Origin of the sequence: Actinacidiphila yanglinensis, assembly GCF_900107965.1 — a bacterium.
Classification (GTDB): Bacteria; Actinomycetota; Actinomycetes; order Streptomycetales; family Streptomycetaceae; genus Actinacidiphila; species Actinacidiphila yanglinensis.
The window spans coordinates 228741-284541 of sequence record NZ_FNVU01000010.1 but is presented as its reverse complement, the minus strand read 5'-3'; the positions used below and the strand labels follow the sequence as shown (position 1 = coordinate 284541).

Annotated in this window: 53 protein-coding genes, 1 pseudogene and 1 riboswitch (2 of these 55 only partly in view); of the genes and pseudogenes, 22 read left to right on the top strand and 32 right to left on the bottom strand. The window is 73.2% G+C overall.

Translation table 11 applies throughout. The features are described 5' to 3' along the window. Positions 1-174: the final stretch of an APC family permease gene (locus tag C4U44_RS23845; RefSeq protein ID WP_103888010.1), read on the top strand. The gene continues 1377 nt to the left of window position 1, outside the view; 174 of the gene's 1551 nt are visible here — the last part of the coding sequence; its start codon lies beyond the left edge, outside the window; the stop codon is at positions 172-174. A gap of 132 nt (positions 175-306) precedes the next feature. Here C4U44_RS23845 and pspAB read toward each other — a convergent pair whose 3' ends face one another. The 4 genes from pspAB to C4U44_RS23825 form a co-directional block, all read right to left on the bottom strand. Next, a complete protein-coding gene (gene pspAB, locus C4U44_RS23840) occupies positions 307-864 on the bottom strand; it encodes a PspA-associated protein PspAB (protein WP_103888009.1) in 558 nt (185 codons plus the stop codon). Continuing rightward, positions 864-1766 (bottom strand): zinc metalloprotease HtpX, encoded by a 903-nt coding sequence (gene htpX / locus C4U44_RS23835; RefSeq protein ID WP_103888008.1) that lies wholly within the window; start codon positions 1764-1766, stop codon positions 864-866. Before htpX ends, pspAB begins: the two co-directional genes overlap by 1 nt. A gap of 234 nt (positions 1767-2000) precedes the next feature. Next, positions 2001-2954, bottom strand: coding sequence for a quinone oxidoreductase family protein (locus C4U44_RS23830; protein WP_103888007.1), 954 nt, complete (start codon positions 2952-2954; stop codon positions 2001-2003). Positions 2955-3157: 203 nt separating this feature from the next. Beyond that, on the bottom strand, positions 3158-4318 hold the full coding sequence (locus C4U44_RS23825; RefSeq protein ID WP_103888006.1) for a citrate synthase/methylcitrate synthase: 1161 nt from the start codon (positions 4316-4318) through the stop codon (positions 3158-3160). 180 nt (positions 4319-4498) lie between these two features. Here C4U44_RS23825 and C4U44_RS23820 point away from each other — a divergent pair, with 180 nt between their 5' ends. Continuing rightward, entirely contained in the window at positions 4499-5800 is a 1302-nt protein-coding gene (locus C4U44_RS23820) for a citrate/2-methylcitrate synthase (RefSeq protein WP_103888005.1), read from the top strand. Positions 5801-5873: 73 nt separating this feature from the next. Here C4U44_RS23820 and C4U44_RS23815 read toward each other — a convergent pair whose 3' ends face one another. Next, positions 5874-6131, bottom strand: coding sequence for a hypothetical protein (locus C4U44_RS23815; protein ID WP_103888004.1), 258 nt, complete (start codon positions 6129-6131; stop codon positions 5874-5876). Between the two features lie 120 nt (positions 6132-6251). Between C4U44_RS23815 and trxA the strand changes: the two genes are divergently transcribed. Together trxA and C4U44_RS23805 are read left to right on the top strand one after the other, a co-directional pair. Then, positions 6252-6650 (top strand): thioredoxin, encoded by a 399-nt coding sequence (gene trxA / locus C4U44_RS23810; RefSeq protein WP_103888003.1) that lies wholly within the window; start codon positions 6252-6254, stop codon positions 6648-6650. 138 nt (positions 6651-6788) lie between these two features. Continuing rightward, positions 6789-8483 (top strand): bifunctional 3'-5' exonuclease/DNA polymerase, encoded by a 1695-nt coding sequence (locus C4U44_RS23805; RefSeq protein ID WP_235032297.1) that lies wholly within the window; start codon positions 6789-6791, stop codon positions 8481-8483. 123 nt (positions 8484-8606) lie between these two features. Here the strand turns inward: C4U44_RS23805 and C4U44_RS23800 are convergent, their stop codons facing one another. Further along, complete coding sequence (locus C4U44_RS23800) at positions 8607-9398, bottom strand: helix-turn-helix domain-containing protein (RefSeq protein WP_200823367.1); 792 nt, start codon at positions 9396-9398, stop codon at positions 8607-8609. A gap of 117 nt (positions 9399-9515) precedes the next feature. Here C4U44_RS23800 and C4U44_RS23795 point away from each other — a divergent pair, with 117 nt between their 5' ends. From C4U44_RS23795 to C4U44_RS23785, 3 genes are all read left to right on the top strand, one after another. Beyond that, positions 9516-10106: a GNAT family N-acetyltransferase gene (locus C4U44_RS23795; protein WP_103888001.1), complete on the top strand. Its 591-nt coding sequence runs from the start codon at positions 9516-9518 to the stop codon at positions 10104-10106. Then, complete coding sequence (locus C4U44_RS23790; protein WP_146088327.1) at positions 10103-10489, top strand: hypothetical protein; 387 nt, start codon at positions 10103-10105, stop codon at positions 10487-10489. Before C4U44_RS23795 ends, C4U44_RS23790 begins: the two co-directional genes overlap by 4 nt. Before the next feature lie 77 nt (positions 10490-10566). Next, entirely contained in the window at positions 10567-11442 is an 876-nt protein-coding gene (locus C4U44_RS23785) for an alpha/beta fold hydrolase (RefSeq protein WP_103887999.1), read from the top strand. A gap of 1030 nt (positions 11443-12472) precedes the next feature. On the opposite strand, the gene C4U44_RS23775 is transcribed toward C4U44_RS23785, so the two are convergent. Both C4U44_RS23775 and C4U44_RS23770 read right to left on the bottom strand, forming a co-directional pair. Continuing rightward, the gene (locus tag C4U44_RS23775) at positions 12473-12727 is read right to left on the bottom strand and encodes a hypothetical protein (RefSeq protein ID WP_103887997.1); all 255 of its coding nucleotides are present in this window, start codon (positions 12725-12727) and stop codon (positions 12473-12475) included. Further along, a complete protein-coding gene (locus C4U44_RS23770; protein WP_103887996.1) occupies positions 12724-13191 on the bottom strand; it encodes a hypothetical protein in 468 nt (155 codons plus the stop codon). The genes C4U44_RS23775 and C4U44_RS23770 overlap by 4 nt, the downstream gene beginning before the upstream one ends. Before the next feature lie 182 nt (positions 13192-13373). On the opposite strand from C4U44_RS23770, the gene C4U44_RS23765 reads away from it, so the two are divergent. Continuing rightward, the gene (locus C4U44_RS23765) at positions 13374-13781 is read left to right on the top strand and encodes a cytidine deaminase family protein (RefSeq protein ID WP_103887995.1); all 408 of its coding nucleotides are present in this window, start codon (positions 13374-13376) and stop codon (positions 13779-13781) included. A gap of 18 nt (positions 13782-13799) precedes the next feature. Here the strand turns inward: C4U44_RS23765 and C4U44_RS23760 are convergent, their stop codons facing one another. The 7 genes from C4U44_RS23760 to C4U44_RS23730 form a co-directional block, all read right to left on the bottom strand. Next, a complete protein-coding gene (locus tag C4U44_RS23760) occupies positions 13800-15263 on the bottom strand; it encodes a sensor histidine kinase (protein ID WP_103887994.1) in 1464 nt (487 codons plus the stop codon). Then, positions 15260-16033, bottom strand: a complete 774-nt coding sequence (locus C4U44_RS23755) for a response regulator transcription factor (RefSeq protein ID WP_103887993.1) — start codon at positions 16031-16033, stop codon at positions 15260-15262. Before C4U44_RS23755 ends, C4U44_RS23760 begins: the two co-directional genes overlap by 4 nt. Positions 16034-16153: 120 nt before the next feature. Continuing rightward, positions 16154-17521, bottom strand: coding sequence for a chitinase (locus tag C4U44_RS23750; RefSeq protein ID WP_103887992.1), 1368 nt, complete (start codon positions 17519-17521; stop codon positions 16154-16156). Further along, positions 17521-18804 (bottom strand): glycoside hydrolase family 16 protein, encoded by a 1284-nt coding sequence (locus C4U44_RS23745; RefSeq protein ID WP_103887991.1) that lies wholly within the window; start codon positions 18802-18804, stop codon positions 17521-17523. Before C4U44_RS23745 ends, C4U44_RS23750 begins: the two co-directional genes overlap by 1 nt. Positions 18805-19020: 216 nt before the next feature. Then, positions 19021-19998 carry a lysylphosphatidylglycerol synthase domain-containing protein gene (locus C4U44_RS23740; protein WP_235032296.1) on the bottom strand — a complete coding sequence of 326 codons (978 nt, stop codon included), beginning with the start codon at positions 19996-19998 and terminating at the stop codon, positions 19021-19023. A 267-nt stretch (positions 19999-20265) separates the two neighbouring features. After that, positions 20266-22134 (bottom strand): ricin-type beta-trefoil lectin domain protein, encoded by a 1869-nt coding sequence (locus C4U44_RS23735; protein WP_235032295.1) that lies wholly within the window; start codon positions 22132-22134, stop codon positions 20266-20268. Between the two features lie 439 nt (positions 22135-22573). After that, positions 22574-23596, bottom strand: a complete 1023-nt coding sequence (locus tag C4U44_RS23730; protein WP_103887989.1) for a LacI family DNA-binding transcriptional regulator — start codon at positions 23594-23596, stop codon at positions 22574-22576. A 599-nt stretch (positions 23597-24195) separates the two neighbouring features. Here C4U44_RS23730 and C4U44_RS23725 point away from each other — a divergent pair. After that, positions 24196-24792: a hypothetical protein gene (locus C4U44_RS23725; RefSeq protein ID WP_146088326.1), complete on the top strand. Its 597-nt coding sequence runs from the start codon at positions 24196-24198 to the stop codon at positions 24790-24792. Positions 24793-24870: 78 nt separating this feature from the next. Continuing rightward, positions 24871-25293: a hypothetical protein gene (locus C4U44_RS23720; protein ID WP_103887987.1), complete on the top strand. Its 423-nt coding sequence runs from the start codon at positions 24871-24873 to the stop codon at positions 25291-25293. Positions 25294-25314: 21 nt separating this feature from the next. Here the strand turns inward: C4U44_RS23720 and C4U44_RS23715 are convergent, their stop codons facing one another. Further along, entirely contained in the window at positions 25315-26055 is a 741-nt protein-coding gene (locus C4U44_RS23715; RefSeq protein ID WP_103887986.1) for a class I SAM-dependent methyltransferase, read from the bottom strand. Positions 26056-26222: 167 nt separating this feature from the next. After that, positions 26223-27242, bottom strand: a complete 1020-nt coding sequence (locus C4U44_RS23710; RefSeq protein WP_103887985.1) for an enoyl-CoA hydratase/isomerase family protein — start codon at positions 27240-27242, stop codon at positions 26223-26225. A gap of 135 nt (positions 27243-27377) precedes the next feature. Then, positions 27378-27469: riboswitch (ZMP/ZTP riboswitch) on the top strand. 26 nt (positions 27470-27495) lie between these two features. On the opposite strand from C4U44_RS23710, the gene C4U44_RS23705 reads away from it, so the two are divergent. After that, positions 27496-28968: a glycine hydroxymethyltransferase gene (locus C4U44_RS23705; protein WP_103887984.1), complete on the top strand. Its 1473-nt coding sequence runs from the start codon at positions 27496-27498 to the stop codon at positions 28966-28968. Between the two features lie 124 nt (positions 28969-29092). On the opposite strand, the gene C4U44_RS42660 is transcribed toward C4U44_RS23705, so the two are convergent. Both C4U44_RS42660 and C4U44_RS41985 read right to left on the bottom strand, forming a co-directional pair. After that, a complete protein-coding gene (locus tag C4U44_RS42660) occupies positions 29093-29404 on the bottom strand; it encodes a DUF4190 domain-containing protein (protein ID WP_322973652.1) in 312 nt (103 codons plus the stop codon). A 65-nt stretch (positions 29405-29469) separates the two neighbouring features. Beyond that, on the bottom strand, positions 29470-29622 hold the full coding sequence (locus C4U44_RS41985; protein WP_200823366.1) for a hypothetical protein: 153 nt from the start codon (positions 29620-29622) through the stop codon (positions 29470-29472). Positions 29623-29725: 103 nt separating this feature from the next. Between C4U44_RS41985 and C4U44_RS23695 the strand changes: the two genes are divergently transcribed. From C4U44_RS23695 to C4U44_RS23680, 4 genes are all read left to right on the top strand, one after another. Beyond that, complete coding sequence (locus C4U44_RS23695) at positions 29726-30397, top strand: TetR family transcriptional regulator (RefSeq protein ID WP_103887983.1); 672 nt, start codon at positions 29726-29728, stop codon at positions 30395-30397. 605 nt (positions 30398-31002) lie between these two features. Beyond that, positions 31003-32115, top strand: coding sequence for an AraC family transcriptional regulator (locus C4U44_RS23690; protein ID WP_160145089.1), 1113 nt, complete (start codon positions 31003-31005; stop codon positions 32113-32115). Between the two features lie 253 nt (positions 32116-32368). Beyond that, positions 32369-33043, top strand: coding sequence for a ThuA domain-containing protein (locus C4U44_RS23685; protein WP_235032294.1), 675 nt, complete (start codon positions 32369-32371; stop codon positions 33041-33043). A gap of 143 nt (positions 33044-33186) precedes the next feature. Further along, complete coding sequence (locus tag C4U44_RS23680; RefSeq protein WP_146088325.1) at positions 33187-34089, top strand: DUF6227 family protein; 903 nt, start codon at positions 33187-33189, stop codon at positions 34087-34089. An 8-nt stretch (positions 34090-34097) separates the two neighbouring features. Here C4U44_RS23680 and C4U44_RS23675 read toward each other — a convergent pair whose 3' ends face one another. Then, complete coding sequence (locus tag C4U44_RS23675; RefSeq protein ID WP_146088324.1) at positions 34098-34943, bottom strand: hypothetical protein; 846 nt, start codon at positions 34941-34943, stop codon at positions 34098-34100. Between the two features lie 116 nt (positions 34944-35059). Next, positions 35060-35590 carry a MarR family winged helix-turn-helix transcriptional regulator gene (locus C4U44_RS23670; protein ID WP_103887978.1) on the bottom strand — a complete coding sequence of 177 codons (531 nt, stop codon included), beginning with the start codon at positions 35588-35590 and terminating at the stop codon, positions 35060-35062. A gap of 121 nt (positions 35591-35711) precedes the next feature. Here C4U44_RS23670 and C4U44_RS23665 point away from each other — a divergent pair, with 121 nt between their 5' ends. Next, positions 35712-36233 (top strand): YceI family protein, encoded by a 522-nt coding sequence (locus tag C4U44_RS23665; protein ID WP_103887977.1) that lies wholly within the window; start codon positions 35712-35714, stop codon positions 36231-36233. Positions 36234-36339: 106 nt separating this feature from the next. On the opposite strand, the gene C4U44_RS23660 is transcribed toward C4U44_RS23665, so the two are convergent. Genes C4U44_RS23660 through C4U44_RS23645 form a run of 4 tightly spaced genes read right to left on the bottom strand, consistent with a single transcriptional unit; the run spans position 36340 to position 40956 of the window. Further along, positions 36340-37224 (bottom strand): carbohydrate ABC transporter permease, encoded by an 885-nt coding sequence (locus C4U44_RS23660; RefSeq protein WP_103888069.1) that lies wholly within the window; start codon positions 37222-37224, stop codon positions 36340-36342. A 41-nt stretch (positions 37225-37265) separates the two neighbouring features. After that, complete coding sequence (locus C4U44_RS23655; protein WP_103887976.1) at positions 37266-38162, bottom strand: carbohydrate ABC transporter permease; 897 nt, start codon at positions 38160-38162, stop codon at positions 37266-37268. Next, positions 38162-39508, bottom strand: a complete 1347-nt coding sequence (locus C4U44_RS23650; RefSeq protein WP_103887975.1) for an ABC transporter substrate-binding protein — start codon at positions 39506-39508, stop codon at positions 38162-38164. The genes C4U44_RS23655 and C4U44_RS23650 overlap by 1 nt, the downstream gene beginning before the upstream one ends. Before the next feature lie 11 nt (positions 39509-39519). Beyond that, the gene (locus C4U44_RS23645; RefSeq protein WP_103887974.1) at positions 39520-40956 is read right to left on the bottom strand and encodes an aldehyde dehydrogenase family protein; all 1437 of its coding nucleotides are present in this window, start codon (positions 40954-40956) and stop codon (positions 39520-39522) included. 271 nt (positions 40957-41227) lie between these two features. On the opposite strand from C4U44_RS23645, the gene C4U44_RS23640 reads away from it, so the two are divergent. Then, positions 41228-41944 carry a hypothetical protein gene (locus C4U44_RS23640; RefSeq protein WP_103887973.1) on the top strand — a complete coding sequence of 239 codons (717 nt, stop codon included), beginning with the start codon at positions 41228-41230 and terminating at the stop codon, positions 41942-41944. Between the two features lie 73 nt (positions 41945-42017). On the opposite strand, the gene C4U44_RS23635 is transcribed toward C4U44_RS23640, so the two are convergent. Beyond that, positions 42018-43205 (bottom strand): ROK family transcriptional regulator, encoded by a 1188-nt coding sequence (locus C4U44_RS23635; RefSeq protein WP_103887972.1) that lies wholly within the window; start codon positions 43203-43205, stop codon positions 42018-42020. Positions 43206-43475: 270 nt separating this feature from the next. Further along, positions 43476-44750 carry an alpha-L-fucosidase gene (locus tag C4U44_RS23630; RefSeq protein WP_103887971.1) on the bottom strand — a complete coding sequence of 425 codons (1275 nt, stop codon included), beginning with the start codon at positions 44748-44750 and terminating at the stop codon, positions 43476-43478. A 395-nt stretch (positions 44751-45145) separates the two neighbouring features. Between C4U44_RS23630 and C4U44_RS43635 the strand changes: the two are divergent. The 3 genes and pseudogenes from C4U44_RS43635 to C4U44_RS23615 form a co-directional block, all read left to right on the top strand. Further along, positions 45146-45700 (top strand): annotated as a pseudogene (locus tag C4U44_RS43635) (discoidin domain-containing protein); the annotation flags it as partial. Between the two features lie 897 nt (positions 45701-46597). Continuing rightward, complete coding sequence (locus C4U44_RS43630; RefSeq protein ID WP_407642878.1) at positions 46598-48286, top strand: galactose-binding domain-containing protein; 1689 nt, start codon at positions 46598-46600, stop codon at positions 48284-48286. 142 nt (positions 48287-48428) lie between these two features. Next, on the top strand, positions 48429-49478 hold the full coding sequence (locus tag C4U44_RS23615; RefSeq protein WP_103887969.1) for a LacI family DNA-binding transcriptional regulator: 1050 nt from the start codon (positions 48429-48431) through the stop codon (positions 49476-49478). A gap of 28 nt (positions 49479-49506) precedes the next feature. On the opposite strand, the gene C4U44_RS23610 is transcribed toward C4U44_RS23615, so the two are convergent. Continuing rightward, complete coding sequence (locus tag C4U44_RS23610) at positions 49507-50211, bottom strand: 4'-phosphopantetheinyl transferase family protein (RefSeq protein ID WP_103887968.1); 705 nt, start codon at positions 50209-50211, stop codon at positions 49507-49509. Continuing rightward, the gene (locus C4U44_RS23605) at positions 50211-51089 is read right to left on the bottom strand and encodes a metallophosphoesterase family protein (RefSeq protein WP_103887967.1); all 879 of its coding nucleotides are present in this window, start codon (positions 51087-51089) and stop codon (positions 50211-50213) included. Before C4U44_RS23605 ends, C4U44_RS23610 begins: the two co-directional genes overlap by 1 nt. 496 nt (positions 51090-51585) lie before the next feature. Here C4U44_RS23605 and C4U44_RS23600 point away from each other — a divergent pair, with 496 nt between their 5' ends. Further along, positions 51586-52671 (top strand): glycoside hydrolase family 11 protein, encoded by a 1086-nt coding sequence (locus C4U44_RS23600; RefSeq protein WP_103887966.1) that lies wholly within the window; start codon positions 51586-51588, stop codon positions 52669-52671. A 123-nt stretch (positions 52672-52794) separates the two neighbouring features. Here C4U44_RS23600 and C4U44_RS23595 read toward each other — a convergent pair whose 3' ends face one another. Beyond that, positions 52795-53982, bottom strand: a complete 1188-nt coding sequence (locus tag C4U44_RS23595; RefSeq protein ID WP_103887965.1) for a thiolase family protein — start codon at positions 53980-53982, stop codon at positions 52795-52797. Between the two features lie 35 nt (positions 53983-54017). Next, positions 54018-54461, bottom strand: a complete 444-nt coding sequence (locus tag C4U44_RS23590; protein WP_103887964.1) for a MarR family winged helix-turn-helix transcriptional regulator — start codon at positions 54459-54461, stop codon at positions 54018-54020. Between the two features lie 372 nt (positions 54462-54833). Between C4U44_RS23590 and C4U44_RS23585 the strand changes: the two genes are divergently transcribed. Further along, on the top strand, positions 54834-55241 hold the full coding sequence (locus tag C4U44_RS23585; RefSeq protein ID WP_103887963.1) for a VOC family protein: 408 nt from the start codon (positions 54834-54836) through the stop codon (positions 55239-55241). A 16-nt stretch (positions 55242-55257) separates the two neighbouring features. Here the strand turns inward: C4U44_RS23585 and C4U44_RS23580 are convergent, their stop codons facing one another. Further along, positions 55258-55801: the 3' portion of an RNA polymerase sigma-70 factor gene (locus tag C4U44_RS23580; RefSeq protein WP_103887962.1), read on the bottom strand. The gene runs 380 nt beyond the window's last position; the window shows 544 of its 924 coding nt (coding positions 381-924); its start codon lies beyond the right edge, outside the window; the stop codon is at positions 55258-55260.

The following is a 55801-nucleotide window of genomic DNA, read 5'->3' as shown; positions in this document are numbered from 1 at the left end:
CTGCGCTGGATCCTGCCCGGCGTCATCGCCCTGGCCGCGGTGATCGGGCTGGTCTACGGCATGGTGCTGCGGGTCCGCCGTCCGGAGGTGCACGCCAGGATCGGCCAGGGCAACGAGGCCTTCCAGCTGGAGAAGGCGGCCGCAGCGGCCGGGACCGCGGAGGAGCCGGCCTGATCCCGGGCCGCCACCGGTCCGGTCGCGCCCTCTTCGACCGACCCGCTCCGCCACACCTGACCCGCGCGCCGCGGCCCCATGTCCGGGGCCGCGGCGCGCGGGTCCGTCATCTGCGGTTCTGTCGCATGCGGATCAGTCGGTGAGCCCCGGGGCTCCCCACACCGGGAACCAGCGCGAGAAGTCCTCCTCCAGCCGCAGGTCGTTCGCCACCAGCGCCTTCACCTGGAGCTCCAGCGGGCTGTCACGCTTCTCGCCCGGCAGCGGGGCGAACGGGTAGAAGCTGCCGCGCTTGTAGAGGTAGACGAGCGCGACGGTGTGGCCCGCGGGGTCCTTGAAGGTGACCAGGGAGCACAGCAGCTGGGGGCCGAAGCCGTGCTGCTCCAGCGTCGAGTTGATCGCGTGCAGGTCGGTGACGAGGTCGGTGGTCTCCTCCGGGGTGTGCCGCGCGAGCAGCCAGGTGTAGCCGTACCCGTCCTGGCTGGTCTCGACCGGCAGCAGGGTGTGCAGATCCTGCTGGATCTCGGCGAACGCGCCGCCCTCGACGGCGGCGAAGCACACCGCGCCCAGGCCGGTGGGACGCAGGTCGCCGGCCGCCTGGAGGGTGATGGCGGCGGAGCTGAGACCGAAGAGCTGGTCGAGGTCGGGGCGGACCGGTTTGCTGCGGCCGAGGAGTACGTCGAGCAGGCCCATCAGCGGCGGTCCAGTTCGCGGGTGATCTCGGCGAGCTGCTCCAGCCGCCGCTCCAGCGTCGGGTGGGTGGACAGCAGCTTGGATGCGGTGGAGCCGGCGCTCAGCGCGGGGGCGAAGAAGAACGCGTTGAACGGCTGGGACTTGCGCAGGTCCTCCGTCGGGATGGCGGCGATCTGGCCGCTGACCTTGGTGAGCGCGGCGGCCAGCGAGGAGGGGCGGCCGGTGAGCAGCGCGGCGCTGCGGTCGGCGGACAGCTCGCGGTACCGCGACAGCATGCGGGTCAGGAGGAAGCTGATCGCGTAGACCGCGGCACTGATCAGCGGGATGAGGACGACCAGGGCGGCGGTGCCGGGGTCGCGGCTGCTGCGCCGGAAGCCGCCGAACAGCGCGATGCGGGTGATCACGCCGGCCATCACGCCGAGGAACGAGGCGATCGTCATGACCGCGACGTCCTTGTGGGCGACGTGCGACAGCTCGTGGGCGATGACGCCCTCCAGCTCGTCGGGTTCAAGACGGCGCAGTAGGCCGGTGGTGGCGCACACCATGGTGTTGCGCTGGTTGCGGCCGGTGGCGAAGGCGTTGGGCACGTCGGATTCGGCGATCGCGACCCTCGGCTTGGGCAGGTCGCCGAGGGCGCAGATGCGGTCGACGACGCCGTGCAGCTCAGGGGCCTGTTCCGGAGTGACCTCGTGGGCGCCCATGCTGAAGGCGGCGATCTTGTCGCTGAACCAGAACTGCGCGACGAACAGCAGGCCCGCGATGACCAGGATCAGCGGCCAGGAACCGCGCAGGATCGCGAGCAGCACGCCGACGAAGACGACGTAGAGAAGTCCGATCAGGAACATCGTGACGACCATGCGGGTCGTCAGTCCCCGGTCGGGAGTGAAGCGGTTGCGTTGCATGGCCCCTCCCGAGTCGTGCGGGGCGCGGGTCGCACAGCCGCGGCCCGACGTACTCCATAGATTGCTGGACAGGTGCCCCTGAGGACTACCTACCCAACGATGCAACGTCTCGGACGTCCCGCCCGTTCCGCTTCCGCCGTGGCATTCGGGTGGGGTTGTCCGCCGCCGGACGCCGCCCGGGGCCGCGCGGACGTACGGGCGGGGTCCGGGCGGGCGTACGGCGGGACCGCGGGCTCAGGCGCGGACGTCCAGGACGAGCTTGCCGGTGGTGCGGCGGGCGCGCAGGTCCTCGTGGACGCGGGCGGCCTCGGCCAGCGGGTGGACGCCGCCGATCAGCGGGCGCAGCCGGCCCTCGGCGGTCATGGCGAACAGCTCGTCGAGCGGCTCGTGGTACATCCCCGGGCGGCGCAGGCAGTGCGCGAGCCAGAAGCCGATCACGGCGCGGGAGCCGCTCATCAGCCGCGCCGGCTCGATCGGGGTCGGAGGGACGCGGGAGGCCATGCCGTACGCCACCACGCGGCCGAAGGGGGCCAGCGCGGCGAGCGAGGCGTCGAAGACCGGGCCGCCGGTCATCTCCAGCACGGTGTCGACCTTGTGGCCGCCGTTCGCCTCGACCAGGCGGTCCTTGAGGTCCTCCGGGTCGGCGTCGATGGCGGCGTCGGCACCGAGTTCCAGGGCGAGCTCGCGCTTCTCGCCGGTGGACGCGGTGGCGATCACCCGGCCGGCGCCGAACGCCTTGGCGAGCTGCACCGCCAGCGACCCGGTGCCGCCGGCCGCCGCGTGCACCACGACGCTCTCGCCCGGCACGAGCCGGGCGGCGGTACGCAGCAGGTGCCAGGCGGTCACGCCCTGGATGACCAGGGCGAGCGCCTGGCCGTCACTGATGCCGTCGGGCACCTCGTGGGCGACCCGTTCGGCGACGAGCGCCTTCTCGGCGTAGCCGCCGTTGTCGGTGAGGGCGACGACGCGCCGGCCGTCGGCGGTGCGGCCGACGATCTCGGCGCCCGGGACCATCGGCAGCGAAGAGGCGGCCAGGTAGCTGTTCTCCACGGTGTGGGTGTCGGCGTAGTTGACGCCCGCGGAGTCGACCTCGACCAGCAGCTGCCCCGGCTGGGGCACCGGGTCGGGCAGTTCGGCGACGTGCAGCACCTCGGGGCCGCCGAACTCGGTGATCTGGATCGCGCGCACGCTGCCACTCCTCCGGATGAGCGGTCCCCGCCGGGCGGCGAGGGCCTCGGCCCCAGAGACTACCGACTGGTCAGTATGTGGCGCACCCCCGACGCCCCGGACGCCCTGCACAGGCCGGCGGACGGGCCGGCGGACCGGCTCACGGACGGGCGACCCCGGACCCGGAAGCCGGCCCGGGGCGCTCCCGGGCCGCCTCCGACGGGTCAGGCCGCCGGTACCGGCCGGGCGGGCGCCGGACCCACGTACCGGGCCACCGGGCGGATGATCTTGCTGTCCTCCGCCTGCTCCAGCACGTTCGCGCTCCAGCCGACCATTCGCGCCGCGGCGAAGGTCGGGGTGAACATCTCCCGGGGCAGCCCGCACAGTTCCATGACCACACCGGCGTAGAACTCGACGTTGATGTGCAGGTCGCGGCCCGGCTTGAGCTCGGCGAGTATCGCCTCGGCCCGCTCCTCCACCTGGAGCGCGAAGTCGACCAGGTCGCCGCCGAAGCCGCGGGCGATGCCCTTGAGCATCCGCGAGCGTGGGTCCTCGGTCGTGTAGACGGGGTGGCCGAAGCCCATGATCCGGTCCCCGGCCAGCACCCGCTCGCGCAGCCATCCGTCGATGCGGTCGGGGCTGCCGATCGCGTCGAGGGTGTCCAGTGCGCGGCTCGGCGCGCCGCCGTGCAGCGGGCCGGACAGCGCACCCAGGGCGCCCACCAGGCAGGCGGCCAGGTCCGCACCCGTCGAGGCGATCACCCGCGCCGTGAAGGTGGATGCGTTGAAGCCGTGGTCGACCGTGGAGATCAGGTAGCTCTCGACCGCCCGCGCCTGCGCCGGGTCGGGCTCCTGCCCGGTCAGCATGTAAAGGTAGTTCGCCGCGTACGGCAGGTCGTCGCGCGGCTCGACCGGCGCCAGCCCCTGGCCGAGCCGGTGCAGCGCGGTCACCAGCGTGGGGACAGCGGCGCATGCGGCCAACGCGTCGGCACGGCGGCGCTCGGGGTCGATGTCGTACAGCGGGCGGAACCCGGCGGACGCGCCCGCCAGCGACAGCGCGGTCCGCAGCCCGGCGAGCGGCCCGGACAGCGCGGTGGAGCGGGCGATCGCGGGCAGCGCCTCCGCGACGTCGGGCGACAGATGGCGCAGCGCGGCCGTCCGGGCCCGGAACGTGGCGAGTTCGGCCGCGTCGGGGAGCGTGCCGTGGAACATCAGGTGCCACACGTCCTCGAACGTGCGGGTCTGCGCCAGGTCCACCGCGGAGTACTCGCGGTAGTGGTAGAAGCCTTCGGCCCCCCGGACGTCGCCGATGGATGTCTCGGTGACGACCACGCCCTTCAGACCGCGGGGTACGTCGATCGGGGCGCTGGGCTCGGTGGTCGGCATGTCTTCCTCCTTGGGTATGTACGCGACTGTCCATGATTGATTCCGACGTGTCAATATTGATTCAATCAACACTAGAGGCGAGTCGAGTACAGATACGGTGGGGCCATGACGAGGGAGCAGCCGGAGCACCGGGGACGGCCGGACACGGCCACAGGTGCGCGTACGGATACGGACACGCCCATGCCGGCCACGGACACGGATACGGATGACGGCACGGAGGCGCGGATCGGCACGCGGGAGGCCGCGCGGCGGCTCGGGGTGAAGCCGGCGACGTTGTACGCGTACGTCAGCCGCGGGCTGCTGGACAGCCGCCGCGCGCCCGGCGGGCGGGGCAGCACCTTCGACCCCGACCAGGTCGCGGCGCTGGCCAGGCGCGGCCGGCCCGCCGCGCAGCCCGACCCGGCGCCGGACGCCGAACCGGGTGGCGGCCCGGACGGGGTCTGGGGCCGGCTGCGTACCGGGATCACCCTGATCGAGCCCGACCGGTACTCCTTCCGCGGCGTCGACGCGGTCGCCCTGGCCGGGGCGTACGACTACGAAGAGGTCGCGGAGTGGCTGTGGACGGGCGCGCTGCGGCCGGGGACGCGCTTCACCGCCGCTCCCGCGCCGCTGGCCGCGGCCCGCGCCGCGTCCGCCGCGCTGCCCGAGGCGAGCGGGCCGATGGACCGGCTGCGGGTCGCCGTCACCGCGGCGGCGAGCACGGACCCGCTCCGCTTCGACCTGTCGGGACCGGCCGTGCTCGGCACGGCGCGCAGCCTCATCCCGACCCTGGTGGACGCGCTGCCGCCGGTCGGGGAGCGTCCCGAGGAGCACGCCCCGCTGGCCCGGCGGCTGTGGTCCAAGCTGACCGCGGCCCCCGCCGACACGGCGGCGCTGCGCGTCCTGGACACCGCGCTGACCCTGCTCATCGACCACGACCTGGCCGCCTCCACCGTGGCCGCCCGGGTCGCGGCCTCGGCCCGCGCGCACCCGTACGCGGTCGTCTCGGCGGGGCTCGGCGCACTCGACGGACATCTGCACGGGCAGGCCAGCGCGCTCGTGCACCGCATGCTCGCGGACGTCGCGGCCCAGGGCGGCGCGGGGCCGGTCGTCGCGGAGTACCTGCGGGCCGGCCAGCGCGTGCCGGGCCTCGGCCACCGGCTCTACCGGGGCGAGGACCCGCGCGCGGGTGCGCTGTTCGCGCTCCTCGACGGGGTGCCGGCCGCCGCGGACGCGCTCGCCGCGGCCCGCGACGTGGTCGCCACCACCGCCGCACGCCATGGCGACCTGCACGCCAACGTGGACCTCGCGCTCGGCGTGCTCTCCGTCTCGCACGGGATGCCGCCGCAGGCGGGCGAGGCCGTCTTCTCGGTCGCCCGCACGGCCGGCTGGATCGCCCACGCCCTGGAGGAGTACGGCGAGCCCCCGCTGCGGATGCGCCTGGTGGGGGCGTACACCGGCCCCCGTCCCGGCCGCCCGCTCCCCGCGCCCGACCAGGGCTGAGCCGAGCCGCCGGCGGGCCGGAAGCCACCCGCCCCCGCCCGCCCGACCCGGGCCCGATCCCCGCCGCCTTGCGTCAGACCCCGGAGAGGCGGGGGATGCGGCCGACCAGTTCGGCCCATTCCGTGTCGATCTGGCCGGGCACCATGCGGCCGGCGGACTGCCACTGGGCCACCAGAGCGGCGAAGAGCGGGGCGTCGGGCGCCTGCAGAACCGTTACGCCAAAGGGCTCGGAGGGGTTCCCCGACCGCCAGGCCATGGGGTTGCCGGTCGGCGGGGCCGCGGCGGTGCCGCTGACCGTGAGGTCCTGGCGAATCCACTTCGTTGCTGCCATACGCCGATCAACGAGGACGAGTCGGGCACGCCACTGCGGCGGCGGACGCGGCACACGAACGAGTGACAGCGGCACGGCGTGGCGCCGGAATTTCCGGTGGCCGCCGCCCGTTCTCCAGCCATGAGCACTGTGGAGCTGACCAAGGAGAACTTCGACGAGGTCGTGTCCGGCAACGACTTCGTCCTCATCGACTTCTGGGCCGCCTGGTGCGGGCCGTGCCGTATGTTCGCGCCGGTGTACGACAAGGCGTCGGACAAGCACGGCGACCTGATCTTCGCGAAGGTCGACACGGAGGCGCAGCCCGAGCTGGCCGCGGCGTTCCAGATCCAGTCGATCCCGACCCTGATGATCGTGCGCGACAAGGTGGCCGTCTTCGCCCAGCCGGGCGCGCTGCCCGAGCCCGCGCTGGAGGACGTCATCGCCCAGGCCCGCGCCCTGGACATGGGCGAGGTCCACAAGGCGGTGGCCGACGCCCAGGCGGGCGACCCGGGCGACGCGCAGGGCAGCGCCTCCGCCTAGGGCCTGTCCGGCGAACCGGGCGTCGCCCCTCCCCCGAGCCGGGGAGAGGGGCGGCGCCCGGACGCGCGCTCGGGGGTCGGCGCCGGCCGCGGGACGGGCGCCGCCGGCGTTGTCGGTGGTGGGGCCTAGGGTCGGAGCGTGGAGAGCGTGGTGGCCCTGGTGCCGGACCTGGTGGGGTCCGGGGGTCGGCTGTGCCCGCTGCGGCCGGACGGGCAGCCGGCCGGGGCGGTCGAGGCCGCGCCCGACCTGGCCGCCGCCGTGGCGCGGCGGGAGGCGGCGGAGCGGCCGCGCTGGGTGTGGGCGGCCACCGACGAGACGTACCCGCGGCTGCTGGAGCGCGCCGGGGTCCGGCCTGCCCGGTGCCATGACGTGAAGCTGGTCGAGTCGCTGCTGCTGGGAATGGCGGGGCGGCACGGCAGCCCCCGCTCGCTCGGTGCCGCGTGGGCGCGGCTGCACGACCTGCCCGAGCCGGCGGACGCCCGCGAGGGCGGCGCGGACGACCAGCCGGTGCTGTTCGCCGCCGACCGGCAGCATCTCCCGCAGGACGCCGATCCGTTGACGGCCCTGGTCGCGGTCTACGCCGACCAGCGGCGCCGGATCGCCGCGAGCGAGCACCCCGACCGGGTGCTGCTGCTGTGCGCCGCGGAGTCCGCGGGCGCGCTCGCCGCCGCCGAGATGGGCCGGGACGGCCTGCCGTGGAGCGCGGCGGTCCACGACGGCCTCCTCACCGACCTGCTCGGGCCGCGCCCGGCCGGCGGTGCCCGGCCCGCCCTCCTCAACGACCTCGCGCTGCGCATCCAGCAGGCGCTGGGCCGCACGGTCAACCCCGACTCCCCCGCCCAGGTCCTGCCCGCCTTCGCCCGGCTGGGTATCCCCTTGCACACCACCCGCTCGCACGAACTGCGCGAGGTCGACCACCCCGCGGCCGCCCTGCTGCTGCGCTACAAGGAGCTGTCGCGCATCCACGCCGCGCACGGCTGGGCGTGGCGGGAGGCGTGGGTGCGCGCGGGCAGGTTCCGGGCGGAGTACGTGGTCGGCGGGGTGGTCTCGGGCCGGTGGGCCACCCGCGGCGGCGGCGCGCTGCAGATCCCCCGGCTGCTGCGCGGCGCGGTGGTCGCCGACCCCGGGTACCGTCTGGTGGTCGCGGACGCGGGGCAGTTGGAGCCGCGGGTGCTGGCCGCGCTGTCGGGCGACCCCGGGCTCGCCAAGGCCGCGTCCGCCGGGGACCTGTACGCCGCGCTCGCGCTGGACGCCTTCGCCGGCGACCGGCCGCGTGCCAAGATCGCGCTGCTGGCGGCGATGTACGGGCAGACCAGCGGCGAGGCGGGGCAGCTCCTCGCGGTGATGCGGCGCCGCTTCCCGGCCGCGCTGGCCCTGGTGGAGGCCGCGGCCCGCACCGGCGAGGCGGGCGGCACCGTCCGCTCCCGGCTCGGCCGCACCTCGCCCACCCCGTCGGCAAGTCGCTTCGTCGACACGGGCGGGGACGCCGACGGCGCGGAGGGCGCCGGTGACTTCGGCTCGTCCGACCAGCGGGCGGCCCGTTCCTGGGGCCGTTTCACCCGCAACTTCGTCATCCAGGCCAGCGCCTCGGACTGGGCACTGGCCATGCTCGCCGCGCTCCGCCGCCGCCTGACCGCGATCGGGCCCGAGCCCCGGCTGGTGTTCTTCCAGCACGACGAGGTGATCGTGCACACCCCGGCCGCGCTCGCGCCCGCCGTCGAGGAGGCGGTCGCGGCGGCCGGCGACGAGGCCCGCCGGCTGGTGTTCGGGCCGACCCCGGTGCCCTTCCCCCTGGAGACCAACGTGGTGGAGTGCTACGCGGACGCGAAGTAGACGTGGGCTGCCGCGGGTTGCGGGGAGTGCCGCGGGTGCACGCGTACACGTGACGCCGCCGGGGCGCCGGCGGGTGCGGGCATGGCTGCCGTGCGGTCGCGCCGAGAGCCCGCGCAGGGTCTCTCAACCGTGGCGGCGCAGGATCGTCTCGGTCTGCTCGTCGGCGGGGAAGAACAGCTCGATCGACAGATCGGACAGGGTGACGTCCATCGGGGTCCCGAACGTACTCAGGATGCTGAACATCGAGAGTTCCTCGCCCTCGAGCTCCAGCCGCCATGACAGGACCGGGTCGTCCGATTCGTCCGTGGAAAGACGGCTCCACGTGTGGCGCTCCGGGATGTCGGGCCAGGTGGCGATCTCGTCGGCGAGTTCGGCGAGGCGGGGGTCCTGGGTTCGCACCACGGCCCGGTCGAGGCGGCGCAGCAGGTAAGCGGACCATTGCGGAAAGTTGAGGGTGCGGCCGGCGAGTCCGGCGGGGTGCAGGGCCGTACGGAAGAGGTTGGTCGGCCTGCCGCTCACGTCCTGCGGGATTCCGGAGACCAGCCGGCGCGCGGCGCGGTTGCTGAGCTGCACGTTCCACTGGGGGTCGATGGCGACGCCGGGGAAGGGGTCGTGCGTGTCCAGCAGCGCCTGCACCGAGGCTCGGACCCGGGAGAGCGCCGGTCCGGTCAGCGGCGTCTCCGGATAGCGGGGGGCGTATCCGGCGGCCAGCAGCCAGTCGTTCCGCTCCCGCAGCGGTACGTCCAGATGCTGAGCGATCTTCATCAGCAGGCCGCGACTCGGCTTCGACTTGCCCAGTTCGACGAAGCTCAGATGGCGGGGCGAGATGCCGATCTCGTGCGCCAGGTGCATCTGGCTGCGGCGGGCCAGTCCCCGTTGCCGGCGGATCAGGTGTCCGACATTCGCATCTGTCACGAGACGCCACGGTAGCCGGGTGGCACGTGCCGGATCGAGTACCTGCCAGGTCATCGCATCCGCGTCCCCCGACGGGGAGGATGACGACATTCCCGCAGGTGGTGAAAGGAACAGAGAATGTCGCTCTTCGACGCCGCGAACGGAATGCGTCTTCCTGCACGGAGACGGGTTCCGCTGAGGGGATATCGGCGGGTCCTCGTCGAAGGCGCCGAAATCGGCACCGTCGTCATCGAGCGGGCGACCGTAGCCGATCTGCCGCAGGTCAACGAGACGCACCGTCGCTGCTCAGCGGCCAGCCGCAGAGCGCGGTATCACCGGCCGCGTGAGTCGCTCATGCCCACCGAGTGGAGCACGCTGTGCGGTTCGGGGACCGGTGGGACCTGGCTGGCACGTCCAGCCGCCAATGCCGGTCGGGTTCTGGGCATGGTCAGCGTGCTTCCGTGCTCCAACCCGTCCTCGTGGGACTTCTCGATTCTGATCGATGACGCCTGGCAGGGCCGCAGACTCGGCACGGTCATGGCCCGTCACGCCGTCGCGTCGACCCGAGCAGCGGGCGTCGAATCCGTCGAGGCACTTGTCGAACGCGACAACGTCAGGTCGCTCAAGCTGCTACGGCGCCTGGGCGCGGCGATTCGCACCTGCGACGCGTCGACGGTGGAGGCGCACATCCGCCTACGCCGCGACCCGGTCGTACCCGGATCGCCGTGAAGACGGTCCCCACTTCTTCCGTCGACGAAAGGCCGAACATGCTCGCTTTCAGGATCACGCTCGTAGGCGCCTGGGTCGCGATCACGGTGCTGAGTATCCATGCCGTCGCCACCCTCGGTCCGACCGACGGCAGCGTGTTCTTCACGGATTTCTCGAACGGGTGGCGGGCGCAGACAAACGGCGACTTCGTCGCCTTCATTCTCCTCGCGATGGCATGGATCGCGTACCGGGAGCGGACGTTCCCACGCGTGCTGCTCGCGCTGCCGACGGTCCTCGGGAGCGTGTACCTACTGCCGTACGTCTTCGTTGCCACCTACACGTCACGGGGCCGGTTCGCCGCACTCCTTCTCGGGAACGCGCGTGGGGGGCTGTCCGTCAACTGACGGCCGGCTGCTGCAGTTCGCGGTTCGCAGCAGGACGGCGCCGTCGGTGTCACACCTCCACTGAGGGAAGTACGCCCATGCAATACCCTTCGAACGAGCAGGAACCCGGTCGCGTCGATGTCCCGCAGGGGACGATCGCCTACCGCGTTGCCGGTCCGGCCGGCAACCGCTGTCCGCCGGTGGTTTTCGTGCACGGCCTTCTGGTCGACAACAGGCTTTGGACCACCGTCGCGGACCGGCTGGCCGAACGGGGAATCCGCAGTTACGCACCCGACTGGCCGCTGGGCTCGCACCACATCCCGATGGCCGCGGGCGCCGACCTGAGTCCCCGTGGAATGGCCGATGTCATCAACGGATTCCTGGCCGCCAGGGGCCTTGATGACGTGACGCTCGTCGGCAGCGACACCGGCGGAGGGCTCTGCCAGTTCGCCATCGACACCGACCACCGTCGCATCGGCAGGTTGGTGCTCACCAACTGCGATGCCTTCGAGCTCTTCCCACCTCCCGGCTTCAGGATGGCCGTCGAGATGGGCCGGAGCCCGCTGCTGCTGTGGATGATGATGCGGGCGCTCACGCTCACGCGGGTCCGGCAGGGCAATCGCGGCTACGGCCCGGTGTTCAGCGGGAGACCGGATGCCGGCGTGACCCGGCGGTGGATCGATCCGGCGCTGAACGACGGGCGTATCCGTCGCGATCTGGCGAAGGTGATGGCCGCTGTCCGGCCGGCGGACCTGGTTGATGTGAGCTCGCGTTTCGGCGAGTTCACCAAGCCGGTTCACCTGGTGTGGGGTGACGACGACGCGTTCTTCCCGCTCGAGGTCGCCGAGCGGCTTCAGGGGGCGTTCCCGAATTCCACCTTGGTGATCATCCCGGGCGGGCGGACGTTCGTCCCGATGGACTACCCGGATGAGGTGGCCGAGGTCGTGGCAAGAGCCGGCGGCCTCGCGTCCTGACGTGCTTGGCCGTACAGCCCTGATGCGTACCGGGAGGTCGTTCCCCGGATCGTCCGCCAGGGATTCCATGTGTTCGTTCGGGATCGTGCCGGACACGCCCGCCACGCGCATGCCCGGCACGGGGACCGACGGCCCGCCCGGCGAGGAGCCCTCCGCCGTGTACGCGCGGCAGACCAGCGCCTACCTGAAGGGGCTGGACGACGACTGCGTCGTGGTCCAGTTGCGGTGCCACTCTGCACGGCGTCAACCCGCTGAAGGCGGTGGGTGGTTGCCGCGCGGGCGGACCGCGGGCGCGAGGTGCCCCTCGTCCCGCGGTCCGTCAGCGCCGGTTCACGGCAGCCGCGGCCCGGGGCGATCAGTCGCAGCGCCCGCACAGGTTGCCGAGCCGCACGGTGGGCCGAGCCCTGAGAGGCACCGGTTCGGGCGACCACCGGCCGCGGTGGCCGCGGTGCGGCGGCGGACCGTACGGCGACTGCCAGGCCGGCCGCTCGGGTCGCCTCGCACCGGCCGCGGCGCGGCGCCGTACGACCGGGACCCACGCGGCCGCCGTACCGGGGTGGTCGCCCCGCAGCAGGTTCAGCACGCCGGGCGGGAGGGAGCGCACCGGCGTCCGTCCGGCGAGCGCCGACCCGCATCCGGGGCACGGCGCGGCGGTACGGACGGCGAACGGCGCGTGATGCACGTTGCGCGGGACGACAGGGAGTCCGCCGTGCCGCCGGAAGCGCCCGGAGGCGCATCTCGGGCAACGGCGGGGGACGTTGGGCAGGCAGGTGGGGACGACCACCCGGGTGTGGGACACAGGGATACACCGTTTCCAGTGAGAGGACCGCAGCGAAAAGGAGCGCGGCGCCCAGGGGCGACGCGCGACGGTTCAGCGCTCGGGAGATCTCACTTGGTGTACAACGGCTCGTCCTCGACCGGGTGACGGGTGACTGCGGGCGGGAGCACCGTAGCCGCCCGCGGGAGCGCGGGTCCACTGCTTTTCGGGCGGGCGCCGGGCGGCCTGAAGGGGGGGAGGCCGCCCGGCGGCTCACTTGTCGCCCGCCGCGTCCTTCTCCGCGGCGGACGCCGCCGCGTCCGCGCCGTCCACCAGCTTCTGCATGTGGGCGAGTTCGGACGCGGACGGGGCCGGCGGGGCGGACGTCGCGCCCGCCCCGCCGGACGTGGCCGAGGTGCTCGACGTGCCGCCCGACGCGCGGTCGTGCTGCCCGCACCCCGCGAGCAGGAGGGCCGCCAGGGCCACCACCGCGGGCAGCGCCGCCGTCGCCGCCTTCCGGCCCGTCACTTCGCCGCCGACTTCGGGGCCGGCTTCCCAGCGGACTTCCCAGCCGACTTGCCGTAGCCCTGGGCGTCGCACCAGGTGCGCACGCCGTCGAGGTCGGTGCTGCGCTGGGTCAGCGTCGGGACCAGCGACTTGCGGAACGTCAGCCGGTCGTTGAGGTAGGTCTCCACGGCCGTCTGCCCCTTGCTCTGCGCGGTGGTCACCCGCTTCTGCAGCCGGGCGATCGAACCGCGCTCCGTGGCGGGGCCGTTGAGCCGGGCCAGCGCGCGGTCGATCCGGGCGTCGATGTTCGGCACGCGCTTGCAGAGCCGGACCGCCCCGTCCTTCGTGCCGCCCGCACCGCCGGAAGCGCTCGGCGCGGCGCTGGGCGTCGCCCCGCTCCCGGTGTCCGCCACCGCGCCGCCCGCCGCACCGAGCACCGCCGCCACCGCCGCGGTCACCGTGACCGCGCTCCGGAACCTGCGCATCGTCCTGCTCCTTCCGCTCCACGGGCCCTCCGCCCGCCGACCCGGGAACCGTAGGAACGCTCTTTGTGGAAACCTTGTGGCCGATCGGCGCCGTACCCGGGGGGCCGCTGTCCCCGTGACGGCAGCCGTCCCCGGCCGGCCGCAGGGCACGCCCGAAGGCAGTCGAACCCAGGGAAGGCACCATGGACACCCGCTCCGTCGACCACGAACTCGTCGAGGCCGCGACCGCGACCGCGCGGAGCCGCTGCCGCGGCGACAACCACACGGTGGCCGCCGCCGCGCGGGCCGCCGACGGCCGCGTCGTCACGGCGGTGAACGCGTATCACTTCACCGGCGGGCCCTGCGCCGAGCTGGTCGTCATCGGTGCCGCCGCGTCGCAGGGCGCCTACGACCTGACCGCCATCGTCGCGGTGGGCGACCGCGAGCGCGGCGTGGTGCCGCCCTGCGGCCGGTGCCGCCAGGTGCTGCTGGACTACTTCCCCGGCATCGAGGTGATCGTCGGAACGGGCCCGGACCTGCGGGCGGTGCCGATCCGCGACCTGCTGCCGGAGACCTACGTGTGGGCGGACCACCAGCTCGACGCCGGCTGAACCGACCGCCTCACGACCTCAGGCGGGCGGGGCGGCGGAAAGCCAGTCGCGGCGGCGGGGCAGGACGAGGGTGTCGGCGTCGCCGCTCGGCAGGTCGAGGACGAAGCAGGTGCCGGGGCGGCCGTCCGGCCGGTCGACCGCGGCCACCGTGCCGCTGTGCAGGGCCGCCTGCTGGCCGACCAGGGCCAGCCCGAGCCCGGAGCCGAGGCTGCCGGGACGGCGGTGGAAGCGGTGGAAGACATCGGCGCGGGCGGCCGGGGGTATGCCGGGGCCGCGGTCGGCGACGGTGAGCCGGACCGCGGAGCGGTCGGCGGACGCCCGCAGGACGACCTCGACGGCGGCGGTGCCGTCCGGCCCCACGCCGTGCACGGCCGCGTTGGTGAGCAGGTTGTCGACCGCGGAGCGCAGCCCCTGCGGCCAGCCGTGGACCACGCAGCCGGGCGCGAGGTCGAGGGTGGCCCTGGCCGTGGGGTGGGTCCGGCGCAGGTCGGCGACGGCGGCGCCGACCACCTCGGCGAGGTCGACCGGGGTGAACGACCCGGCCTCCACCAGGTCGCCGTCGGCCAGGGCGCGCAGCATGACCAGCAGGCCGAGCAGCCGTTCGTGCTCGGCGCGCAGGTCGGCGACGATCTCGGCACGTTCGGCGGCGCCGGGCGCGGGGGTGCCGTCGAGGACGTCCAGGTTGATGCGCATGCTCATCAGCGGCGTGCGCAGCTCGTGGGAGGCGTTGGCGGCGAACGTGCGGGCGGTCGCGAGGGCTTCGCCGGTGCGGGCGGCCTGCTCGTCGTAGCGGGCCAGCACGGTCCGGAGGGTGCGGGCGAGGTCGTCGATCTCGGGCACCCGGGTGGGGGTGTGGTCGAGCCGGGCGGTGCTGGCCCGCGGGTCGATGCCGGCGGCGCGACGCTGCAGGAGCAGCAGCGGGCGGGCCAGCCGGGTGGCGGCGAACCAGGCGGCGGCGCCGGCCACCGGCGCGGTCAGCAGCGCCACGGTCAGCACCCGCCGCCGCACCTGGGCGATCTGCGCCTGGCCGGCGGTGTCGCTGCTGAAGACCCACAAGGTGCCGGAGGCCGCGGCGCGGACGCCGCGCACCGGTACCGCGAGCACCCGCCAGCTCTGGTCGCCGGCGCGCACGGTGACCGGGCTCGCCGCACGCGAGGCGGACGGCAGGGTGACCGAAGCGGCGGGCTGGGGGCCGCCGGTGACGGTGCCGTCGGGGCCGGTGACGCGGATCCCGACGTCGAGCGCGGAGCTGAACAGCTTGCGGCTGCGCGCCTCCTCGACGCTCGGCGGGCGGTCGTTGGCCATCGCCCGCAGCAGGTCACGCGCCTGCGGCTCGACGTCGACGGCGCGCTGGCGCAGGTGCGCGTCGGCCTGGCGGTGGACGTCGCCCGCCACCAGCCGCACCATGATCCAGCCCGAGGCGATGACCAGGACGGGGACCAGGACGCCGACCGCGACGGCGATCCGGGTGGACAGCCTCACCGGCCCGCTCCCCTGCCGGCGCCCGACTCGTCGGCACGCAGCACGAAGCCGACGCCCCGCACGGTGTGCAGGATGCGCGGCCGCCCGTCCGCCTCCAGCTTGCGGCGCAGGTAGCTGACGAAGGTGTCGACCGCGTCGGAGCGGACCTCGAAGTCGTAGCCCCAGACCCGGTCGAGGAGCTGGTCGCGGGTCAGCACCAGGCCGTGGTTGCGGACGAGGACCTCGAGGAGCTCGAACTCGCGGCGGGTCAGGTCGAGCGCGGCGCCCTCGCGGCTGGCGGTGCGGGCGGCGGGGTCGAGGACGAGGCCGCAGGCACGCACCTGGCCGTCGGGACGCGGCGGGCGTCGGCGCAGCAGGGCGTGCAGCCGCAGCACCAGTTCCTCCAGCGCGAACGGCTTGACCAGGTAGTCGTCGGCGCCGGCCTGGAGTCCGGCGACGCGGTCGGCCACCTCGTCGAGCGCGGACAGCACCAGCACCGGCAGGTCGCTGCCGGTGCCGCGCAGGGCGCGGCAGACCTGGATGCCGTCGACGTCGGGCATGGAGATGTCCAGCACGAGGATGTCCGGCGGGGTGCGCTCCAGCAGGTCGATGGCCTCCGTCCCGCCGCCCGCCTCGGCCACGGTGAAGCCGCGCAGCCGCAGCGCGCGGCCCAGCGAGCGCCGGATCGCCGCGTCGTCGTCCACCACCAGGACGCGCCCGACCGGTGCCCCGCCGTCACCGCCCCCCGCGCCCGCTCCGGACCCGTCCGCGTCCGCTGCCGTCCCGCCCATGCGCACACACCTCCGCTCCCCGGCAGCGGTCATGGTTGCATCGCGGGAACCAGGACCGCACACCGGGGAGCGGGGAACCGCGTACCGGGCGTCCGCCGCCGGGGCCCGGTACGCGGCGTCTCACCCCGCGTACTGCGCGAGGATGCGGGTGAAGTCCCAGGCCTGCTGCGACACTCCGGAGCAGGTGTCGTCGTTGGGGTAGCTGCCGGGGCACGGGCGGTCGCGGTTGGCGGACCAGAAGGTCAGCCGGGCCAGGTGGTGGGCCTGCGCGTAGCTGAGGATGGTGCGGAAGTCGTCGAGGGTGACGGTCTCGTTGTTGTCGGTGATCCCGTTCATGGACGAGATGCCGCTGTGCCGGTACGCCTGGTCCTCGCTGTAGCCGTACGCGCTCTTCAGGGCGTTCTTCAGGCCCTCCGCGGCCTGCTCGGTGAGGCTGCCCATGTTCTGTCCGGCGCCGCCGAAGTCGAACGGCATGATGGTCCACGCGTCGACGGTGAGGCCGGAGGCGGCGGCCTTGTCGATCAGGCCGGTGTCGGGTCCGGACTGGCCGGTGCCGATGGTGACGTACTCGGCCAGGCCGGGGTTGTTCGCCTTGACGGTCTTCAGCGCGTCGACCACGCGCTGCTGGACGGTGCCGCTGCTGTAGGCGTCGGCCTCGATGTCGATGTCGATGGCCTTCAGCCCGTAGGCGCTGATCACCTTCTGGTAGGCCCCGGCGAGCGCGCTCGCGCTGGTGCAGGACTGCTCCAGCTTGTTGCCGCTGTAGCCGCCGAAGGACGGGACGACGTCGCCGCCGGCCGCGCGCACCTTGGTGATGGTGGTCTGGTCGACGCCACCGGTGAGCGGCCGGCCGCCGTCCCACTGGGGGTTGCAGGTGCCGTTGCTGAGCACGAAGGCGAGGGTGAACCACTTCACGCCAGTGGCGCTCATGATCGTGGTCGGGTCGGGCGGGTTGCCCCAGCCGTTGTAGAGGTAGGGCGCGACCGCCTGGACCCCGCTCGCGGGCGGGGTGGTACCGCCGCCGGTGGGCAGCGTCCACTGCTGGTTGGCGCTCCCGGCGCAGGTCCAGATCTGCAGCCGGGTGCCGTTGGCCGAGCTCGGCCCGGTGGCGTCCAGGCACTTGCCGGAGCCGGTGTTGACGAGTTCGCCGTTGCTCGCGGTCCACTGCTGGGCGGCGCTGCCGTTGCAGTCGTACAGCTGCACCTGCGTGCCGTCGGCGGTGCCGGCCGCGGTCACGTCCATGCACTTGCCGAGGGACTGGAGGGAGTGGTCGGAGCCGACGGTCCAGTTCTGGGCACTGGTGCCGTTGCAGTCGTACAGCTGCACGGCGGTGCCGTTGGCGGTGCCGGCGGCGGCGACGTCGACGCACTTGCCGCCGTAGCCGGTGATGGCGCCGGTGGCGGCGGACGCGCTCTGGGCCAGGCCGAGGGTGCTCAGGGTGCCGGCGGCCAGGGCCGCGCCGGCGAGGATTCCGGTGGTCTTCCGCATCAGCCCGTGTACGTCCACTTCTGGTTGGCGCCACCGGTACAGGTCCAGATCTGGAGCCTGGTGCCGTTGGCGGAGCTGTTCCCGGTGGCGTCGAGGCACTTGTTCGCCGCCGGGTTGACGATGTCGTGGGCGCTGTTGACCACCCACTGCTGCGCGGCGGTGCCGTTGCAGTCGTACAGCTGGACGGGGGTGCCGTCGGCGGTGCCGGCCGCGGTCACGTCCAGGCACTTGCCGAGGGCCTGGAGGGTGCCACCGGTGGAGGTCCACGCCTGCGCGGCGGTGCCATTGCAGTCGTAGAGCTGGACGGGGGTGCCGTTGGTACTGCTCGCGCCCGCGACGTCCGCGCACTTGCCGCCGATCCCGGTGATGGCGTGCCCGCCGCCGGTGCTGCCGCCGGAGTCGCTGGTGGTGACGTGCACGTAGTCCACGACGAGCTGCTGCGGGAAGGAGGTGCTGCCGTCGGGGTCGCCCGGCCAGTACCCGCCGACGGCGAGGTTCAGGATGATGTAGAAGGGGTGGTCGAAGACCCAGCGGTTGCCGCCGAGGTCGGCGGGGGTACGGGTCTCGTAGACCTGGCCGTCCACCGACCAGGAGATCGAGTTCGGCGACCAGTCGACGGCGAAGGTGTGGAAGGCATCGGAGAAGCTCTGGCCGCCCGGCAGGGTGTAGCCGGCGCCGATGCCGTTGGAGCCGGAGTAGCCGGGACCGTGGATGGTGCCGTGCACGGAGCCGGGCTCGAAGCCGACGTTCTCCATGATGTCGATCTCGCCGCTGTCGGGCCAGCCGACCGACCCGATGTCGTCGCCGAGCAGCCAGAACGCGGGCCACATGCCCTGTCCGCGGGGCAGCTTCATCCGGGTCTCGAAGTGGCCGTACGCCTGGGTGAACGTCTGGGGCGTGGACAGCCGGGCCGAGGTGTACTGGCAGGTGCCGTACCAGCACTGGTAGTTGGACGGGTTGTCCTGGCGGGCCGTGATCACCAGGTCGCCCTGCCCGTCGAGCGCCGCGTTGTGGGTGCCGCTGGTGTAGTACTCGCGCTCGTGGTTGTTGACGTTGTCGCCGGTCTCGTAGCCCCATTTGGAGCTGTCGACGGCGCTTCCGGCCGGGCCGTTGAAGTCGTCGGTGAAGGTGGCGGTCGCGGCCGCCGCCGCGGGTGCGGCGGCCGCAGAGCCGGTCGCGCCGGTGGCGGAGGCGGACTGCTGGAGCCAGCCGAACAGCAGCAGCGCGGCCACCGCGGGCAGCGCGAGGCGGCGGATCCGCCGGGTGGAAGGTGGTACCGACATGCCGGACTCCTCGGTCGGTGGGGGCGGAGTACGCGGAACGGCGAAGCAGCGGTCGGACGGCGCGTCAGCAGTGGTCATGCCCCTGACACGCGCGGGCGCCGGAAGGTGCGCCGGGGCCGGAGTGACTCCTGGGAGACTTACGCCACGTCTTAGTTCAGGACGTGATTTAAATGGCCAACCTGTGAGCCGTCAATACGTCCGGCAAAGGTCTGTACCTTAAAGTTCGCCGCGCCGCACCAGCACCGCGAGCACCATCGCGCCCGGAATGAGCGGCAGCCACGTGGTGAGCAGGCGGTATCCCAGGACGGCCGAGGTCGCGGCGACCGCCGAGGCGCCGGCGGTGACCAGGGCCAGCGCGAGCGCCGCGTCGAGGGAACCGAGCCCGGCCGGCGTCGGCAGCCAGCCGGCCGCGGTGCTCGCGCACAGGTACGCCACCATGACCCCGCCGACCGGCACCGGCGCGTGCACCGCGCGGATCACGGCGACCACCACCGCGCCGTGCATCATCGGGAAGGCGAGCGAGCCGCCCCACAGCGCGGCCATCCGGGACGGGTTGCGGTGCACGGCCCGCACGTCGTAGGCGACCGAGGCGACGAAGCCGCGCAGCCGAGCGCCGAGCCGGCGCGCGTACCGCAGCAGCAGCACGATCCCGGCCAGCGCGACGACCGCGCCGAACGCGAGCAGCACCGGGTGGTCGGGCAGTTCGGGCCGCCCGGTGACGACCCGCCGGATGTGCAGGGCGTCGGGGAAGAGCAGCAGCGCCGCCAGCAACAGGGTGATCCGCCCGACCACGGCGGCCGCCGCCCGCACCGCGAGCGCGGCCAGCGCGCCGGTGGGGGTCAGACCGCGGCGGACCAGGAAGCGCAGGTTCACCGCGTTGCCGCCGACCCCGGCGGGCAGCACGTGGTTGGCGGCCGACGCGGCGAACTGCGCGGCGAGCAGCCGGCCGGGCGGCACGGTGCGCATCACCGCGCCCTGGAGCGCGACGGCGGAGAAGACCCAGGTCATGATCGCGGCCAGGCAGGCGGCGGCGAGCCACTCCCCGTCGGCCGCGCCGAGTTGACCGGCGCCGGAGTCGATCAGCGTCCACTTGCTGGCGAGCAGCACCGCCACCGCGGCGAGCGGCAGCACCATCGCCGTCGACCGGACAGAGGTGCGCTGCCACAGGGCTCCATCGGTGCGGGCGACGGACACGGGGACTCCTCGGCGCGTGGGGACGGCCCGTCCAGGCTAGGGCGTAACGGACCCGCTCTCCCACCCGCGCAGGGCCACTCGGGTCAACGCGCCGGGGAACATCAGTCGACGGGAGGGTACGGCGCTCACCCGTACGTCCCCATCGGGCGTACGGCGCGGGCGCGCGACGGCCGCCGGCCCGCGTGTCAGCGCGGACCGGCGGCTCTTCCCTCAGCTCGGCCGGACGGCGGTGAGAGGTCCACCGCCCGGCCGTCCAGGGGCAGCGGATCAGGCGGCCGGCGCCGTCCACTGCTGGTTGGCCGCCCCGGTGCAGGTCCAGATCTGCAGCCGGGTGCCGTTGGCCGAACTCGGCCCGGTGGCGTCCAGGCACTTGCCGGAGCCGGTGTTCACCAGCTCGTTGTTCGGGCCTCTGGTCCACTGCTGGGCCGCGGTGCCGTTGCAGTCGTACAGCTGGACCTGGCTGCCGTCGGCGGTGCCGGCCGCGGCCACGTCCAGGCACTTGCCGAGGGCCTGCAGGGTGTTCCCGGACGCGGTCCAGGACTGCGCGGCGGTGCCGTTGCAGTCGTAGAGCTGCACCGCGGTGCCGTTGGCGGAGCTGGCGCCCGCGACGTCGGCGCACTTGCCGCCGTAGCCGGTGATGGTGCCGGTGTGCCCCGGCGAGGTGCCGCCGCTGCCCTGGGTGCCGGACCAGGTGAAGGTGGCCGAGGCGCCGGCGGGCAGGGTGTAGGTGAAGTGCTCGTTGCCCCAGTTGACCGTCACCGGCTGCGCGGAGGTCGCCTCGTTGTAGGCGATCAGCGCCTTGGAGCCGTCGGGGTTCTTCCAGGCGACGTTGCGGACCGTGGAGTTGTCGTTGGAGCTGATCCGGTGCGCGCCGGGCTTCACGAACTTGGTCAGCTGCCCCATCGTGTAGTACTCGATGGTGTAGTCGACCTGCCCGCTGCGGCTGTCACCGTTGTGCACGGTGACCAGGCCGGTGCAGGTGCCGCAGCCGCCGTTGTGCGGGCCCATGTTCTGATCGACCGCCAGGCTCCACTTGACCCAGCTCTGGCCCCAGTTGCGGGTGTAGTCGATCAGGTTCTCCATGTCCTCCTTCTGCTGGTTGCCGATCCAGGTGCCACCGGAGTGCTCGGTGTCGAAGTCCGGCACATTGGGGTACTCGTTGTGGATCGTGGTCTGCTCGCTGGTGCTGCCCTCGTAGCCGTGCCAGGCGATGCCGCCGAAGTTGGGGTCGTTGCGGATCGAGGCGTCGTCCACGGTGGGCGCGGCGAAGCTGTCGTAGGAGTCCGGGTTCCAGTCCAGTGCGAGCACCTTCGTGGACAGGCCGGCGGAGTGCAGCGCGGGCAGCAGGTCGTTCTTGGTGAAGTAGGCGAGCCCGGAGCCGTTCCAGTTCGCGCCGGGGTAGTCGCCGCCGACGGTCGGCTCGTTCTGCACCGACACGTAGTTGATCGGCACGCCGGCGGCCTGGTACGCCTGGATGTACTTCACGAAGTACTGCGCGTAGGCCGCGTAGTACTGCGACTGGAGCCAGCCCTGCACGTAGCTGCCGTTGTCCTTCATCCACGGCGGCGGCGTCCAGGGGGTCGCCATCACCGTGACGTTCGGGTTGAGCTGCTCGGCCTGCTTGGTCAGCGGCAGCACGTCCGTCTGGTCGTGGGCGATGGAGAAGTGCGCGAGCGTCGGGTCGGTCTGGCCGGCCGGCATGTCGTCGTACGTGTAGTTGCTGCGGGCCAGGTCGGAGGCGCCCATCGGGTTGCGCAGGAAGTCCAGGCCGATCCCGTTGACCGGGTCGAAGAGCTTCTGCATCACCGAGTTGCGGGTCGACGCCGACAGGGCGCCGCTGGAGTTGAGCAGGTACGCGGCGGTGTCGGTGAACGACGCGCCGCCGCCGGTGAACTGCTGGTACTGCGTGCCCTCGTCCACCGTGACCTGCTGGCCGGAGCCGCCGGTGCCGGAGGAGAAGGCGAGCGGGGCCTGCTGCTCCAGGCCCTTGGTGACGTTGCGGCCACCGGAGTCGCTGGTCGTGGTGAGGTACACCTGGACGCTCTCACCGGCCGCGTGCGCGGTGGCCGGCATCGCGAGCATGGGCGCGACGGCCGCCGCGGCCGCCGTCACCACCCCGACGAGGGTGCGCCGCATACGGGTTCTGCCCGTGCGGGGGCGCGTTGCTGTGCTCATGGGTCGTTGCCTTTCTCGGCAATGATGGCATGGGCCTGACATGTCAGGTGCGGGCCGTACGCCGCGAACCTCGGGGCAACCGTGCAGCGAGGGGGCCTGCACGCTTTTGTTCCATCAGTTGTTTCACGACTTATATCGCGACGTGATTTAACTCGTGCGCCACAAGGCCGTCAAGGTGTCCCACGCGGTTCGGATCCATGAAACACCCTGTAACAAAGGCGTGTTGGCGGGCCCGGGGGCGGTGACCTGCGGGACGTTGGTCTGGACCGCGGAAAACGCGGGAGGGTACGGCGGTGGGGCGGGCAGGCGTTTCGCGACCACGGGGAGAGGCGGGCGGGGGCGACCACGCGGCGGGTTGTGACGAGCGGGCGGGCGGGCCGAGCAGGCGGGCCGGGCGGGCTTACCGCGCCGGGGCCGTGCTTCCGCGCGGGACCAGCACCGGCGGATCGAGCAGGACGTCCGCGACCTGCTCCCCCCGCACATGGGCGAGCAGCAACTCCGCGGCGCGCCGGCCGTATTCCGGGACCTGGCGGCTGACCGCCGTCAGCGCCGGGTGCACCAGGCGGCACAACTCGCTGTCGTCCCAGGCGACCAGGGACAGCTCGCCCGGCACGGCGACCCCCATCTCCTGGGTGACGCCGAGCGCGGCGACGGCCATCACGTCGTTGTCGTAGACGATGGCCGTGGGCCGCCCCGCCCCCGACAGCAGCCGCCGGGTCGCCCGCGCGCCGTCCTCACCGGAGTAGTCGGTGTAGACGCAGGTCACGCCCCCGAACCCCAACTCCTCGGCGGCGGCCTCGAACGCCTCGCCCCGGGCCCGGGTGTGCACGAAGTGCGGCGGCCCGGCCACCCGGGCGATCCTGCGGTGCCCCATCGCGGCGAGATAGGCCAGGGTCTCGCGGACGGCGACCGCGTCGTCGATCCAGACCGACGGAGCACCCGGCAGGCGGCCCGCGTGCCCGACCACCACCGCGGGAAGCCCCAGCTCGGCGAGGAGCGCCGGCCGCGGGTCGGGCTCGCGCAGGTCCACCAGGAGCACGCCGTCCACCCGCCGCTCCCCCCACCAGCGACGGTAGGCGGCCTCCTCGGCACCGGCGTCCTCGGTGACCTGGAGCAGCAGCGCGGTGCCGGTCGCGGCGAGGCCGGCCTCGACACCGGAGACGAACCGCATGAAGAAGGGTTCGATGCCCAGCACCCACGCGGGCCGGTCGACCACCAGCCCGATCGCGCCGGCCCGCCCGTCGGACAGCGCGCGAGCCGCGCTGCTGGGGTGCCAGCCCATCCGCGCGGCGATCTCCAGGATGCGCGCCCGGGTCGGCTCCGACACCCCGGGCTTGCCGTTGAGCGCGTAGGACACCGCGCCCTTGGAGACGCCCGCGGCCTCGGCGATGTCGGCGATGGTGGGGCGCTTCTTGGTCGGCATGCGGGCCTCGGACGATGCGGGGCCCGCGGGAGGGCCGGGTGGCGCGGTACGGCCCCCGGGTACGCGGGTGCCGTGGTGCTTCGGCGCACACCTTAACAACACTGAAACGCCGCCGTGGCGTTGGCGGTCGGGCCGACGGGACCACCGGAGCGGCTCGGCGGTCCCTTTCGGCTCAACCGGTTCAGAGGTGCCGTCGGCGTGGCGTGGGCGGGCCCGGCGCGGCGGATGGACCCGGCGCGGCGCGGCGCGCGGCGGCCGGCGCCGACCCGGGCGAAGGGCGTACACCGAGCCGATTGCGGCGAATTCCGGACACGTCGCGGAAGGCGGAACCGGCCGGCGCGTTTCCCACTCCCACTTTCGGGCGGCGCGGCGCGGAATACCTGATCACCGCCTCCCGCACGGACGGCGGGGAAATTCCGCCTACCGCGACCGCCGCGTGGACGCCACTCGTTTCCCGTCACATGACGACTTTTTCCGGCCATTGACGCGTCCCGTCCTTCTGCCGCCGCAGCCCGTTTCATAAACTCTGCTCGTCCCGCCGATTCGGGCCCGAAACGCGCGCCCGGCTCGGCAGTGAAATAGGGGGAGGAAATCCGGAAATGCGTTTCCGTAAGTTTCTCATGCTCGCGGTCGCCGTGTTCTCGTTCGGGGCCGCGGCCACCGCGGCAGTACCCGCGGCGGCCGCATCCGGCGGCCATGCGACAGCCGCGTCGACCCTGCGCGTCGGCCATCTCGACCAGGCCGCCGTCAAGGCTTCGCTCGCCGCCCACCAGGGCGTCCTCACGACATCCGAGGCCAACCGCCTCGGAGTGCGGCCGAACACCGTCTACATCGACACCCCCGCGGTGCGCGCCGCGGCGGCCTCGGTCCGGACCGTCGCGGGCACCGGCGCGGTCCGGCCGAACACCGTCGCCCAGCCCGCCTCCCACACCGGATGCAATTCCGATGTGTGCATCGAGGTCAACGGCACCGGCCTGTGGGTGAATTACTGGAACACCTGGGCCTTCCCTCCGGAGGAATACTGCTCCTACGCGGACTTCTGGCAGGACGGCGAACTCGCCTTCACGGGCGCGGATCTCTGTGGCACCTACATGGAGACCGACGCCACCATGGAGACCGACTACGACAACCACACCGATCTCTGCAACACGTGGTCCGGGATATCGGGCAAGCCGTGCGCCGAGGTACATTCCTGAGGAATCGACGGTTCCGGCCGTCGGCGCCCGGCTCGTCCCCTCGAGCCGGGCGCACCGCCCTCCACCCCGGGAGTCTCCGTGACCGGTGTCGAGTTTCCGTTGCTGGGCCTGCCGCAGTGGCCCGGCCCGCGGGGTCCCCGGATCAGCAGCCGCGCGGACGGCGTGCTGCGGGCGGTCGTGCACTCCTACGGCCAGCCGGGCGGCCGGCGGGCACCGGCGCTCGTGATCGCACAGACGATCCCAGGGAGCGGGCCCGAACCCTCGCCGGCCACCCTGCGCAACCTCCTCCTCGCCCCGGACCGCCCCTCGCAGCCCGAGGAGGCGTCCCGCGCGCAGGAGACCGTCACCATCACGGGCATGGCGTGCGCCTGCACCCGGATCCAGTGGTCCGACCCGCGGATCGACGATGTCGGCTTCACTTGGCGGGGCTACCAGGTCCGCGTCTCCTCCTGGGAACACCCGCTGGAGGACGCCTTCTTCGCGTCCCTCGGAGTGCTCTGACCCGGGGCCACCGGCAGGGCGTCAGCCCCGTACCGCGGAGATCTCCAGCCGGACGTAGTCGGCGACCGGCTCGGGCAGGCGCGCGGCGACCGCCTTCACGAAGGGCTCGCGGTCGGCGTCGGCCATGGCGTCGAGCCGGGGGCCGAGGATGACCGTCGCGAGGAAGGACTCCAGCTGCTCGCCCGGCTCGAAGACGGCCGGGTCGGGGCGCAGTTGGACGTCGATCTCGGTGAACCCGGCGGCGGCCAGCCGCGCGCGGGTGTCGTCGATCCCGGCGAACTCCCAGCCGCCGGAGGGGGTGCCGGTCACCTCTGCGACGGCCGCGTTGACCGCGGCGATGTTGCCGCGGCCGCCGCAGTCGCTGACCAGGCGGGCACCCGGGCGCATCCGCGCGGCGAGCGCCGCGAAGAGCGCGGAGTGGTCCTCGATCCAGTGGAACGCGGCGACGCTGAAGACCGCGTCGACCTCGCCGTCGAACGGCAGCGGCTTCGTCAGGTCGGCGTGCACGACCTCCACCCGGTCCAGCCGCCCCGCCAGCCGCTCCCGCAACTGGTCCAGCATGCGGACCGATCCGTCCAGCGCGACCACCCGGCCGTCCGGCAGCAGGTCCAGCAGCCCCTCGGTGTCGCGCCCGGTGCCGCAGCCCGCGTCCAGCACCCGCTCGTCACCGCGCAATGGCAGCCGGGCGAGCGTGCGCCGCCCCCAGCCGAGGTGCGGCAGCGGCAGGGAGTCGTAGGTCGTGGCGTCCCATTCCCGGGGCATGGCGCTCCAATCGTCGTACGACCGCGACCCGTTGCCGCCCGATGGCGGGCGCGGTCCGGCGGCCTTCGCCCGCCACAGTACGCTCGGATGACCGCATAGTGATACCGCGATCTCACATATTGATACGCGCCGTGGCTCCAGCTCCCGCCCCGCCCCACCGTCCGCGGCTACACCCGGGCCGCCCAGACCGGGTTGCGGTCCTTGTCGACCAGCGCGGCCCGCACCCCCTCATGGAAGTCGGGCTCCCGCGCGGTGCTGCAGGAGAGCTCCAGCTCGCGGGCCAGGCAGTCCGCCAGGCTCGCTCCGGCGCCCGCGCGCAGCACCTCGAAGGTCACCTCCAGGCTCATCGGGCTGGCCCGGTCCAGCACGTCCAGCGTGTCGCCGGCCCAGACGGAGTCGGCGCCGTCCCCGGTGTCCCGCTCGGCGGCGAGCCGGCCGCGCAGTTCCGCCAGGTCCGGCGCCGAGAAGCAGCGCTCGATCACCGCGCGGTGCGCGGCGAGTTCGGAGGGCGGCGCGTCCACCGCGTACCGCGCCAGCACCGCGTCCGGCTCCCCGCCCGCGCCGGCCAGCGCCTCTTCCAGCGCGGGCAGTTCGGCGGCCGGCACGTAGTGCGTGGCCAGGCCGCACTCCACCGCGGCGGGACCCGAGATCCGCGTGCCGGCCAGTCCCAGGTACCAGCCGGCCGCGCCCGGCAGCCGCGGCAGGAAGTGGCTCGCGCCGATGTCGGGGAAGAACCCGATCGCCGTCTCCGGCATGGCCAGCACCGCCCGCTCGGTCACCACCATCGCCGAGCCGTGCACCGAGATCCCCAGGCCGCCGCCCATCGCGTACCCGTCGACCAGCGCGGTGTACGGCTTCGGATAGCCGGCGATCGCCGCGTTCAGCGCGTACTCCGTGCCGAAGTACGCGCGGACCGCCGCGTCGTCGCCCCGCATTCCGGCCGCGCGCATCGCCAGGATGTCGCCGCCGGCACAGAACGCCTTCGGGGAGGTGCTGCGCACCAGCACCGAGCGGACCTCCGAGTCCTCCCGCCATGCGTGCAGCGTCGCACCGAGGGCGCGGACCATCTCCAGGTCCAGCGCGTTCAGCGCGCCCGGGCGGTCCAGTTCGACGACCCCCACGCCCTCGGGGGTGACCCGGCGCCGTACCGTCCCCGAAGCCTCGGTCCTGCCCGTGCCGCTCCCCATACCGCTCCCATGCTCGCGCCGACGGACGACCCGGCCCGTCACGTCACGGGCTGTCGCGATCCGGTCGCGGCGGCCTGGCATCCGGGTCGTCCCTCGATCGACAGTACGCGGCGGGCCGGGCGGGTTGGTACGCTCACCGTGAGCCGTGACTGGCGTGCTGGGATGGGTGCAACCATCGGGAAGCGGCTCGCACTGGATGAGAAGTGCCGTGCGCCTGGGCCACCCCGTTGCCGAACCTCCGGAGGACCCCGCTATGGCCGAGCCGTCTGTCACCCCGCAGTCCCCCCAGTCCCGCCGGTCCGTCGAGTCGACCGCCTTCCGCAGCGCCCTCGAAGTGATCCGGGGCGTCGAGCCGAGGGTCGCGGACGCGATCGCCGCGGAGATCGCCGACCAGCGCGAGATGCTGAAGCTGATCGCGAGCGAGAACTACGCCTCGCCCGCGGTCCTGCTGGCGATGGGCAACTGGTTCAGCGACAAGTACGCCGAGGGCACCGTCGGCCGCCGCTTCTACGCCGGCTGCCGCAACGTGGACACCGTGGAGTCGCTGGCCGCCGAGCACGCCCGCCGCGTGTTCGGCGCCGCGCACGCCTATGTCCAGCCGCACTCCGGCATCGACGCGAACCTCGTCGCGTTCTGGGCGGTGCTCTCGCAGCGGGTGGAGCGCCCGGCGCTGGAGAAGGCCGGCGCCCGCCAGGTCAACGACCTGTCCGAGCAGGACTGGGCCCGGCTGCGGGCCGACTTCGGCAACCAGCGGATGCTCGGCATGTCCCTGGACGCGGGCGGCCACCTCACGCACGGCTTCCGCCCCAACATCTCGGGCAAGATGTTCGAGCAGCGCAGCTACGGCACCGACCCGCGCACCGGCCTGGTGGACTACGACGCACTGCGCGCCGCGGCCCGCGAGTTCCGGCCGCTGATCCTGGTCGCCGGCTACTCCGCCTACCCGCGGCTGGTGAACTTCCGGATCATGCGCGAGATCGCCGACGAGGTCGGCGCGACGCTCATGGTGGACATGGCGCACTTCGCCGGGCTGGTCGCCGGAAAGGTGCTGACCGGCGACTTCGACCCGGTGCCGCACGCCAACATCGTGACCACCACCACCCACAAGTCGCTGCGCGGCCCGCGCGGCGGGATGGTGCTGTGCGACGACACGCTCGCCGAGCACGTGGACCGCGGCTGCCCGATGGTGCTCGGCGGCCCGCTGCCGCACGTGATGGCCGCGAAGGCGGTGGCCCTCGCGGAGGCGGCCCGCCCGGAGTTCGCCACCTACGCCCAGGCCGTCGTGGACAACGCGCGGGCGCTCGCCGAGGGCCTGATGCGGCGCGGCGCGACGCTGGTCACCGGCGGCACCGACAACCACCTCGCGCTGATCGACGTCTCCTCCTACGGCGTGACGGGCCGTCAGGCGGAGGCCGCGCTGCTGGACGCGGGCATCGTCACCAACCGCAACTCGGTCCCGCAGGACCCGAACGGCGCCTGGTACACCTCCGGCATCCGCATCGGCACCCCGGCCCTCACCACCCGCGGCCTGGGCGCGACGGAGATGGACGAGATCGCCGGCCTCATCGACACGGTGCTCACCGCCGCCACGCCGGCCGCCGCGGCCAAGGGCGGCCGGTCGAAGGCGAACTACGTGCTGGACCGGGCCGTCGCGGAGCAGGTCGCCACCCGCTCGTCCGACCTGCTGTCCGGCTTCCCGCTCTACCCGGGCATCGACCTGAGCTGACCCGGCAGGGACCGGCCCGCCCCGGGCCGGTCCGGACCCGGATCGGCCCCGGACCCCAACGACCCGCCCCCGTACGTCGTCGTACGTACGGGGGCGGGTCGTGGTGCGTCGGGCCGGCGTGGGATCAGGTGAAGGACCAGATGACGCCGTGGTTGACGACGGTGAGCGTGACCATGATGACCAGGTCGGCCACTCCCAGCGCGAGTCCGAGGGCCGCGCGGCCGCGCCGGCGGGTGCCGCGGGCCAGCGCGACGAGCGCGAGCACGACGGCCGCCGGTCCGAGGACGACGTTCATGACGAGCAGGCCGGGCAGGCCCAGCAGGAACGACGCCACGGCCATGCCGTCGGCGTCGCGGGTGGTGCCGGCGGCGGGGGTGCCGCCGGTCCGGCGCGCGGCCGAGGAGCCGGCGTCGACCGGGTGCGCAGCGGTGTTCACGATGTTCCTCTCGGAAACGGTGGGTTCGGGCTGCCGGTCGGGCCGCCCGGACGGTCGGGGCCCGCTCAGCGGTGGCGGCGGGCGATGCCCTCGCGGACGGCGAAACCGAGCAGCCAGGCCGCGATCGCGGCGGCGAGGACGGTGAAGACCGTGAGCGAGGTGTGGGCGGCGGCACCCATCAGGATGCCCATGCCCAGCAGGAGGACGACGAGGCTCATGTCTGCTGCAACTCCAGCGAGTTGAGGTTTCGGCTTACAGTTGTTCACTGACTTCACCAGTGTACGGTGGCCAAAGTCGGAGAACGGTTGTTTACTGAATGACATGAGTCACACCGGAGCACCCGCCGAGGGTCCCCGACCCGGCGTCCGCCAGGCCCAGAAGCAGCAGACCCGGCAGGCGCTGCTCGACGCGGGCCTGCGCCTGCTGGAGCACCAGAACCTCAGCAGCCTGGGCCTGCGCGAGCTGACCCGGGAGGTGGGCGTCTCGCCCGCCGCGTTCTACCGGCACTTCCCGGACATGGACGGACTCGGGGTCGCCCTGGTCGGCGAGGCGCTCGGCAGCCTGCACGCGATGGTCCGCGCGGTGCTCGCGGACGGCGCCGACGGCTCCGCGCCCGACGCCCTGATCGAGCGCACCGTCACGATCACCGCGACGTACGTCGACGCGCACCGGCCGCACATCCGCTTCATCGCGCGCGAGCGGCACGGCGGGGTGCGCACCGTACGCGAGGCGATCGCGGCCGAACTCGACCGCTTCGCCGACGAGGTGGCCACCGGACTGGCGGTGCAGCCCTCGTCGGCCGGATGGTCCGCGGGCGACCTGCACGTACTCGCCGGGCTCTATGTCGACCACATGGTCTCGACGGCGGCGGAACTCCTCGAGGCACCGCCGGACGACCCGGAGGTGCGCCGGCGGATCCTGCACGCGGCGCGGCTGAGGATGCGCATCATCAGCGTCGGCCGGCGGCACTGGCTCGATCCCGACCCGGACTGAGCCGGACCGAACCGGGCGGCCCGGGACCGAGGCGGACGGCACCTCATGGGGCCGGCCTGAGCCGGCCGACCTGGGCCGGCCCGGGCCGACGGCAGGCCCGCCCGGAGCCGGGTGCCGAGCGTGCGAACAGGGCCGTTCGGAGTCGGTACGGATCTCTTGACCGACCCGGACCGGCTCTCCCCCGCCGACCCCGCGCCCCCCTCGGGCACCACGGCACCCGGGGGTGCCAGTGCACCGATCATCGGCGGAACCGCCGCTGTACGGGAGGACGGAACGCGCCACCTGGTGGTCAGAACGCGCCAGATCGCGCGTAGGCTGCTGGGACGTCCTCCGCGGGCAACCGCGGGAGACCGAGGAAGCCCCCCACCGACCGCCGGAGTTCCGGTATGCCGCCAGTCTCCCCCACGACCGCCGACCCCCCTGCCCCGCACCGGATCGCGAACCCCCGCCCGCCCGCCGGCGCCCAGGACCGGGGCGGCCCCCCGGGCGCGTCCGCCAGGTCCGGCGAGCCCGGCGGGTGGATACCTCGGGGTGAGGCCGCCGGCGGTCACGGATCCGCCAACGGCCCCGCCCCCGCAGCGATACCGCCGCACACCGAGGCCGTCGTGGTACCCCGTCTGATCGTCGTCTCCTCCACGAACGGCCGCCGCGACGCCGAGTCGCTGGCACGGTCCGCGGGACTGCCGCACCTGCTGGCCCAGACGGAGACCGCCCGCACCCCCTCGGCACGGACCTACCAGCTGTGGGGCAGCGTGCTGGCCCGTACCGGCCGGCCCGACGCCGGGCTGCTGACCGCGGCCGGCTACCGGCCGGGCCTGCTCGACGTGTTCGACTACCTGATGGCCTCCGCCCCCACCGTCGGCGAGGGGCTGGCCCGCCTCGGCGCCCACATCCACCTGATCAGCAGCAACTCCCTGCTGATCACCGAGGAGGCCGGCGACGAGGTCACGATCAGCTACGACGTGCGGCACGGGGACGAGGAACTGCGCTGGGTGGTCGCGGAGTTCTCGCTCGCGGTGCTCACCGCGATGATCCGGCACGCGACCGCGGACGCACTCTCCCCGGTCCGGGTGGAGTTCACCCATCGTGCGGCCCACCGGCAGGGCGCGTACCGGGAGGCCTTCGGGGCCGCCCGGTTGGAGTTCGGCGCCGGGCACGACGCCATCACGCTGCACCGCCGCGACCTGGAACGCCCGTTGGCCACCGCGGACCCCGCCCTGGCCGCGATCATGCTGCGCGCGGCGGCCGCGATGCCCCCGCCGCGAGCACCGCAGCCGGTACCCGTCCCCGGCCTGCGCGAGGTGATCGCCGATCAACTGCCCTACGGCCGACCCTCGTTGGCGGACGCCGCACGCCAGCTCGCGATCAGCGCGCGGACCCTCCAGCGCCGCCTGGGCGACTCCGGCACCACCTGGCGGGCCGAACTCGACACCGTACGGCGCGAGCAGTCCGACGGGCTGCGGCACGGAAGCACCGGCTCGGCCCAGCGCGCCGCCCGGCTGGGCTTCGCCGAGCCGCGCTCCCTGCGGCGCGCGATGAACCGGTGGGACGCGGACGCGCGCGGCGCCGACCGCCGCTCCGCCCCTTCCGCGCCCTCGTCGGCCCCCTCGCCCGGGTCCCCCTCCGTACCCCCACCGACATCCCAATGCACCGACGAGACCACCGGCACAGCGGGGGCGGCACGATCCCGCACGGAACAGGAGGCGGGCACGGCGTGACCGACGCAAGCGAGCGAGCCGAGTTCGGCGAAGGAGGCGACCCGGCCTGCTGGTTGGACCGGGTGTGCGAGCAATGCGGGGCCTTCCGGGAGACGGCCGCGCCGGAGTGCGCCCGGTGTGGCGCCCGCTTCCCGGGTGCGGGCCCGTCCCGCGTCCCGGGACCGCCGCCGCTCCCGAAGGAACGCACCCCGGCCGCCGCGGACGAGGCGCCACCACCGTCCGGACCCGAACCCGACGGACCTCAGGGCGGCCTGTGACCCCGGACACCGGCGTCGTGCTGGTCTTCAGCGCGACCGCCGGGTACCGGCACGCGTCGATAGCGGCCGGGGCCGCCGCGCTCGCCGATCTCGCCGGGGAGCACGGCCTGCGCACCCGTCACACCGAGGACCCGGACGACCTGCGTGAGGGCGCGCTCGCGGCCTGCGCGGCCGTGGTGTTCCTCTCCCCCACCGGCGAGGTGCTGCACGACCGGTCCCGGGCGGCGCTGCGCGACTACGTCACGGGCGGCGGCGGCTTCCTCGGCGTCCACGCGGCGACCTGCGCGGAGTACGACTGGCCGTACTACGGCGAGTTGCTCGGCGCCCGCTTCGACGGGCACCCGGAGATCCAGCCGGCCGACGTCCTCGTGCACGACCGCACCCATCCGGCCACCGCCCACCTTCCGGCGACCTGGCGCCGGACCGACGAGTGGTACAACTTCCGTGCGGGACCGGCCGGCCGCGGCGTCCGCGTCCTCGCGTCGGCCGACGAGGACAGCTACGACGGCGGCACCATGGGGACCACGCATCCGCTGGTCTGGTGCCATCCGGCAGGCGAGGGGCGGGTGTTCTACACCGCGCTCGGGCACCTCGAATCCGCCTACGCGGACCCGGAGTTCCGCCGCCACCTGGGCGGCGCGCTGCAGTGGTGCGCCGGGCTGGCGGACTGAGTCTCATCCCAACTGCCGACAGGGGGCGCGCGTTACGACGTACACGCCCGTAATTACCGGTTTTTTTGTCCGCCATCGGCGACAGCGCCACTACGCTGAGTGGCACGCAGGAGAGCACGGCGCCGGGGAGTCGGGAGGGCCGTATGGACGCTGAACCTGCACGGGCAGTGGAGCCGGACATCGAACGGGCGGGCGGTCGGCCCGCCGAGCAGTTGGCGCGGTTACTGGGCCGCGCCGAGAACGGCGCGCATGCCGCGCGGCATCTGGCCGAGGTGCGCAGCGCGCTGATGCACTACTGCGGCCTCCAGTCCTGCCGCCATGCGAAGGGGCCGCCGCGCCCGATGGACCGGCGCACCTTCCGGCACAGCTTCCTCCTGCCGGACGGCGGGGTACGTCTGGTGTGGGAGTTGGAGCACAACACCGGGCCCGGCGGGGTGCCGGCCCGCGGGGTGTTCACCGACCCGGGCGAGCTCGCCCTCGCGGAGTGGGAGGTGGACGCGGCGTTCGGCCGGCCGCTGGGGCCACGGTTCGGGCCGGACGACATGACCGGCATCACCGACATCACCGAGGCGGCCGACCTCGCGGAGATCGCCGACCTCACGGACTTCGGCGGGCTCGGCGCCCTGGACGGCGCCGACGGTAGCGGCGGACCGCGCGGTGCGTCGCCCTCGGAACCGCCTCTGCCGCTGCCCTCCGAGCAGGCGGGCTGCCACCGCGCGTACACCGAGGGCGGATCGCCCGAGCACGCGCGCCGGCTGCTGCGCCGCGCGTCGAACACCAACCCGCCGAGTGAGGACGTCCACCAGCGGCTGCGGGCGGCCATCGCCCACACCATCGGCATCGTGACCCGCCGCAACGCCCTCGTGGCGGGCCGCACGGTGACCTGGACGCTGTACGAGCACGCGTTCCTCCTGCTCGACGGCACCGAACTGAGCCTGTGGGAGATCGACCACACCGGCACGCCGAGCGGGAACCCCGTCTGCGAGGTCTACGCCTCCCGGGACGCGGCCCTCGACACGGCGGTCCGGAGGATCGAGGCGGGCTGAGACAAGCCCTAACCGGGCCGGCCGGGCGGCGCGGAGTCACGCGTCCCGCCCGGCTCCGGGCTGCCCGCGCTCGCGGTCCCGGCGCTCCCCGCATCGACGTCCGCACCACCGGCCCCCGGCGTACCGTCCACCCGGGGAGCAACCTCCGAACCGCCGGCGACCTGGGCACCGTCCGCCCGGGGGCCGACCTCCGAAGCGTCAGCGGCCCGCATCTCGGCGCTCGGCGCGGCCGTGCCCGCGTCCGTGCCCGCGTCCGTGCCCTCGATGCCCACCGCGTGGCCGGGCTCGCGCTCCGGACGGCCCGCCTCGATGCCGCGCGGGTGGTCGTGGCCGCACTCGCACACCGACCTGCGCTGCTCCTCGGCGGTGAGCTTGACCAGCGTCAGCCGGGAGAGCGCGGGGACCGTGCCGGTGCGTCCGGCGCGCCGCCAGGCGATGATCACGGTCAGCCGGATCATCTTGCGGGCGACGTACACCAGCAGCGCGGCGAGCGGGAGTTCGGCGAAGACGGCGGTGAGGATGGCGCCGGTCAGCTCGTCGCTGTTCCAGTCCAGCACGATGTCGAACCACGCGTCGCAGCACAGCAGCGCCGCCGTGACCAGCGCCCAAGGGATGAAGATCTGCAGCCGGCGCCAGGCGCACCAGGCGGTGACGCCGATCGCGGCGATCAGCGCGCCGTCGAAGCCGACCCACGCGAAGCGCCACTGGTCGACCTCGTGGTGGGTGGGCAGGCTGACCGAGAGGTAGCCGATCCAGGGGATCAGGAAGAGGAAGCTGCCGGTGACGACCGCCAGGAACAGCACGCGCAGGTGGCGCACGTGCGGATCGTGCGATGACGGGATCTCGGGATCCATGATCCCCACTGTGCCGGACACGGCCGCGGCACGGGTGGCGAAGGACATACCGTCGGGATCCCCGCCGTACCCCCCGTCCTCCTCGTCCGGCCGCTGAGGAGGCTCGGCGGGACGGATCACCGGCACGGCGGGACCGCGGCCGGTTCGCCGCCGGCCGTCACGTCCCCGTCCGACGGGGCGAGCGAGCCGACGGCCTCGGACAGTGCGAGGAACACGTCCTCGCCGAGCGGAGCCACCACGCGGGTGCGCAGGGCCTGGGCGAGGTCGCGCGAGGCGGCGAGCACGGACTCGGCGCCGGCGGAGGTCAGCGCGGTGTAGACGACCCGGCGGTCGGCGTCGGAGGGGCGCCGCTCGACGAGCCCGGCGTCGGCGAGCCGGTCCACGAGCTTGGTGGTGCCGGCGGTGGAGAAGCCGAGCGCGGCCGACAGCTGGTTCATCGGCGCGGCCTGGCCGGGCGCGGTGACCAGGAACATCAGCGCCTGGAAGGAGCTGGGCGCCAGCCCCTGCCCGGCCTCGACGTCGGCGAGCAGGTCGTCGGTGAGCCGCCGCACCCCGGAATGCAGGGCGTGCCACTGCCGCAGCAGGGCGAGCTCGTCGGCGTCCGGGCAGGCCTGCGCCGCTTTGCTCCGTACGGGTTCCACCACCATGGGATCAGGATAGCCTCCGAGCTATTATCTCGCTGGCTAGCTAATAGCTGGTAACGTGTTGGCCGCGTCATCAGACCGGTGGGCCGGCCCGGCTCGCCGGCGCCCCGAGAGGACGATCACCATGTCGCAGACCACCGCCGACGCCGGACGCTGGGTGCTCGACCCCGCACGCTCCTCCGTCCGCTTCCGCAGCAAGACCTTCTGGGGGCTGGCGACGGTGAAGGGCACCTTCGGCACCGTCAGCGGCGAGGGTGAGGTCGCGTCCGACGGCACCGCCCGCGGCACCCTCACCATCGAGGCCGCCTCGCTCGACACCGGCAACGCCAAGCGCGACAAGCACCTGCGCTCGGGTGACTTCTTCGCCGCCGACGCGCACGCGTCGATCGTCTTCACCGCCGGCGCCCTCACCGCGCCCGCGGAGGGGTCCGGAGAGGTCCAGGTCAGCGGGGACCTCGCGATCCGCGGTGTCTCGCGCCCCCTCACCTTCCCCGCCCGGGTCAGCCTGACCTCACCGCAGGAGGCCACCCTTGAGGCCGAAGTCAGCGTCGACCGCGGCGAGTTCGATATGAAGTGGAATCAGCTCGGCATGGTCGCCGCGACCTCCACGGTCGACGTGACGGCGGTCTACCGCCGGGAGGGCTGAGCCCCGCGCGCTCCGGTGGCGGCGGTGCGGCGCCTTCCCCTGTGCGGGCTTCGGAACGCGAAGCCCGCACAGGAGCGGGACCGGGCACAGGCGCGAGCCGCGGTCCCTACTTGAGGGCCCCCGTCACCAGGTCGATCCGCCAGAACCGCTGGAGCGAGAGGAACAGCGCGATCACCGGCAGCACGGACAGCAGCGTCCCGGTGATCACCAGGGAGTACAGCGACGCCTCGGCCGCGCCGTGCCGCAGCAGGCTGTACAGCCCGACGGTCAGCGGGAACTTGTCGTCACTGGTCAACATCACGTACGGCAGCAGGAAGTTGTTCCAGATCGCGATGAACTGGAGCAGGAACACCGTGACCAGCCCGGGCCCCATCAGCCGCAGCCCGACCGAGAAGAACAGCCGCCCCTCCCCCGCGCCGTCGATCCGGCCGGCTTCGAGCAGCGAGTCCGGCACGGCGGCCCGGGCATAGATCCGGCACAGGTAGATGCCGTACGGGTTGAACAACTGCGGCAACAGCACACCGATCAGACTGTCCGTCAGGCCGACCTTGGACAGCAGCAGGTACTGCGGCACCGCAAGCACGATCTGCGGGAGCAGCACTCCCGCGAGGATGGTGTGGAACAGCACGGTACGGCCGCGGAAGGCGTACTTGGCCAGCGCGTAGCCGCACGCGGCGGACACGAAGGACGCCAGTGCCCCGCCGACGGCGGCGTAGAGGAAGCTGTTGAGCATCCACCGCCAGAAGATGCCGCCCTGGTAGTCCGACAGGTCCCGGACATTGCGCACCAGACCGAGGCCGAGGGAGGGCACGTAGGTGGAGGTGGAGAACAACTCGGTACGGGACTTGGTGGCCGCCACCAGGATCCACAGCGTCGGGACGACGCAGTACAGCGCGCCCACCACGAGGGCGGCCGTCGGCAGCAGGGCGACGCGGCGGCGGGGCCCGCGCGGCGCGGGGGCGGGCGTGCGGCCGGGGCGGCCGCCGGTCACGACGGCACGGGCAGCGGCCGCCGCCCTGGATTCGGTGGCGGTCACTCGGCCTCCCGCTGGACCCGCGACTGGATGATCCGCGCGGTCAGGAACGACAGCACGAGCGCGGCCGCGGCCAGCACCACCGAGGTCGCGGCGGCGGAGTGGATGTCGGAGTTGCCGAACGCCTGGTCGTAGATCTGCATCAGCGGCACCCAGGTGGAGGAGACGGCGTTGGACAGCGGTTTGAGGGTGTTGGGCTCGTTGAAGACCTGGAGGGCGGCGAGCACCGAGAAGAGGGTGCACATCACCACCGCGGGCATCACCAGCGGCACCTTGATCCGCAGCACGATCTGCCGCTCGGTGGCGCCGTCCAGCCGTGCGGACTCGGTGAGTTCGGGCGGAAGGGCGCGCAACGCGGTGTAGATGACGATCATGTTGAAGCCGACGGCGCCCCACACCACCACGTTGCTGACCGAGAAGTAGACCGCGACCTGCCCGAAGAAGTCGACCCGGTCGCCGCCGATCGGGCTGGTGGCGGGCAGGTAGAGGAACCCCCACATCAGGGAGGCGATGACGCCGGGTACCGCGTAGGGCAGGAAGATCGCCAGCCGGGTCACCCGCCTGAGCCGGGTGTGTTCCAGGTCCAGCAGCACCGCGAACAGCAGCGCGAGCAGTACGGTGCCGGGCACGGTCACGGCGCCGAGGGCGAGCATCCGCACCACGCCGGACCGCAGTTGGGTGTCGCCGAGCACGTCGCGGTAGTTGGCGAGCCCGGCGAACACGGTGTGCGTCCCGCCGCCGAGCAGGCCCCCGTTGACCTTACTGCGCTGGAGGCTGAGCACCAGCGCGTAGCAGCCGGGCGCCACGACGAACGCGGCGAGGAGCAGGACGGCGGGAAGGACCAGGAGGTACGGGAACCGGCTGGTCCGGCGCGGGCGAGCGGTCGTGGGTGCCATCAGCCGACCGTGAATCCCTGCTTCTTCATGTCGGCGACGCTCGCCCGTTGGATCGTGGTGAGCGCGCCGGAGAAGGAACCGCCGGACTGGAGGGCCTTGCTGAAGGCGTCGGTGTAACCGGTGAACGTGACGGTGACGTTGGGACCCCACATCGGGAAGCTGCGGGCACCGGAGGCGACTTGGGCGACCCGGTCGTAGAAGTCCGGCTGGTTCGGGAAGAACGCGGGCGCGGCCTTCAGCACCGGCAGGGAGCGGCCGGAGGTGGCGGCCGGGTAGATGTTGATCTGCTTGACCTGCTCGGTCAGCGCGGTCGCGTCGGTGTTCAGCCAGGACGCGAACTGCGCCGCCTGCCGCGGGTGCGCGGAGTCGGTGGTGACGGTGGTCGCCGAGCCGCCCCAGATGCCGGTGGCCGGATCGCCGGCGGTCCAGGCGGGCAGCGGCGCGACCGCCCACTTGCCCTTGGTGGCCGGGGCGATGCCGCCGAGCTGGGCGGGCGCCCAGGCACCGGATATCCAGGTGAGCAGCGAACCGTCGTTCATCTGCTTGTTCCACTCGGGCGAGAAGGACGGGTTCTTGGCGACCGAGCCGTCCTTGACCATCTGCTGCCAGAAGCCCGCGACCTTCCTGGTGGCGGCCCCGTCGATGTCGACCTTCCAGCTGTTCCCGTCGGCCGCCCACCAGTCGGCGCCGGCCTGCTGGGCCAGCCCGGTGAACCAGCCGGGGTCCGCGGCGTCGAAGTTGGTGAGGTGCGCCGCGGGGTCCTTCCCGCGCAGCGCCCTCGCCTCTGCGGCGTACTGGTCCCAGGTCCGGGGCACCGCGAGGCCGTACTTCTTGAACAGGTCGGCGCGGTAGAAGAGCATCAGCGGCGCGAAGTCCTGCGGGACGCCGTAGACCTTGCCCTGGAACTCGGCGCTGCTCAGGGTGGTCCTGTCGTAGTCCTTGACGGTGTTCCCGGTGTAGTCGGTGATGTCGCGCACCACGCCCTTGGCGACCAGCGCGGGCAGCGACTGGTACTCGACCTTGGCGATGTCGGGGCCGTTGCCCGCCGCGTGCGCGGTGATCATCTTCGCCACCAGCTGGTCGCCGCCGGCCGGGTTGGAGAGCTTGACCTGGATGTCGGGATGGGCCGCGTTCCAGGTGGCCACCACCTTGCCCATGTTCGGGTCCCAGTCCCAGAAGGTCAGGGTGACCTTCTTCCCGCCGGACCCGCCGGACCCGCCGCCGCCCGCCTCGTCGTGACCGCTGCCGCCCGAACCGCCGCCGCAGGCCGCCGTCCCCAGCAGCAGGCCCGCGCACAGCACGGCGGTCGCGGCGGCGGTCCGCCGTCTCGTGGGTGTCTCGCTCATGGGTGGGTACCTCAGCTCTCTCGCGTCGCGGGCGCTTGGGCCCAGTCCGGAAGGTTCAGGGGGGTGCGCTGCACCCCGATCCACTGGCGCCGGGTGAAGGCGGGCAGCTGGTTCTCGGCGCCGTGCCGGGCGTGCGCGTCGTTGACGTGGACCTCGCCGGCCTGCAGCTGCTCGGCGACCGCCAGGCCGCGGACCAGGTCGCGGGTGAAGACCGAGTTCATCAGCATGGGGAGGCCGTTGGTCAGCGCGATCGCCTCGTGCTCGGAGTCGACGACGGTGACCGGGATGACCGGACCGAAGACCTCCTCGCGGAAGGCGGGCATCTCCGGGGTGACGTCGGCGAGCACGGTCGGCCGGTAGAACAGGCCGTCGTGGGTACCGCCGGTGAGCAGCCGGGCGCCCATCGCGAGCGACGGCCCGACGATGGCGTGCTGCAACCGGTCCACCTGCGCGGCGCTGATCAGCGGGCCGAGCGCGGTGCCGGGGGCGAACGGGTCGCCGACCTCCAGCGCCGCGGCGCGCGCCACCACCGCGTCGAGATAGGCGCCGGCCGCCTCGCGCTGTACGAGGTGCCGGCTGGCGCTGATGCAGGTCTGGCCCTGGAACTCCAGCGAGGCGATCATCGCGCAGCCGGCGGCGAGTTCGACGTCCGCGTCGTCGAGCACCACGAAGGCGTTGCTGCCGCCGAGTTCGAGGCGGATGTCGCGCAACTCCCCTGCGGCGGCGCGGCTGATGGCCAGGCCCACCTCGCGGGAACCGGTGAAGTCCAGCAGGTCGACGCCCTGGTGGCGGGCGAGCGGCCAGCCGGCGTCGGGGCCGTCGCCGGTCACCACGTTGAACACCCCGGGCGGCAGGCCCGCGTCGTGCGCCGCCTCCGCCAGTGCCTGCCCGCCGATCACCGGGGTCAGCTCGGCGGGCTTGAGCACCACCGTGTTGCCGAACGCCAGCCCCGGCGCGAGGGCGCGCATCGCGAGGTTCATCGGGTAGTTCCACGGCGTGATCAGCCCGAGCACGCCGATCGGCACCGCCCGCGACAGCGACAACTTCCCCGCCTTGTAGGGCGGCAGCACGTCGCCCGCGCTCTCGCCGGCCTGCACCGCCGACTGCAGGAGCTGCCGGATGCCGGTGCCGACCTCGTCCTCGCCCTTGGCCCGGACCCCGCCGGTCTCGCGCATGCTCTGCTCGACAAGTTCGTCGTACCGTTCCTCCAGCCGGCGGGCGAACGCCCGCAGGTGCGCGGCCCGTTCAGGCGCGGCCAGCGCGGCCCAGCCAGGCTGCGCGGCCCGGGCCGCGGCGACCGCGCGGTCCACGTCGGCGGCCGAGCCGAGGGCGTACCGGCCGATCTCCGCGCCGGTGGCCTTCTCCTCGACGCTTCCGGTCCGTCCGGAGGCGGCGGGCACGAAGGCCCCGCCGATGTACAGCCGGCCGTCGCAGGGATGGGAGGGCATACGTGCTCCAGGGGACGGGGAGGGCGACGCCAACCGCGCCGCTTTTTCCGCGACTTAAACTAAGTAGCTACTGATGGGGGGTCAACGGTCGTGCGCCACCTTTTTCCGGCGACGGCCCCGGGACCCCACGACGGCCACCCGCCGGGCCGCCGACCGAGAGGGCCCCGGGCCGGCACCGGCCCGCCCGACCCCCGGACCGGAACGCCCCGTTCGTTCATCCATGCGTGTTACCTTCCGCGCGGGGCTCGTTCGGGGGAACGAGGGGGGACACATGCGCAGGTACTTCACGCTCTCACTGGCCTGCGCCGCCGCCTTGTCGGCCGCGGCGTGTTCGGGCACCGGGCAGGACGACGCGGCGGGCGGGCGCGGCGGCACGCCGTCGGCGAGCAGGACGCACGCCTCGGCTGCGGGCGGCGACAGAAACGCGAGCGCGGACCGCCGGTCCGCCACCCCGCGGACGTCGCAGTCCGCGCACGACAAGCTGCTGGCCGCGGCCTCGGCCCACATGCTGGAGCAGAACCCGCCGGGTACCCACAACACGCCCGGCCCGCGTGGGATGTTCGCGGTCAACGCCGACGACGTGTCCGAGCTCTTCATCTGGGAGACACCCGACAACCGTTTCTGCAGCGGCTCCGACACCGCGGACGGCGGCTGGTCCACGACGACGTGCACCGCCCACGCGAGCGACACCGCCTACGCACCGAAACCGGGCCTGATGAACCTCGGCGGCCTGGGCGGGGCATCGGGCGCGAACTACTTCTTCGGCGTCGACCGGGAGACCCTCCGCGGGGTCACCTGCAACGGCAGGCCGGTCCCCTACCACCAGGTCATCAGCATGGCGGGCGGCCGCCGCCCGGTCTACGCCTTCGTCCTCCCCGCCGAGACCGGCGGCTCGGTCACGGTCACCGTCGCCCGCGGCCGCACCACCGCCAAGGAGCACATCGAGCTCCTCTTCGGCCCCAGCAGCAAGCACCCGGCCTGCGCCTGAGCCGCACCGCGCCGACCTCCCCGCCGGGTCCGCCCGCCCGCCACCGCCGCTCGCCGCCGCTCCGCCGCCAGGGTCAACGGCCGCCCGCGGTGAGCAGTTCGTGCACCGGAAGGGTGGCCGCGCCCAGGGCGACCGCCTCCTGACCGAGCCGGCCGAGTTCGAGCACGGTCCCGCCCGTCATGTAGTCCAGGACATGACGGTCCATCACCTCGCGTACGGCGGGCAGCACTTCGGGCCCCAGCAGCGCGCTCACCCAGCCGGAGAGGATCACCCGGTCCGGGCTGAGCAGGTTGACGAGGTTGGCGATGCCCACGCCGAGGTATCCCGCGGCCCAGCGCACCGTGTCGGCGGCGGCACCCGGCCGGCGGGCGTCGGCGACCAGCGCGGCCAGCCGCTGCTCGGTGCCGCTCCCCCGCAACTCCGCCGCCCCGGGCTGCTGTTCGTGGTGCGCGAGGATCGCGTCGGCGCCGACGTACGCCTCCAGGCAGCCGCGCGACCCGCACCTGCAGGGCGCGCCGCCCTTCTCCACCACGGTGTGGCCCCACTCGCTGGTCGTACTGGTCACGCCGCCGGGCGAGCCCGTCGCCACCGCGGCACCGACGCCGACCGCGAGCAGGGCGACGATCGCCCGCTCGGCGCCCCGGCCCGCGCCGCGCCACATCTCGGCCTGGCCGAGGGTGCGGGCGCAGTTGTCCAGGTGCAACGGGGCAGCGATGTGCGGCCTGAGCAGGCCGTCGAAGGGAACTCCCGACCAGCCGAGGGTCGGCGCGTGCACGCGGCCGTCGGGCAGCACCGCGCCGGGCACGCCGACCCCGACACCGAGCAGCGCGGCCGAGTCCGTGCCCGCCTTCGCGGTGACCTCCTCGATGCCCGCGGTCACCAGACCCGCCAGCAGCGCGGGATCGGGACGCCCCTCGTCCATCGGATAGGTGGCGGTGGCCAGGGTGTCGAGGGTCCAGTCGAACAGGCCGACCTGGACGTGCGTCTCGCCGATGTCGACCCCGGCCACCTGCCCGAAACCCGGCCTGACCTCCAGCAGGGTGCGCGGCCGGCCGCCGTCGGAGTCCAGCAGCCCGGCCTCGGCGACCAGACCGTCGCCGACCAGGCCGGTGACCACGTTGCTCACCGTCGCCGAACTGAGTCCGGTGGCCCGCATCAGGTCGAAGCGGCTGGCCGGGCCGTGCAGGTAGAGCCGGGTGAGTACGGACGTGCGGTTGTGCCGGCGAAGATCCCTCGTCGTCCGACCCACGTCGCGCTTCACCGGGCTCCCCCTTGTCACGGTACATGGCACATAGTGCCAGATCGCGGGCGCACCGCAGCCTGCCGGGGAGCGCTCTCACGGAAAATCTGAGAGCGCTCTCTGGGGGCCACCGGCCCGCCGACCCGGTAGACATCCGATGCCTGGTCCGCAGGCGAGGGGACCGTGGCGGACGGACCGCGCGCGCACGGACCCGCGGCCAACCGGCCCCGCGCGCACCGGCCGTGGGGGCAGGCCGGAGGCAGGCGACCGAAGCCGCCCGCTCCCGGTACCTCAGTCCCGGCCGGCGCCGCGGTACAGGTCCAACTCGCCGTCCAGCTCCAGGGCGAGCACCGTCGCGTACGGGTCGACGTCGGCCGCCGCGGGGGCGTCGATCCACAGCACCCCGGGCACGTCGTGCAGCCCGCCGGTGACCTGGTGGCCGACCTCCGTTCCGGTGCCCAGCACGGTGGCCCTGCGCACCGTGTTGCGCAGGCCGCGCACCGAGACCGTCTCGCGCGGCGGGTCGAAGCAGGTCAGGTAGAGGGTCCGGCGGTCCGCGGACAGCGTGCTCGGACCGTAGTGGTGGCCCGGCGGCAGGCCGGCGACGGTGCCGTACACCGCGTCGGCGTGCCGCTCGGTCCACTCGCCCAGGCCCTCCAGGCGCGCGATCTGCTCCGGCGCGATCGTGCCGTCCTCGCGCGGGCCGACGTCCAGCAGCAGGTTGCCGCCGGCGCCGATCGTCTCGGTGAGGTAGCGGACGAGCTGGCCGACGGACTTGTGCCGGTGGTCCTGCGGCTGGAAGCCCCAGGAGTCGTTGACCGTCAGGCACAGCTCCCACGGGCCGTCCGGTGCGCGCAGCGGCACACCCTGCTCCGGGGTGGCGTAGTCCCCGCGGTGCAGCATGCGGGAGTTGAGCACCACCTGCGGGCTCACCGACAGGATCTCGTCGGCCAGCGCGTCGATGCCCCACTGCTCGGCGGTGCGCTCCCACTCCCCGTCGAACCACAGCAGGTCCGGCCGGTAGCGGGTGGCCAACTCGCCCACCTGCGCGTTGCGGTAGGCCAGGAACCGGTTCCAGGCGGCAGGGTCCTCCGCGCCCGGCTCCGGGCTGCTGAAGCGGTTCTCGTCGACCCCCATCCCGGCCGGCGGCGACGGGTGGCGGACGGTCGGGTAATCGGGGTGCGACCAGTCGGAGTGCGAGTAGTACAGCCCGACCCGCAGGCCGTGCGCGCGCAGCGCGTCGGCGTAACCACCGACCAGGTCGCGGCCGGCCGGGGTGTCACGGGCCACGGACAGGCCCTGCTGCGCGGTGTCCCACAGCGCGACGCCGTCGTGGTGGCGGGCGGTGAGCACCGCGTAACGGGCGCCGGCCCGCGCGAACAGCCGGGCCCAGGCGTCCGGTTCGTAGCGGGACGCGGTGAACCCGGCGAGCTGCCCGAAGTACTGCTCGCGGCTGACCCGGCCGTCGTAGAACGCCCACGACTCGGGGACGCCGTCGACGGCGTAGATGCCGTAGTGGACGAAGATGCCGAGCTTGGCGTCGGGGAACCAGGGCTGCATGGGCATGAGCCGCGAGCTCCAATACATCGGAGGTATGGACGGACGGACCCGACCCTAGATCGCCCGGAGCCCGCGGGGCAATCCCCGCCCCCGGTGCCGCACCCCACCGCGACCCAGAGCCGGGCGGACGCAGCTCCGAAACGGCGCGAAAGGGCTCCGTGCGCCACGCCGTTCCGCTCGTTCTCGCGCGCGATCCCTTGACACGCCCGAAACGCAGCGGCGACCATCGGGGCCAATCCCGGGAGAGCGCTCTCCCGCACGACCGCTCCGCACGACCACTCCCCACCCGATCCGTGTCCCGTCCCCCACCGTCCCGCGCCGCGCCCCTTCCGGCACGGCCTCCACCGCGTGCCCCACCCACGCCCGTTCCGCGCTTTCCACGCCCCCACTGGAGCAGCATCATGCGAGCATCACCCCCGCCGCCCGCCCGTCCGCGCGGGCGCAGATCCGCCGGACCGGTCGGCTCACCCGGCTCTTCCGGCTCCGTCAGCTCCGCCGGCCCGCTGCCGGCCCGGCCACCCCTGCGCCTCGCACTGCTCGCGCTGCTGGTCCTGGGGCTCGCGGTGTACGCGCTGGCGATCCCCACCCCGCAGGCACACGCCGCCGACTCCCTGCTGTCCCAGGGGCAGCCGGCCACCGCCTCCAGCACGGAGGGCGCCGGCTACGCCGCCTCCGCCGCGGTGGACGGCGACTCCGCCACCCGGTGGGCGAGCGCGTGGAGCGACCCGCAGTGGCTGCAGGTCGACCTCGGTGCGACGGCCACGATCGACCGGGTCGAACTCGTCTGGGAGAACTACGGGACCGCGTACCAGATCCAGGTCTCCGACGACGCGTCGCACTGGACGAGCGTGTACTCCACGACCAGCGGCACCGGCGGCACCCAGACCCTGGCGGTCACCGGTACCGGCCGCTACGTGCGGATGTACGGCACCCAGCGCGAGAACGGATACGGCTACTCGCTCTGGGAGTTCCGGGTCTACGGTTCGGCCGGCGGAAACGCTTCCGGCGGCGGGACCGGCGGTACGGGCGGCACCACCGGCGGCGGCGGCGACGGCGGCACCGGCACGACGCCGCCCGGGAGTTGGACCCCGGTGTGGAGCGACGGCTTCGACGGCGCGGCCGCCACCTCCCCGAGCAGCGCGAACTGGACGATCGACACCGGCACGTCGTATCCCGGCGGCGCCGCGCAGTGGGGCACTGGCGAGGTGGAGACCGCGACGGCCTCCCCGGCAAACGTCGGCCTGGACGGCAGCGGCCACCTCGACCTCACCGCGCTGAAGAGCGGGGGGAGCTGGACCTCGGGCCGGATCGAGTCCAAGCGCAGCGACTTCAGCGCGCCGGCGGGCGGGGAGTTGCTCGTCTCGGCGACGCTGAAGCAGCCCGACCCGGCGAAGGCGCTGGGCTATTGGCCGTCGTTCCGGGCGATGGGCGCCGCCTATCGCGGCGACACCTCGACGTGGCCGGCGGTCGGCGAGAGCGACATCATGGAGGACGTGAACGGCCGCGGCGAGTTGTCGGCGACGCTGCACTGCGGCACCGCGCCGGGCGGCAACTGCTCGGAGTACGACGGCCTGACCAGCGGCCTCGCGTCCTGCTCCGGCTGCCAGAGCGGCTACCACACCTACTCCGAGGTGGTCGACCGCACGAAGTCCGACGAGCAGATCCGCTGGTACCTCGACGGGAAGCAGATCTGGCAGGTCAACGAGTCGCAGGTGGGCACGTCCACCTGGAACGCGGCGGTGCACCACGGCTTCTACGTCGACTTCAGCCTGCGGATCGGCGGTTCGTACCCGAACGCGGTGTGCGGATGCACCTCACCCGGTGACGACACCTCCTCCGGCGGCACGTTGAGCATCGACGACGTGAGCGTCGAGCAGTCCACCGGGACGGCGCCCGCGCCGCTCGCCGACCCGCCGGTGCCCACCGGCGCCAGCAACGTGCACGTCACCGGCGGCCAGGGGAACTGGCAGTTGACGGTCGACGGGAAGCCCTGGCAGGTCAAGGGCATGACGTGGGGTCCGGCGACCTCGACGGCCGACGCGCACATGAGGGACCTCAAGGCGATGGGCGTCAACACGGTGCGCACCTGGGGCACCGACGGCACGAGCAAGCCGCTGCTGGACTCGGCCGCGGCGTACGGCCTGAAGGTGATCAACGGGTTCTGGCTCAACCAGGGCGCGGACTACGTCAACGACACGGCGTACAAGACGGACACCCTCAACAGCATCAAGCAGTGGGTGACCACCTACAAGGACAACCCGGGCGTCCTCATGTGGGACGTCGGCAACGAGGTCATCCTCACCACGCAGGACCACTACACGGGCGCCCAGATCGAGCAGGAGCGCATCGCGTACGCGACGTACGTGGAGCAGGTGGTGCAGGCGATCCACGCGATCGACCCGAACCACCCGGTGACCTCCACGGACGCGTGGACCGGCGCGTGGCCGTACTACAAGCAGTACACCCCGGACCTCGACCTGTACGCGGTGAACTCCTACGGCGCGGTGTGCAACGTCAAGCAGGACTGGATCAACGGTGGTTACACCAAGCCGTACATCGTCACCGAGTCCGGCGAGGCGGGCGAGTGGGAGGTGCCGAACGACGCGAACGGCGTGCCGGACGAGCCGACGGACGTGCAGAGCCGGGACGGCTACACCTCGGCGTGGCAGTGCGTCTCCGGCCACACGGGGGTCGCGCTCGGTGCCACGATGTTCAACTACGGCCAGGAGAACGACTTCGGCGGTGTGTGGTTCAACGTCATGCCGGAGAGCTGGAAGCGGCTGTCGTACTACGCGGTGGCGAAGGCGTACGGCGGCTCGCCGCAGGCCGACACCCCGCCGGTGATCAACTCGATGACGGTGAGCAGCAGTTCGTCCGTGCCGGCCGGCGGCACCTACTCGGTGACGGCGCCGGCCACCGATCCGGACGGCGACTTGGTGCGCTACCAGCTGATGTACTCCTCGAAGTACGTGGACGGCGGAACCGGCCTGAAGCAGGTGGACTTCACCCAGACCGGCGACGGCACGTTCACGGTGACGGCGCCCAAGACGCTGGGCGTGTGGAAGGTCTACGTCTACGCCTACGACGGGCACGGCAACGTCGGCATCGAGACGCGCTCGCTCCGGGTGGTCGCGCCGCAGGTGGCCGGCACGAACGTGGCGCTGGGCAGGCCGACGTCGGCGTCGTCGTACCAGCAGACGGGCGACGGCGCGCCGTTCCCCGCGTCCAACGCCACCGACGGGAAGTGGGACACCCGTTGGGCGAGCGACTGGAGCGACCCGCAGTGGCTCCAGGTCGACCTCGGCCAGGTGACCGCGGTCAAACACGTCCAGCTGGGCTGGGAGTCGGCCTACGGCAAGGCGTACCAGGTGCAGGTGTCGAACGACGGCAGCAGCTGGACGACGGTGTACTCCACCACCTCCGGCACCGGCGGGGTGGACACCCTCGACGTCAGTGCCTCGGGGCGGTACGTGCGGGTGAACGTGACCCAGCGCGGAACGGCGTACGGCGACTCGCTCTACGAGTTCGGGGTGTACGCGTGACCGCGCCGCCCGGACCCGCGGGCCGGTGACCGGGGCGGGGGGTGGTGACCTGTGGGGGGTCGCCGCACCCCGCCCCATCTGCGGATTGTCGCCGCCCCGACGGGACGGGAGAGCGCTCTCCCGTCGTGGTATAAAGGCAGGCATGACCACCAGTCGTCCGGGCCGACCCCGCCTGCCCACCCTCGAAGACGTCGCGCGATCCGCGGGAGTGTCGCGGGCGACGGTGTCGCGGGTGGTCAACGGCACCCGGAACGTCGACCCCGAGATCCAGAAGGTGGTCCAGGAGGCGGTGGCCCAGACCGGCTACGTGCCGAACCGGGCCGCCCGCACCCTGGTCACCCGCCGCACCGACTCGGTCGCGCTGGTCTTCTCGGTGCCCGAGCACCCGGCCGACGACCCCTTCATGGCACGGGTGTTCAGCGACGCGTTCTTCGGCCGGATCGTCGGCGGACTGCTGACGGTGCTGCGGCCGCGCGGGGTGCACCCGGTACTGATGCTCGCCGACTCCGACGCGGTGCGGCAGGAGTTGGTGGACAACCTGCGCCAGCAGCACATGGACGGCGTGGTGCTGGTGTCGATAGCGCCCGACGACCCGCTGCCGGCCCTGCTCAGCGAGGCGGGGCTGCCGGCGGTGCTCTTCGGGCGGCCGACCGGGCCGGTGCCGATCAGCTTCGTGGACATCGCCCAGCGGACGGGCGTCGACCTGGCCGTCGAGCACCTGGTGTCCCTGGGACGCACCGCGATCGCCACCATCGCCGGCCCGCACGACTCGCCGGCCGGCCGGGACCGGCTGGCGGGCTTCCGCGACGCGATGGCCGGGCACGGCCAGGCGGACGCGCCGAGCGTGGCGGGCGACTTCACGCAGGAGGGCGGCGAGGCGGCGATGCGCACGCTGCTGTCGCAACACCCCGACACCGACGGGGTGTTCGTCGCCAACGACCTGATGGCGCAGGGCGCACTGCTCGCCCTGAACGAGCTGGGCCGCCGGGTACCCGAGGACATCGCCGTGGTCGGCTTCGACGACAGCAGCGCGGCGACCGCCTCCCGGCCGCTGCTGACCACCGTGCGGCAGCCGGTAGAGGACATGGCCGCGGAGATGGCCCGGCTGCTGCTGGCGCTGATCGACGATCCGTCCCAGCAGATCCGCTCGGTGATCTTCAAGACGACGCTGGTCCGCCGCCGTTCGGCCTGAGCCCGCTGCTCCGGCCCGCCGCGCCGGCTCAGGCGGCGGGTCCGGGCGACGCCAGGACCGCGATGACGGTGGCCAGCAGTCCGTCCCGGGCGATCCAGCGCCCGGCGAACAGGTCGGGACCGACTCCCTCGGCCAGCAGCGGTCCGGGCACCAGGACACGGGCGGTGAAGGACCCGCGGTCGGGGGCGTCCGGGTCCTGGGCGAGCAGGAGTTCGGCCTCCCCGAAGTCGAGCATCCGGTGGTGGTAGGGGTACCACGCCTTGTACACGGTCTCCTTGGCGCTGAACAGCAGCCGGTCCCAGTGGATGCGGGGCACCTCGGCGGTGATCTTGCCGAGGGCGGCGCGCTCTTCGGGAGTGGAGTGGATGACGTCCAGCACACCCTCGGGCAGCGGGCCGTCCGGTTCGGCGTCGATGCCCAGCGCGAGGACGTCCTCGGCGCGGGCGACAGCGGCGGCCCGGTACCCGTCGCAGTGCGTGATGCTGCCGACGATGCCCGACGGCCAGACCGGCGCGCCCCGGTCGGTGTTGTCACGCGGGATGGCGCCGGTGGGCCGGCCGAGCGCGGCGAGCGCCTCGCGGGCGCAGGCGCGGCCGGCGGCGTGCTCGGCCCGGCGCTTGGCCACGGCGCGGGCGACCGCGGGCTCCTCCTCGGGGTGGAGGGGGACGTGGTCGAGTTCGTCGCCGTAGGCGGCCCGGGTGCGGACCGCGGCGGGGACCAGGTGCTCGATCATCAGCGGGCCCCGGGGCGGCCGGACAGGATCCGGCGCGGGCCGAGCGGGCCCGCGTCGCGCGCGCCCCACTCGCGCGGGTAGCCCAACGACGCCTCGGTGAAGCGGACTCCGTCGCGGTGGATGATCCGGGGGATGTGCAGGTGGCCGTAGACCACTTCGGTGGCACGGAAGCGGATGTGCCAGTCCTCGGTGAGTTCGGTGCCGCACCACAGCGCGAACGACGGGTAGCGCAGTACCCGGGTGGGTTCCCGGTGCAGGGGCCAGTGGTTGGCGAGGACGGTCGGCAGTTCGGGGTCGAGCGCGGACAACCGCTCGGCGGTCAGCGCGACCCGGGCGCGGCACCAGTCGTCGATCCCGGGCAGCGGATCGGGATGCAGGAGCATCTCGTCGGTGCAGACGATGCCGAGTTCGGTGGAGTGGTCCAGTGCCTGCTGCTTGGTGGTGGCGCCGGGGGTGCCGTCGCGCCAGCTGTAGTCGTAGAGCAGGAACATCGGGCAGACCGCGACCGGGCCCTTCGCGCTCTCGAAGACCGGGTACGGGTCCTCCGGGGTGATGATGCCCAACCGGCCGATCTCGTCGACGAGATGGCGGTAGCGGGCCTCGCCGCGCAGGGTCACCGGGTCGTCGTTCGGGGTCCACACCTCGTGGTTGCCGGGGAGCCAGATGACGGTGCCGAAGTTCTCCTTGAGGGTGCCCAGCGCCCACAGGATGTCGGCGGCGCGCTCGGCCACGTCGCCGGCCACGATCAGCCAGTCGTCGTCGCTCTCGGGACGCATCTTCTCCACGAGCGCGCGGTTGGCGTCGTAGCCGACGTGGAGGTCGCTGATCGCCAGGAGTTGCGGGCCACCGGAAGTCGTAGTCTGCACGCTTCCGATCATCCCAGACCGCCCCGCTTCACGGGCCGACTTCGCGCGCGCGGCGGGGTCGGCGCGACGGAACTTCGATGCGCCCGCCGAACACGCCGCGCGACGCCCGCTCACCCTCCGCACAGCATGATCGGCTCCGGTGTCGAAACTTTCGGAATCCCAACCCCGCCTGCGCGCAGTGGACTTGACGGCATTTCCGGGGCGATTCCGTTTCCGCGCCGACACAGGCGCGCTGAGCTGGGAGAACGTCGACTCGCGAGATCCCCTGCCTCTGCGATCCTTTCGCCATCCTCGCCGAAAGTGTTGACAGCCCGTCAGGCCGGTCCAACACTGTTCGCCGTCGGCAGGCTTCGCCCGCTGCCGACCCGGGCCACCCCCACGGCCCGGCCCCCGGCCGCGTCGCACGGACCGACGCGCGGTCGCCGTCATCCCTGACGACCGACAGCCCCGCAGGGTCGTTCCACGCCGCCTGGCCCCCCACCCGCCTTCACCAGGAGGAAGCCCGCACATGAACGACACACCCGGAAAACCGCACAGCCAGGGCCGCTTCGGCCCACCCGACCGCCCCGGGGCGCTCCGCCGCTTCCGGCTGCTCCTCGGAAGTCTCGGCGCCCTCGCCCTGGTCGCCGTGGCGGCGCTGATCCTGCCCGGCACCGCCAACGCCGACACGATCATCACGTCGAGCCAGACCGGCACCAACAACGGCTACTACTACTCGTTCTGGACCGACGGCGGCGGCTCCGTCTCGATGGACCTGGGCGCCGGCGGCACCTACAGCACCTCGTGGAGCAACGTCGGCAACTTCGTCGCCGGCAAGGGCTGGAGCACCGGCGGTCGGCAGAACGTGAGCTACTCGGGCAGCTTCAACCCGTCGGGCAACGCGTACCTGTCGCTCTACGGCTGGACCACGAACCCGCTCGTCGAGTACTACGTCGTGGACAACTGGGGCACCTACCGGCCCACCGGCACCTACAAGGGCACCGTCACCACCGACGGCGGCACGTACGACATCTACGAGACGACCCGCACCAACGCGCCCTCGATCCAGGGCACCGCCACCTTCAACCAGTACTGGAGCGTCCGCCAGTCGAAGCGGACCGGCGGCACCATCACCGCGGGCAACCACTTCGACGCGTGGGCCCGCGACGGCATGAACCTGGGCACCTTCAACTACCAGATCCTCGCGACCGAGGGGTACCAGAGCAGCGGCAACTCCAGCATCACGGTGGGCAGTACGTCGTCGTCCGGCGGCACGACCACCGGAGGCGGCACCACGGGCGGTACGACCGGGGGCACCACCGGAGGCACCACCGGCGGTGGCGGGGGCAGCGGCTGCACCGCCGCGCTGTCCGCGGGCGAGCAGTGGTCCGACCGGTACAACCTCAACATCGCGGTCACCGGCTCCAGCAACTGGACGGTCACGCTGAACGTCCCCTCCCCCGAGAAGATCATCGCGACCTGGAACATCAGCGCCTCCTACCCGAGCAGCCAGGTGCTCAGCGCCACCCCCAACGGCAACGGGAACAACTGGGGCGTGACGATCCAGACGAACGGCACCTGGACCTGGCCGTCCGTCTCCTGCACGGCGCACTGACCCCCGACCCGCAGGCATCCGCGCGTACGTCCGGCGCGGCGGACCTCCCGGCCCGCCGCGCCGCAGCCGTCAACGGTCGGCGGTCAACGGTCAGCCGCCAGGCGTCGGGGGCGAGTTGCCGCCTCAGTCGCGGTCGACGAGCACCGCGGCGCCCTGGCCGACGCCCACGCACATGGTGGCCAGGCCGCGGGTGGCACCGGTGCGGCGCATCCGATGCAGCAGCGTCGTCAGGATGCGCGCGCCGGAACAGCCCAGCGGATGGCCGAGGGCGATGGCGCCGCCGGTGGGGTTGACCAGTGCCGGCTCGATGCCGAGTTCCCGCACCGACGCCAGCGCCTGCGCGGCGAACGCCTCGTTGAACTCCGCCTCCTCGACGGAGTCGATGCCACGGCCGAGCCGGGACAGGACGCGCCGGGTCGCGGGGACGGGGCCGATCCCCATGACATCGGGGTGCACCCCGGCGCTGGCGCCCGCGGCGTACCGGCCGAGCGACTCCAGCCCGAGGTCCGCGAGCGCCTCCTCGCTGACCAGGAGGAGCGCGGCGGCGCCGTCGTTCATCGGCGAGGCGTTGCCCGCGGTGACCGTGCCGCCGCTGCGGAAGACGGGCTTGAGCGCGGCGAGGCGCTCGGCCGTGGTGTCCTCGCGGATGGACTCGTCCTGGCCGACCACGACGCCGTCGGGCAGGGTCACGGGCAGGATCTCCGCGTCGAACAGGCCGTTCTTGCGGGCCTCGGCGGCGTTGCGGTGACTGCGCAGCGCGAAGGCGTCCTGGTCGGCGCGGCTGACGCCGTAGCGCTCGGCGACCTCCTCGGCGGTCTCGCCCATGGACAGCACGCCGTGCAACTCGGGCATCAGGGGGTTGGTCAGGCGCCAGCCGAGCCGGGTGTCGTAGGTCTCCAGGGCGCGCGGCAGGGCCTCGTCCGGGCGGGCCAGCACGAAGGGGGCGCGGCTCATGGACTCCGAGCCGCCCGCCAGCACGATGTCGGCCTCGCCCGCGGCGATCATGCGGGCGGCGGAGGTGACCGCCTCCATGCCGGAGGCGCACAGCCGGTTGACGGTGGCGCCGGGGACGGTCTCGGGCAGCCCGGCGAGCAGGACGGCCATGCGCGCCACGTTGCGGTTGTCCTCGCCGGCCTGGTTGGCGGCCCCCCAGTAGACGTCGTCGATCCGGGCGGGGTCGAGGGTGGGCACACCGTCGAGCAGCCCCCGGATCACGGTGGCCGCGAGGTCGTCCGGCCGGACCGTGGAGAGCGCGCCGCGCAGCCGCCCGATCGGGGTGCGGCGGGCGGCGGCGAAATGGACTGGGCGCATCGCGGACTCCTTCGGCCGAAACTAGCAGTGCGAGTTTATGCGCCGGCGATGCCGTCGTACACCCGGCTGAGCAGGGCGTGCAGCTGGTCGCGCTCGTCACCGTCGAGGGGGGCGAGGATCACGTCCTGCACCACGGCTGCCTTGAGCCGCAGCCGGTTGAGCGCGGTACGGCCCTCGGGGGTGATCGCGACGTTGACCCGGCGGCGGTCGACCGTGTCCCGGGCCCGCTCGGCGTATCCGGCCTCGGCCAGGTCGTCGAGGACCTTCACGATGTCGCTGGCGTCGACGGCCACCCGCAGGGCGAGATCGCGCTGGGCGTGCGGGCCGAAGTCGGCGAGGGCGGCGAGGACGGCCATGTGCCACAGCCTCAGCCCTTCCTCGGCGAGGCGCGCGGCGAGCCGGGAGCGGGCCTCCTTGCCCGTCTTCGACAGGAGATAGGTGGTGAGCTCGGAGAGGGTCGGCGGCGTCCGCGGGTCCATGGTCGGGAGTGTAGGCGGTGGCGAGGGGTCACCCATGATGGGCGCGCCCCGCGATGGGTGCTCACCCATCGCAGGCGGCGGCATCGGTGGGAGGGGTCCCCTCGTCTCGGGGGCGAGCGCATCGTGGGCCGCCACCCATGGCAGGTCCGCCCATCTTTGGGTGCGCACCCATCGAGGGCGTGCCCCAGGAAGCCGGGCGCCTCCCATGGAAGAAGGCCGCCGTCCTCGCGAGGGGCACCCCTGACCTACGCTAGGCTCACCCCATCATGGGTGTCGACCCACTAATTTCGCACACCCCTCCCCTGCCCGCAGCCCCGCTCCCGCTCTCGCCCCCACTCCCACTCCCCCGACCCCGCCGTTTTGGAGACCACCATGGACGCCCTCCATCCGCGCCTGCTCGTCAGCGACTTCGGCGCCGCCTTCCGCTTCTACGGGCAGGTGCTGCCGGCCCTGCTCGGCGCCACCCTCTCCCGGGGCGGGCCGGACGGGCCCTACGCGAGCTGGGACGTCGGCACGGAGGGAGTGCTGGTGCTGTTCGACCGGGGAGCCATGGCCGAGGTGGCCGGAACGGGGTCCCTGCCTGCCGAACCGTCCGCCGGGCAGGACCGGGCGATGCTCGTCAGCCGGGTGCCCGACGTGGCGGCCGCCTACGCGTCGGCGTTGCGGTACGGCGGCAGCCCGGTCGCTCCCCCGGCCGACCGTCCGGAATGGGGACCGACGATGCGGACGGCGCACGTACGGGACCCGGAGGGCAACCTGCTGGAGTTCCAGTCGTACTGAGCCGCGCGCCCGGGGGTCAGATCACGGCCGTGCCCGGCCCGACGCGGGTGAGCTTGTCCGGGTTGAGCACCGCGTACACGGTGTGGACGCGGCCGTCGCGGATGTCGAGGAGGGTGACCTGGTCGACGCCGTCGACCGTGCAGCGCAGGGCCGGCTGGCCGTTGGCCGCGGTGAGGCGGACGTCTCCCAGGGCATAGCGGCCGGTCAGCCCGAGCACGAAGGCGGCGACCTTCTCCCGCCCGGCGATCGGGCGCAGGGCGGCGCGGGTCCTGCCGCCGCCGTCGTTCCAGGCGACGACGTCGTCGGCCAACAGGTCGGTCAGGGCGGCGAGATCGCCGCCGCGGGCCGCGTCGAGGAAGCGGGTGAGCAGCGCGGTGTGCTCGTCGCTGGAGGGCCGGAAGCGCCGGGGCCGCCCGCCGCCGTCGGCGAGGCGCTGGACGGCGCGGCGGTGGTGCTGGCGGCAGGTCGCGACGGGGGTGCCGACGATATCGGCGACGGCCTCGTAGGGCAGTTCGAACGCGTCGCGCAGCACGAAAACGGCCCGCTCGGGCGGGGTGAGG

Bases quoted from the DNA above. Each gene is read 5' to 3' on its own strand.
- pspAB (WP_103888009.1), bottom strand. From the start codon at position 864: ATGGGCCTGCTCGACGTACTCCTCGGCCGCAGCAAACCGGTCCGCCCC.
- htpX (WP_103888008.1), bottom strand. From the start codon at position 1,766: ATGCAACGCAACCGCTTCACTCCCGACCGGGGACTGACGACCCGCATG.
- C4U44_RS23825 (WP_103888006.1), bottom strand. From the start codon at position 4,318: ATGCCGACCACCGAGCCCAGCGCCCCGATCGACGTACCCCGCGGTCTG.
- C4U44_RS23820 (WP_103888005.1), top strand. From the start codon at position 4,499: ATGCCGGCCACGGACACGGATACGGATGACGGCACGGAGGCGCGGATC.
- C4U44_RS23815 (WP_103888004.1), bottom strand. From the start codon at position 6,131: ATGGCAGCAACGAAGTGGATTCGCCAGGACCTCACGGTCAGCGGCACC.
- trxA (WP_103888003.1), top strand. From the start codon at position 6,252: ATGAGCACTGTGGAGCTGACCAAGGAGAACTTCGACGAGGTCGTGTCC.
- C4U44_RS23795 (WP_103888001.1), top strand. From the start codon at position 9,516: ATGTCGCTCTTCGACGCCGCGAACGGAATGCGTCTTCCTGCACGGAGA.
- C4U44_RS23785 (WP_103887999.1), top strand. From the start codon at position 10,567: ATGCAATACCCTTCGAACGAGCAGGAACCCGGTCGCGTCGATGTCCCG.
- C4U44_RS23770 (WP_103887996.1), bottom strand. From the start codon at position 13,191: ATGCGCAGGTTCCGGAGCGCGGTCACGGTGACCGCGGCGGTGGCGGCG.
- C4U44_RS23765 (WP_103887995.1), top strand. From the start codon at position 13,374: ATGGACACCCGCTCCGTCGACCACGAACTCGTCGAGGCCGCGACCGCG.
- C4U44_RS23755 (WP_103887993.1), bottom strand. From the start codon at position 16,033: ATGGGCGGGACGGCAGCGGACGCGGACGGGTCCGGAGCGGGCGCGGGG.
- C4U44_RS23750 (WP_103887992.1), bottom strand. From the start codon at position 17,521: ATGCGGAAGACCACCGGAATCCTCGCCGGCGCGGCCCTGGCCGCCGGC.
- C4U44_RS23745 (WP_103887991.1), bottom strand. From the start codon at position 18,804: ATGTCGGTACCACCTTCCACCCGGCGGATCCGCCGCCTCGCGCTGCCC.
- C4U44_RS23735 (WP_235032295.1), bottom strand. From the start codon at position 22,134: ATGCGGCGCACCCTCGTCGGGGTGGTGACGGCGGCCGCGGCGGCCGTC.
- C4U44_RS23730 (WP_103887989.1), bottom strand. From the start codon at position 23,596: ATGCCGACCAAGAAGCGCCCCACCATCGCCGACATCGCCGAGGCCGCG.
- C4U44_RS23725 (WP_146088326.1), top strand. From the start codon at position 24,196: ATGCGTTTCCGTAAGTTTCTCATGCTCGCGGTCGCCGTGTTCTCGTTC.
- C4U44_RS23715 (WP_103887986.1), bottom strand. From the start codon at position 26,055: ATGCCCCGGGAATGGGACGCCACGACCTACGACTCCCTGCCGCTGCCG.
- C4U44_RS23710 (WP_103887985.1), bottom strand. From the start codon at position 27,242: ATGGGGAGCGGCACGGGCAGGACCGAGGCTTCGGGGACGGTACGGCGC.
- C4U44_RS23705 (WP_103887984.1), top strand. From the start codon at position 27,496: ATGGCCGAGCCGTCTGTCACCCCGCAGTCCCCCCAGTCCCGCCGGTCC.
- C4U44_RS41985 (WP_200823366.1), bottom strand. From the start codon at position 29,622: ATGAGCCTCGTCGTCCTCCTGCTGGGCATGGGCATCCTGATGGGTGCC.
- C4U44_RS23695 (WP_103887983.1), top strand. From the start codon at position 29,726: ATGAGTCACACCGGAGCACCCGCCGAGGGTCCCCGACCCGGCGTCCGC.
- C4U44_RS23680 (WP_146088325.1), top strand. From the start codon at position 33,187: ATGGACGCTGAACCTGCACGGGCAGTGGAGCCGGACATCGAACGGGCG.
- C4U44_RS23675 (WP_146088324.1), bottom strand. From the start codon at position 34,943: ATGGATCCCGAGATCCCGTCATCGCACGATCCGCACGTGCGCCACCTG.
- C4U44_RS23670 (WP_103887978.1), bottom strand. From the start codon at position 35,590: ATGGTGGTGGAACCCGTACGGAGCAAAGCGGCGCAGGCCTGCCCGGAC.
- C4U44_RS23665 (WP_103887977.1), top strand. From the start codon at position 35,712: ATGTCGCAGACCACCGCCGACGCCGGACGCTGGGTGCTCGACCCCGCA.
- C4U44_RS23655 (WP_103887976.1), bottom strand. From the start codon at position 38,162: ATGGCACCCACGACCGCTCGCCCGCGCCGGACCAGCCGGTTCCCGTAC.
- C4U44_RS23650 (WP_103887975.1), bottom strand. From the start codon at position 39,508: ATGAGCGAGACACCCACGAGACGGCGGACCGCCGCCGCGACCGCCGTG.
- C4U44_RS23645 (WP_103887974.1), bottom strand. From the start codon at position 40,956: ATGCCCTCCCATCCCTGCGACGGCCGGCTGTACATCGGCGGGGCCTTC.
- C4U44_RS23640 (WP_103887973.1), top strand. From the start codon at position 41,228: ATGCGCAGGTACTTCACGCTCTCACTGGCCTGCGCCGCCGCCTTGTCG.
- C4U44_RS23630 (WP_103887971.1), bottom strand. From the start codon at position 44,750: ATGCCCATGCAGCCCTGGTTCCCCGACGCCAAGCTCGGCATCTTCGTC.
- C4U44_RS23615 (WP_103887969.1), top strand. From the start codon at position 48,429: ATGACCACCAGTCGTCCGGGCCGACCCCGCCTGCCCACCCTCGAAGAC.
- C4U44_RS23610 (WP_103887968.1), bottom strand. From the start codon at position 50,211: ATGATCGAGCACCTGGTCCCCGCCGCGGTCCGCACCCGGGCCGCCTAC.
- C4U44_RS23605 (WP_103887967.1), bottom strand. From the start codon at position 51,089: ATGATCGGAAGCGTGCAGACTACGACTTCCGGTGGCCCGCAACTCCTG.
- C4U44_RS23600 (WP_103887966.1), top strand. From the start codon at position 51,586: ATGAACGACACACCCGGAAAACCGCACAGCCAGGGCCGCTTCGGCCCA.
- C4U44_RS23595 (WP_103887965.1), bottom strand. From the start codon at position 53,982: ATGCGCCCAGTCCATTTCGCCGCCGCCCGCCGCACCCCGATCGGGCGG.
- C4U44_RS23590 (WP_103887964.1), bottom strand. From the start codon at position 54,461: ATGGACCCGCGGACGCCGCCGACCCTCTCCGAGCTCACCACCTATCTC.
- C4U44_RS23585 (WP_103887963.1), top strand. From the start codon at position 54,834: ATGGACGCCCTCCATCCGCGCCTGCTCGTCAGCGACTTCGGCGCCGCC.